Consider the following 55,194-nt stretch of genomic DNA (forward strand, 5'->3'; position numbering starts at 1 on the left):
CCGGCACTTCAATGGTTTCGTGAAAGCCGCCCGCCGCCTCAATCTCCGCCCGCGCGCCTTCGAGAAGCTGATCTGCAATGTCCTTGTAATAGGGCGCCACAACGATCAACATCTTGACAGGATTATCAAAAACCGGACGCTCCAGCATATGGTGGGTGATGTTCGCGGCCATTATCCAAGCTCCGAAATCTTGCGGGTTCCGACGATCTCAAGGCCATACGCCTCCAGCCCGACCACCTTCGGCGTCGGCGAATTGGTCAGCAGCGTCAGCTTCGACAGACCCAGCGACGACAGGATCTGCGCGCCGAGGCCATACTGCCGCAGCGTCGACGGCGAGACATCGTCATGCGCATCAATCTTCATCGCCGTATCGCGCAGCAGCACGACAACCCCGCGCCCCTCCGCCGCAACCGCTTGCATGGCATGGGAAAATTCATCCGCCCGCCCCTTGGGCCCGGTGCCGATCACATCCAGCATCGGGTCCATGGCGTGCATCCGCACCAGCACCGGCTCCGCCGTGGAGATGTCGCCCTTGACCAGAACGATGTGCTCATCGCCATGGGTTTCGTCCACATAGACCCGCATCGCCCACTCACCGCCAAATTCGCTGGTGATGGTTTCTTCCTTGCGCACCCGCACAAGGTTGTCATGGCGGCGGCGGTATTTGATCAGATCGCTGATCGTACCGATTTTCAGCCCGTGTTTCTGAGCGAAAGCAACGAGTTCCGGCAGGCGTGCCATGCTCCCGTCGTCGTTCATGATCTCACAGATCACGCCCGCCGGGTTCAGCCCCGCCAGACGGCTGACGTCCACGGCGGCCTCCGTGTGACCGGCCCGCACCAGCACACCGCCATCACGCGCGCGCAGCGGAAACACATGCCCCGGCGTCGCGATATCCTGCGCGCCCTTGGAGGCATCCACGGCCACGGCAATCGTCCGCGCCCGGTCGCCCGCGGAAATGCCCGTGGACACGCCCTCGCGCGCTTCGATGGACGTGGTGAACGCCGTCTCGTGCCGGGAGGAATTATTGGTGGACATCAGTTCAAGGCCCAGCTCGTCGATCCGCGACGAGGTCATCGACAGGCAGATCAGCCCGCGACCATAGAGCGCCATGAAGTTGATCGCATCCGGGGTTGCCCATTGCGCCGGGATCACCAGATCGCCTTCGTTTTCGCGATCCTCGTGGTCCACCAGAATGAACATGCGCCCGTTGCGGGCATCCTCGATGATTTCCTCGATCGAAGAGATTGCGTTGCGCAGGGAATCTTCCACCGCGCCGGGGGTTTCGTAATCCGCCATGGGGCCTCCAAACTCCGTGCCTGCCCGCAGATACGCCAGAGGCGCCGCAAAGGCCAGAGCGGATGCGCTGCGTCACGGCTCACAAATGGCCGGTTTCAGTCGAAGATATCTTCAATCAGATCGAAAGCCTCTTCGAGGAACGACCGCCCGAGGCTCTTCTTGCGCTTCTTCTTTTTGTAGCGCGTCTTCGATCCCCGGTCCCATCCTGTGCCCGACTTGCCGTCATGGCGGGCCGGGCCCTTCTTGCCTTTGCGGGGCATTTCGTGCCGTGCCGGATCCGCCGCGCCCTGCTTGAGCATCTTCAGATCATGCAGCGGCGCACCGCAGCTGGAGCAGGCCAGTTCGTGGCGCTGCTGATCGAGGATCAGCGCGGCGCGTGTGCCGCAGTACGTACAAGTGGCGATCTTTGTGTTTGGCATCGCTCAAAGATGGGCCGCCGCCACAGCGATTTCAACCGCTTGGGAACAGGCTGCGCCATCAAGAACCGCAATCAGCCGCGCACCGCGTAGAGCGCCACCGCCGCCGCGTTCGAGACGTTGAGCGAGCCAAAGGTGCCCATCGCCGGGATCTTGACCAGTTTGTCGCAGGTTTCCTTGGTCTTTGGCCGCAGACCCGGCCCCTCCGCGCCCAGCACCAACGCAATTGCCCGGTCGCGCAGCCCGTCGACTGCCTGATCAATCGTCTCTTCGGCCTCGCCGTCGAGGCCAAGCACGAGATAGCCCATCTTCTGCACGGCGATGATCGTGTCCGACAGGTTGCGTTCGCGCAGGTAGGGCTGGCGCTCCAGCGCGCCGCTCGCCGTCTTGGCCAGCGCCCCGGTTTCCGGCGCCGCGTGGTGCCGCGTTCCGATCACCGCCCGCGCGCCGAGCACCTCCGCCGAGCGGAGAATCGCGCCGACGTTATGCGGATCGCTCACCCGGTCGAGCAGGATCATCCGCGCCGGCCCCTCGCCCAGCGCCACATCCTCAAGGCTGCCCCAGTTCAGCGGCTTCACCTCCAGCACGGCGCCCTGATGCACCGACTGCGGATCAATCGGCGCCTTGAAGTTGCGCGGGTCCTGGATTTCCGGCGCGATCCCGGCTTGCGCCAAGGCATCCTCCAGCTTGATTGCCGCATTCGGTGTCAAAATCAGCCGCAGCTTCTCGCGCTTGGGGTTGAGCAGCGCATCGCGCACCGCATGCAGGCCGAACAGCCAGACGGTCTCGGCAGCACCGGCCTTTTTCGCCTGTTCCTTTTCCACAACCCACTTCGGTTTCTTCACCATGATCCACGCCTTTTCTATGTCTGCGCCTGTTCGCACGGAGGACTTGCCTTGAGCAAGGAATTTCCTGTTGACGCCGCTTTGCAGGGTCTTTAAACGCCCCCTCACGCCGGAGATGATCCGGCGCCCGGTGGGCGACAGGCCGCAAGGTGTGGCAGGGGACTGTAACTCCCTCGAGGCGACTCACGCCTGGTTCGATTCCAGGGTCGCCCACCATTTTCTCTCAGGCATTCCGTAAGATACGCGCACGTGCGCTGCCAGAACGGCAGCGTGCCTGACCGCGTTTGCGTGCCTTCGCGACGGGCCGCGGCAGAACCGCCGGCCCGCCCCTTCAGCCTTTTCGGAACAGCAAACTCACCGCAAAAATTGCCGCCGCCGCACAGACGATGCTCGGCCCGGCGGGCGTGTCGAACTCCCACGCACCCCAGAGCCCGCCCAATCCCGCAAGCACGCCAAGACCGCCCGCCGCCAGCGCCATTTGCTCGGGCGTTCGGGCAAGACTGCGCGCCGCCGCCGCCGGAATGATCAGCATCGCCCCGATCAGCAAGGCTCCCACCACCTTGATCGCCACCGCGACCACCACGGCAAGCGCCAGGATCAGGACGCGTTCCTCGCGCTTCGGGTCGATCCCCGAAGCCCAGGCCAGATCCGGCGAAACCGTCGCGGTCAAAAGGCTTTGCCAGCGCCACAGCAGCAAGGCCCAGACCAGTGCGCCGCCGCCCCAGATCACCACCAGATCGTCCTTGCCGACGCTCAGGATATCGCCGAACAGAAACGCATTGAGATCGAGCCGCGCGCCCGCCACAAGGCTCGCCGCCACGAGGCCGAGCGCCAGCGCCGTATGCGAGGTCACACCGAGCAGCATGTCGCTGCCATAGCCGCGCCCGCTCAGCCGCGCCACAAGCAGCGCCATGGCCAGCGCCACCGCCAGCGTCCCGGCCATCACCGGCACGTTCAGCGCAAGCGCCAGCGCCACGCCCAGAATGCCCGCATGAGCCGTCGCATCGCCAAAATAGGCCATCCTGCGCCAGACCACGAAGCTCCCCAGTGGCGCCGCCGCCAGCGCCACACCCACCGCGCCCAGAACCGCGCGCACCAGAAAATCATCAAGCATGATCGCACCCCTCGTGATCATGCGCATGATCGTGGTCATGCCCGTGGTGATGGCTGTGCGAATGTTCGTGGCGGTAGAGCGCCAGCGCCCCACCGGTCCCGGTGCCGAACAGGGCGCGGTACTCCTCCGCCTGCGCCACCACCTCCGGATGCCCCTCGCAGCAGATATGCCCATTCAGACAGATCACCCGGTCGGAGGCGCTCATCACGACATGCAGCTCATGGCTGACCATCAGCACCGCAAGCCCCATGTGGTCGCGCACCTCCTCGATCTGCCGATAGAAGGCCGCCTGCCCCGGCTGATCCAGCCCCTGCGTCGGCTCGTCCAGCAGCAGCACATCGGGCCGCACCTGCAGGGCCCGCGCCAGCAGAACCCGCTGCAACTGACCGCCCGACAACTCGGAAATCTGCCGGTTGCCATAGCCCGTCGCCCCCGCATGCTCCAGCGCGCGCGCCCGGCTCTCGCGGTCCATGCTGCGTGGCAGCCGCATGAAGCGCTCCACCGTCATCGGCAGGCTCGGGTCCAGCGCAAGCTTCTGCGGCACATAGCCAACGGTCAGCCCCGGACGGCGCGTCACCGTGCCGCGATACGGCTGCACCGCGCCGATCAGGCTGCGCAGAAAGCTGCTCTTGCCGGACCCGTTCGGGCCGACCACCGTCACGATCTCTCCCGGACGGAGCGCGAAATTCACATCCCGCAGCACCACGCTGCCGCCCAGTTTCAACGCCAGCCCCCGCGTCTCGATCAGCGCGCTCATGCCGCCGCCTGCGCGCAGGCCGGGCACAGACCCTCGGCCTCGATCACCACCCGTTTCGCCTCGAAGCCCAGCGCCGCCGCTGCCTCGGTGACCGCATCCCGCGCCGCCCGCCCCGGCGCCTCCGCCACCGCCGAACAATCGCGGCAGATCAGGAACACCGGCGCGTGCCGTTCACCGGGATGGGCGCAGGCGATGAAGGCGTTCAGCTGCTCGATACGATGCGCAAACCCATGCGTGACAAGGAAATCCAGCGCCCGATAGGCCACCGGGGGCTGTGAGCCGAGTCCGGCATCGCGCAGCTGTTCCAGCACGTCGTAGGCGCCCATGGCGCGATGCTGAGCGAGCAGGATCTCAAGCGTCTTCTGCCGCACCTTGGTCAGCTGCAGCCCCTGCGCGGCACAGGCGGTCTGCGCCGCCTCCAGCCCGCTGGCGATACAATCGTCGTGATCGTGACGGGCGAACCCTTTGGCGGCCATGAGTCGCTCCCTTCGTGCAAAAACATTCGGATCAGGGGTTGATATGTTATAAAGTAACGCGCTACAAGCCCACCGAATTGAACGTTATATCATAACACTGGAAGCACCCATGCTGCGCAGCCTAACCGCCCTGTACCTCACCGCCGCCACCGCCGCTCAGGCTGATGTTCCCCGCGTTGTCAGTGACATACCGCCGGTCCACAGCCTCACGGCCATGGTCATGGGGGATCTCGGCACGCCGGTGCTGCTTCTGCAGCCCGGTGCCTCGCCGCACCATCTTGCCTTGAAACCAAGCCAGGCGCGCGCGCTCTCCGATGCCGATGTGGTGATCTGGGTCGGCCCCGTGCTCTCGCCGGGGCTGGAGGACAGCCTGATGACCCTCTCCCCCGCCGCCGCGCACCTCGCCCTGCAGGACGCGCCCGGCACGCTGCACTTGCCCTACCGCGATCTTGACAGCTTCGGCGCGGCCACGGCGCAGGACGATCACGCCCATGATGACGATCACGAGCCCGCGGACCACGACGATCACGCGGACCACGATGATCATGACGCTCACGCAGAGCATGACGATGACGGCGCTCATACCATGGGCGACGACGGGCACGACCACGATCACGCGGGCGGGCTCGATCCGCATTTCTGGCTCGCCCCCGCGAATGCCATCGCCTGGCTTGACGCCATCGCAGAGGCCCTCGCCACCGCCGATCCGGAGAACGCCGCGCGCTACCGCGCCAATGCCGCCGACGCCACCGCGCGCCTCGACGCCGCCCGCGCCGAGGCCGCCGAAACCCTAACCCCGCTGGATGGCGCGCCACTCGCGGTCTTTCACGACGCATTCCAGTACTTCGAGCAGGCCTTCGGCCTCACTGTCATCGGCGCTCTCTCGGACAGCGAATCCGCCCTCTCCGGACCGGCGCAAATGGACGCCCTGCGCGATCATCTGGCCGAGGCCGCGCCCGCCTGCCTGTTGACCGAACCGGGTGCCAACCTCAAGCTGGCCCAGGCCGTCGCCCCAGATCTGAGGACCGTCGAACTCGACGCCCTCGGCACCCGGCTCGTCCCCGGCGCGGACCTCTACCCGGCTTTGATCGTCGACCTTGCCGAGCGCATTGCAAGCTGCGCCGAGTAATCCGACCGGCGTTCGGGCAAACGATCCGGCCGCCCAAAGCCGCCCTGCCGATCGCTGCGCGGTCCCGAGGCCTCAGGCGCGCGGGGCCGTAGGGCGGGGCTCTGCCCCGCTCATCCGCCCGGGTCATCCGCGCCGGGCGCCCGGATTTCCATCCCCCGCCTGCCGCACGCCGCGCGGTCTGCCATGCAATCCGACTGCCCCGCCTTGACCCTTCCCGCGCCCGCCGATACCTCCAAGGCATCAAAGGACGTGCCATGACCAAGATCACCGACAGCCACTGCCATCTCGATTTCCCGAATTTCGACGAGACCCGACCCGAGGTCATCCAGCGGGCGCTGGACGCGGGCGTGCACCGGATGGTCACCATCTGCACCAAGACGGCAAACCTGCCCGCCGTACAGCAGATCGCCGAGGCGAACGATCCGATCTTCTTCGCCTACGGCATCCACCCGATGAGCGTCACCGATCAGCCGCTGGTCACCGCCGGGCACCTGATCGAACAGGCCGCCCACCCCAAGATGGTCGGCATCGGCGAGACCGGCCTCGATTATCACTATACCGCCGACAGCGCCGAGGTGCAGAAAACCTCGCTGCGTGTGCACATCGAGGCGGCGCAGGAAACCGGCCTGCCGCTGATCATCCACGCCCGCGCCGCCGACGACGACATGGCCGCCATCCTCACCGAAGGCTACCGCGCCAAGCCCTACAGCTGCGTGATGCACTGCTTCTCCTCCTCGGCCGAGCTCGCCCGCGCGGCGCTCGATCTGGGGTTCTACCTGTCGATGTCCGGCATTGCCGCCTTCCCGAAATCGAAGGACCTGCGCGAGATCTTCGCCGCCGCCCCGCTCGACCGCATCCTCGTCGAGACAGACAGCCCCTACCTCGCCCCGCCGCCCTATCGCGGCCGCGAGAACGAGCCCTCCTACGTGGTCCACACCGCCAAGGTCGGCGCCGAGACCTTCGGCCTGTCCTACGCGGACTTTGCCGCCGCCACCGAAGCCAACTTCGACCGCCTGTTCTCCAAGGCCGCCTCGTGGTCCCCGGCAAAGGCCGACGCGGAATGACCGGCAATCTGCGTTTCACCATCCTCGGCTGCGGCTCTTCGGGCGGCGTGCCCCGCCTTGGCGGTCACTGGGGCGATTGTGACCCCGAGAACCCGAAGAACCGCCGCCGCCGGTGTTCGCTGCTGGTCGAGCGCATTGGCGAGAGCGGCACCACCCGCGTCCTCATCGACACCGGCCCGGACATGCGCGATCAGCTGCTCTCGGCGGGCGTCGGCACACTCGATGGCGTCGCATGGACCCACAGCCACGCCGACCACCTGCACGGCCTCGACGACCTGCGCCAGATCGTCTTCAACATGAAGGACCGGCTGAACGTCTGGGCCGATGGCGACACCCAGAACGAGCTGATCTCCCGCTTCGGCTATGCTTTCGTCCAGCCCGACGGCTCACCCTATCCTCCGATCCTCAACCTGCACACGATCAACGGCCCCTTTGAAATCGACGGGCCCGGCGGGCCGATCCCGCTCATTCCCTTCCGGGTCAACCACGGCAGCATCGACGCGCTCGGCTTCCGCATCGGCGGTGTCGCCTACCTGCCCGATGTGATCACCATCCCGGAAGACGTCTGGCCGACGCTCGAAGGCCTCGACTGCTGGATCATCGACGCCCTGCGCCGCACGCCGCACCCGACCCACGCCCACCTCGCCCTTGCGCTGGAATGGATCGAACGGGCCAGGCCGAGGACCGCTGTGCTCACCAACATGCACATCGACCTCGACTACGAAACCGTCAGGGCCGAAACCCCCACGCATGTGGAGCCCGCCTACGACGGGATGACCCTCACCCATGCGCTCTGAGCCCAAAAGATCATGGCAGGGCGCGCGTGCCCGGCCAACCCTTGCCGGGACTGCCGACCCCTCGCCCCCCTGACCACGGCAGAGCACCGTCCGGTGCACCCGCCGCCGCCTGCCGCTTGCTGCAGGAACACTCCCGGTGCCAGTGTGCCAATGCGCCTCACCACCGCATCGGGGCCATCCGCTCTCCTCGCGCCGCGCGCCAGCCCTGCGGCCCAGCGCCCCCAGAAAGCCCCGCCCATGCAGGCCCTCATCGACGTCATCCTCCCGGTCTTCCTCGTCATCGGCGCAGGCTATGCCGCCGTCTGGAAGGGCTGGTTCTCGGAAAGCGGCGTCGACGGGCTGATGAGCTTCACACAAAGCTTCGCCATTCCCTGCCTGCTCTTTCGTGCCATCTGGACGCTGGAACTCGGACCGGACTTCAACCCATGGCTGCTGGTTTCCTTTTATACCGGCTCCGCCACCGGGTTCACCGCCGGGCTGCTCGGCGCGCGCTACCTGTTCAAACGCGACTGGGAAGACAGCATCGCCATCGGCTTCTGCTGCCTCTTCGCCAACTCGGTGATGATCGGCCTCGCCATGACCGAACGCGCCTACGGTCCCGCCGCGCTCGAAGCAAACTACGTCATCGTCGCCGTGCACTCCCCCTTCTGCTACGGCATCGGCATTACCGCGATGGAGATCGCCCGGGCCAAAGGGTCCCCGGCCCGCGCATTGCCCGCCAAGGTGCTCAAGGCCATGTTCCGCAACGCGCTGGTCATCGGCATCGGCCTTGGTGTCATCGCCAATGTCACGAATATCGCCCTGCCCACCCCGGTCACCGACGCGCTCGACATGATGATCCGGGCCGCGCTGCCCGCCGCGCTCTTCGGCATGGGCGGCGTGCTCTGCCGCTACAAACCGCAGGGCGACTTCCGCGTGATCGCCTTCATCTGCGCGATCTCGCTGATCCTGCACCCGGCGATCACCTGGACACTGGGAACGATCACCGACCTGTCGACCCAGGCCTTCCGCTCCGCCGTGCTGACCGCTGCCATGGCGCCGGGCATCAACACCTATGTCTTCGCCAACATGTACGGGCGCGCACGGCGCGTCGCCGCCTCCGGCGTGCTGATCGCCACAGCGCTCTCGGTCTTCACCGCCTGGGTCTGGCTCTCGATCCTGCCCTAGGGAGTGCGGGGCACAGCCCCGCCCTACCCCATGTCGTGAGAGATCATCGAAGCCTCACACAGGCCCAATCGACCAGCCCGGCAAACCTCCTCACAGGCCATTGACAGAGGGACTGATCCCAACCCGATGCCCAATCCGACCGCAGCGTGACACGCCGCAAAGCGCACGATATGCCACGCGCCCCCGCGCGATCCCATGCTTCTGCTTTCGGGCACAAGGGACCACCGCGCGCAGCGCTGAATTGTCGAACCCCGCCGCGCTTCAAAGCACGGACCGCCATCAAATACCCCGCCCGCGCCCCAGAGAACCAGGGACACCCCACCATCCAAACCAACGATCTGCACCAGCGTCTTCCGCAGCACAGCACCCCGGCGCTCCAGAACCGCACGTTTGGCCACACCGGGGCTCTGCATCCAATCCGGTGAAAAAACAGGCAAGCCCTTCCCTCTTCTTCTCTTTCCAAATACTCAAATCCCACGGGAAAAAAGAGCGCAAACGCGTGCCGGAAGGAAGAACCGCATGAGTAGCCCCCAAAACCAGACGACGCTCGGCATTCTCTTCATGCTGGCCTTCTGCACGCTCGCGCCGATGATGGACGCGATGGCCAAGGCGACCCCGCACGAGGTGCCGATCGCGCAGGTGCTCGCCGCCCGGTTTTCCATCCAGGTCGTGCTGCTCTACCCGGTTGCGCTGCTGGCCGGTCTTTCGGTGGCGGTCTCGCGCGGCGACATCGGCCTGCACCTTGCCCGCGCCGCGGCCTTGCTCACGGCGACCGGCTGCTTTTTCACCGCGCTGCGCTTCATGCCCATCGCCGACGCGATCTCGATCTTCTTCGTCGAACCCTTCATCCTGACCCTGATGGGCGCGGTCTTCCTCGGGGAGCCCATCGGCTGGCGCCGGGTGGCGGCGGCGGCGGTAGGCTTTGGCGGCGCCCTGCTGGTGATCCGCCCAAGCTTCTCCGATCTCGGGCCCGTGGCGCTGCTGCCGCTCTGCACCGCCTTTCTCTTCGCTATCTACATGCTGCTGACCCGCTCCATGAGCCAACGCGTGGACCCCATCGTTCTGCAGGCTCACACGGCTCTGGCTGCCTCGGCGATGATTATCCCGCCGCTGCTCTTGATGGATGGCAGCGGCTCTGCGCTGCTCGATCCGATCTGGCCCGAGGGCAAGGCGCTCTGGACGCTGACCGGCCTCGGCGTCATCGCCACCGCCTCGCACCTGATGCTGACCAAGGCGCTGCGGCTCGCACCCGCCGGGGTCATCGCGCCCCTGCAATACCTGGAGATCGTCGGGGCCACGGTGATCGGATACCTTGCCTTCGGCGACTTCCCGACGCCGCTGACCTGGGTGGGCATCGCCATCATCGTCGGCTCGGGCCTCTATATCATCCAGCGCGAACGCCGTCTGGAACGCGACCTGCAAGCGCCAGCGCCCCCTGTCTGACCTCCGGCGGCGCGGGGCACAGCCCCGCCCTACGGTCGCTCCCGGCAGAGCCCGAACCGACCGGGCAACCTCGCCCGTCGCAGGCCGGGCTTCCAACCCGCCCGCCGCGATGACCACGCGGCGCAAGCCGGGGTTCCCCCCTGCCGCGGCCTCCGCTACGGTTCCCGCATGAGCCATCTCGACCGCCCCCTGCTCGGCATCGCCCTCATGCTCGGCTTCTGCGCCCTTGCGCCGCTCGGCGATGCGCTGGCCAAGCTGCTCGGCCCGGAAATGGGCGTCGGCCAGCTTGTCCTGCTGCGCTTTGCCCTGCAGGCGCTCATCCTGCTGCCCATCGCTCTCGCCACAGGCCGGTCCATGCGTGTTGACCGGCGCACCCTGGCCCGTGTTGTCCTGCGTACCGTGCTGCATATCGCTGGCATCGCGACCGTCTTCACCGCGCTGCTCTACCTGCCGCTCGCCGATGCAGTCGCCATCGCCTTTGTCATGCCATTCATCATGCTGCTCATGGGGCACTACATTCTCGGCGAAGAAGTCGGCTGGCGCCGCCTCGCGGCCTGCGCCGTCGGCTTTTCCGGGACGCTTCTGGTGATTCAGCCCGCTTTCGAGGATGTCGGCTGGCCTGCGCTGCTGCCGCTCGGTGTCGCCGTGATCTTCGCCGCCTTCATGCTCGTCACCCGCCAGATCGCGCCGCATACAGACCCCATCGCGATGCAGGCGCTCTCGGCGCTCATCGCCCTGGCCATCATGATCCCGGCCATGCTGCTCGGGGCCGCAACGTCCACCCTCGGCTGGACCCCGCCCACGGCCACCGGCTGGGGCCTGATCCTCGCCATGGGCTGCGCCGGTACTGTCGCGCACCTGCTGATGACATGGGCCCTGCGCTACGCGCCCTCGGCCACGCTCGCCCCGATGCAATATCTCGAAATTCCCATGGCCACGCTGATCGGCTGGCTGATCTTCGCGGACCTGCCCGGACCCCGCGCCAGCCTCGGCATCGCGATCACCATCGGCTCCGGCCTCTACGTGATCCTCAGGGAGCGGGCCATGCTTCGGCCTGCCGCAGGCCAGCAAGCAACGCCCCGAGGCACGCCACCGGCAGAATAAGCAGCATCCTCGGCGCCTCGACCCAGAGCCGCACCGCACCGCCCGCCGCCTCGTTCGAGGTGCCGACGCGCCCGTCCGGCGCCATCTCCAGCCCGTCGATCGGCCAGCGCAGCCCCTCCGAGCGCCCCGACACCGGCCCCATCGGAAAAAGCGACACCCGGCACCCCTCCGGCAAGGCAAGCGTCAGAGCGGGCGGCAACACCACCGTCACATCGTCCTCTCCCACCAGCACACAGCGCCGCTCCGCCCGGCGGCACAGCACTGTCAAAGCCGCCAACTGATGATCCAGGCGCGCCCCGAGAAATCCATGCGCCAGCACCAGAGGTGCCGAGATATTGCGTAAAGCCTTATCGAAATCGGTGCTGTCCTGCTCGGCGATCTGATGCACACTGCCCGCGGGCAGGCGCGCCTGCATCGTCGGGGACAGCGAATCCATGTCCCCGATCACCGCATCGGGCAGGATATCCATATCCAGCAGGACCGCAGCCCCACCATCCGCCGCAACCACGGCGTCCACGTCGGCCATCGCGGCGCGCAACGCACTGTGCTGCGTTGCCCCGCCACCGACCAGCAACACCGTCCCGGATGTGTGAACAATTTTAGACTTCATGTCGAATTAATGGCAACTTAGGAAACTGACCACAATCAAGTCACGAAATAATACCCTGCAGGGCACAGATTCGATCAGCTTTCGTCCAGTACAGCGTGGTAAACACACTGTTGCAGAACGAATGAAAGTGAGCAGCATAATGGTGAGTTCGAGCAAGATTCTGACGGTCTCCTACGGGACCTTCTCCTGTACGGCAGAAGGGTTCGACGATCCACTGGCAGTGGTCAAGGAAACCACACAATTCTTTCGCGGCGTGGTCGGGGAAGACCGATTCTTCGGCGCCGAGCCACCGCAATTCGATCCCGAGCTGGCCTCCGAGTTGATGCGGCAACAAATCGCCGCCGAGGAGAGCGACGGCAAACTCGTGCTGCGCCCCGCGCTTGCGGCCGGGGCCACGTCCTCCGGGGCGCTCGCCGCCGCGCTTGACGCCGGCCGCGCGCCCAGCGAGGCCGCCGCCCATGACCTGCTGCCCGACGATGACACCATCGAAGCCGCCGCCGCCGAGATGGAAGCCCGCGCCGCCGAAGAACAGGCGCGCGTCGACGCCGCCGCGCAGGACGAGGCGGACGCCGCTGCCGCCCGCGCCGTGGCCGCGCTCTCCATGACCCCCGGCAACGACGCCGCAGAGGTCGCGCAGGAAGCGGGCGCCAGCGATCCCGAAACGGTCGAAGCGCAATCCCACGCGCCTGCATCCAGCAAGACAGACGCAGCCCCCGGCCCGCAGGATGCGATTGCCTCCGACGCCATCGCGGCGGACAGCCCGGAAACCCCGGGATTCGATCCGGCGCTTCTGGCGGGAATGGCCGCTGACAGCATCGCCGCCATCACCGAGGACACCGCTGCAGAAGGGCGCAGCGACTATTCCTTCGATGCGCTGCTGCCCGATGCCGGCGCCGCACCCGTGACCCCGACCCGCCGGCTCCCCGATCCCGGATCGGTCGCGGCCAAGCTCGACCGCATCCGCGCCGTGGTCTCCGAAACCCCGGTGCCCGGCCCTGGCGACGCGGATGACACCGCCTATCTTGAAGACGACGATTTCGACATGGTTGACGGCACCAGCGAGGACTCCACGCTGGATGACATCCTCGGGGCGCTTGGCCGCGAAGAGGACGACACGGACAGCCTCGATCCCGAAACCCGCGCCGGCGCGGACGATGAGGACGACACCGACTTCGACCTGTCCGCCCTGACCGCAGCCGCTGGTCACGACTCAGCCGAAGACGAACAGGACATCGAGGAGGCCTTCGCGACCCTCGACATGGACGAAGAAGACGACGAGGCGGCCTTCGACCTCTCCGACTTGCTGGCGGACGAAGACGCCAACGAAGCAGAGGAGCCGATCGCGGCGGCGTCTTTCGTCGCAGCCGGGAGCGACGGCGGCAGCGCCTTCGACGCCTGGGACGAGGACGCAGGCGAAGACAGCGCCGAAGCCGATGACTGGGGCTGGGACGACGACGACGAGCAGCAGGACGCCGCCGCGCGCGCCGCTGAGGAGAAAACTGCCGCCCCCGCGCCCGAACCGACCCCCGCGCCTGTCGCGGCGCGGCCCGCTCCGCTGCGCGCCCGCGTGGTCAAGGTCAAGCGCGCCGCCTTCGACAAGGCCATCGCCGCTGGCCGTCTCGAAGAGGTTGAGGACGCCGCCGAACCGGCTCCCGCCCCTCTGCCCCTCGCCGCGAGCAGCACGCTCAGCTCCGAAGAAGAAGACGAACTGGCCCGCGAACTCGCCGCCGTGAAGGCCGAGCTGGCCGGTGACTTTGACGAGGACGACTGGGACGAAGACGCCTGGGACGAGGCCGAAACACCCGCGCCCTCTGCAGCCACCGCCGGGGCGGACGACGAATGGGATGACGGGGACGAAGACGACATCGCGCCCGCCGCAGCGGCCCTGACCGCCGCAACGGCAACCGCCGACGCATGGGACGATGAAGACGAGGATGACTGGGACGACGCCGCCGAAACGGCCCCGGCCCCCGCCGCCATGGCTCCGCCGCCGCCGCCCGCTGCCGCCTGGGACGATGAAGACGACTGGGATGATGAGGACGACTGGGACGACACCCCCGCCGCCGCCAGCGCCACGCCGCTGCGCCTCGACAACCCGCTGCCCGCCGCCCCCATGCAGGACAAGGCGCCGGAAGACGACACGGATGCCAACATCCGGTCCGCCGTGGAGGGCGTCCGCAAGGCCGTCAAGTTGTCCAGCCCGGGCCGCGTCATGCTGACCGAGCGCTCAGTCGAGGACAACGACACCTCGCGCATCCTCGATCAGACCAACGAGGAACTCGAAGAGCCGGAAGGCAACCGCCGCCGCAGCGCGATCGCCCACCTGCGCGCCGCCGTCGCGGCCACCAAGGCCGACAAGCTGCTGGGCCGCAAGTCCGCGCAGGACGACGCGGAGGAGATGGAAAACTACCGCGAGGATCTGGCCAATGCCGTGCGGCCGCGCCGCCCGCAGACCGCCGGTCTGCCCCGCGGCGAGCGGCCACGCACCGACCAGACCGCACCAACCCCGGCCCAGCGCCCCGCGCCGCTCAAGCTGGTGGCCGAGCAACGGGTCGAGGACAACACGGCACAGGACCCCGCCCCGGTCCGCCCACGCCGCATCGGCCGCGACCGCCCGGCCTCCCAGACGCCGCGCCAGGCTCCGACCCCGGCCCCCGAGGCCCCAGTCAACGAAAGCGACTTCGCGGCCTATGCCGAACAGGTCGGCGCAACGGATCTGTCGGAGCTGCTCGAAGCGGCAGCGGCCTACATGTCCTTCGTCGAAGGCCGCGATCAGTTCTCCCGCCCACAGCTCATGTCTACGGTGCGTCAGGCCGAGGACACCGAGAGCAGCCGCGAAGACCGCCTGCGCAGTTTCGGTCAGCTCCTGCGCGAGGGCAAGATCGAGAAGACCTCCGGCGGCCGCTTCACCGCCTCGGAGCGGATCAGCTTCAAGCCGGAACGCGCCGCCGGCTAAGCGCCAACCGCCCCTCTGAAACAAAAAACGGCGCCCTCGCGGAGCGCCGTTTTTCTGTCAAATATCCAGGCAGTACCGGTGCGGGACAGGACGTGACGGCGGGCGGGGCGCCTTTCGGCCGCACGGCCGAAACAGCGCCGCACGGCGTCACCGCTCGGCTTGGTCGTCGTCCGGATCCGGCTGCCCGACGCCGAGAAACACCGCCCGGAACGGCAGCATCCACAAAAAGCCAAGCACCACGAACACCACCAGTTCGACGATCATCGGCGGGCCATCGAACGCCCGGCGCAACCAATCGGCCAGCGTCACCGCCACCACGATATAGAGCGGCAGCCCAACCAGCAGGATAATAAGCGACCAGCGCTTGCGTGCCTTGTAACTCAGTGCCATCCGGCCCCCAATCAGTCCGCGAACGGGTCAGTCACAAGGATCGTGTCATCCCGCTCCGGCGAGGTAGACAGTAGCGCCACCGGGCAGCCGATCAACTCCTCGATCCGCCGCACGTATTTCACCGCCGCCCCGGGCAGATCGTTCCAGCTCCGCGCCCCTTCCGTGGATTCGCTCCAGCCTTCCATCTCTTCATAGATGGGCACACAGCGCGCCTGCTGCTCGGAGGCGAAGGGCAGATAATCCAGCCGCTCTCCGTCCAGCTCATAGCCGACACAGATCTTCAGCGTCTCGAACCCGTCCAGAACGTCCAGCTTGGTCAGCGAAATCCCGTTCACGCCCGAGGTCGCGCAGGTCTGGCGCACCAGCACCGCGTCGAACCAGCCACAGCGCCGCTTGCGGCCCGTGGTGGTGCCGAATTCATGGCCGCGCTCGCCAAGCTTCTGCCCGTCGTCATCCAGAAGCTCGGTCGGGAACGGCCCCTCGCCCACGCGGGTGGTATAGGCTTTGACGATGCCCAGAACGAAATCGATCGCGCCTGGCCCGATGCCGGTGCCCGTGGCCGCCTGCCCCGCAATCACGTTGGACGAGGTTACGAACGGATAGGTGCCGAAATCAATGTCCAGCAGGGCGCCCTGCGCGCCCTCGAACAAGATCCGCTTCCCGGCCCGGCGCCGTTCGTTCAGCACCTTCCACACCGGCGCCGCATAGGCGAGGATCTTCGGCGCGATCTCCTTGAGCTGCGCCACCAGCGCGGCGCGGTCGATCGGCTCGATGCCGAGGCCCCGGCGCAGCGGGTCATGATGCTGCAGCGCGCGGTCCACCCGCGCCTCCAGCGTCGCCGCATCGGCCAGGTCCGCCACCCGGATCGCCCGGCGGCCAACCTTGTCCTCATAGGCCGGTCCAATGCCGCGACCGGTGGTGCCGATCTTCGTGCCTTTGGAGGCCGCCTCTTCGCGGGCCCGGTCGAGCTCGCCGTGAATCGGCAGAATCAGCGGCGTATTCTCCGCGATCATCAGCGTCTCGGGGGTGATTTCCACACCCTGCGCGCGCACGGTCTCGATCTCGCCGATCAGATGCCAGGGGTCGAGAACCACGCCATTTCCGATCACGCTGAGCTTGCCGGAGCGCACCACACCCGAAGGCAGCGCATGCAGTTTATAGACCTTGCCGTCCACAACCAGCGTGTGCCCGGCGTTATGCCCACCCTGAAACCGGCAGATCACATCGGCCCGGCTCGACAGCCAGTCAACGATCTTGCCTTTGCCTTCGTCGCCCCATTGGGCGCCCACGACTACCACATTAGCCATTTTTCAAGCCTTTCAGGTGATGACCTCAAACCCGGCTCCCTATATATCCGGTAGGCAGGGACCGAAACCGAAAAAAGTGTCACGGCAGAAAGGCCGCCTGCGTACCATGTACAGATGGACCAAACCCAGCGACTTCGACGCCCTCGGTCTCGTGATGTTCGATGCCATCCACGCCGTGCCCAGCCCCTACAGCGCCGCGCAGCGCCTTGCCTGGCTTCCCCGCGCGCACAGCGGGCCGGACTGGGCCGCGCGGCTCTGCGCACAACGGGTCGCGGTGCTCGATCAGGGCGGGCCGCGCGGCTTTGCCACACTGCGGGCCGATGGTTATCTGGACATGATCTTCCTCGCGCCGGAAGCCCGCGGGCAAGGGCACTTTCGCGGCCTCATGACGATGCTCACCCAGGAGGCCGAAAATCAGAAAATGCCGGAGCTGACCACCCACGCCAGCCTCGCCGCCCAAGGCCCCTTTCTGTCGCTGGGATTCGAGCTGGTCTGCCATGAAACCGTCTCCCGCGACGGTCAAACCCTTGCCCGGGCCTACATGCGCCGCCCGCTGCACGCGATTCCCCCCGTCCCGCACCACCCCGAGCCGATCCCGAGACCGGAGCCCACATGAGTTTTTTCCTGCGCTGGCTGTTCGCCCTGCTGCTTCTGACCGCCACCTACAACCCCAGCCCCTGGAACTTCGTGCGATGGGCGTCCGAGAACTGGCAGGCCCAATTGCCGCTCACCGTTCTTCTCGCGCTCGTTCTGCTTGTCGGCTACGTCATCTACTTGCGCGCCACCCTGCGCTCCATCGGCGCGTTTGGCATGGCGCTGGTGCTGGCCCTCGTCGGCGCATTGCTCTGGGTGCTCTGGGACTTCGGCCTCTTCGACCTCTCGGACCCGAAACTGATGACATGGGTCGGTATCCTCGCCCTGTCGCTGGTGCTCGGGGTGGGCCTGTCCTGGTCGATCATCCGTCGCAAGCTTTCGGGCCAGGTGGACATGGACGACGTGGAGGACGCCTGATCCCGATGGCAGCGCCGCGCGCCGCGCATCCGGCACGCGACCACCGACGCCTGCGCCCCATTCCCGTATGATGTGCCCGGCACGCCCCTCAGAGCTTGTCTTGAGCATCTGGACAGAGAGAGGGTGACAGGCCCCCGCGCCGCCTCAAGGCCGGCAGATCCCCCAACCCGTCCGTCGTGAAAGGGCGGTGTTTGGCCTTGCAACACGGGCGTACCGGCCCATGAGGCAGCACCGGATCACGGGACGGCGGGCGGGGCGCGTTTGCGCAGCAGGCGCAAAGAGCGCCGATCAGGCGGACCTTGCCGATTGCCGGGTTGCGCCGCCCCGCAGCTTCCCCTACATACCCGCCATCATCGAACAAAGGCGCGCGCCCCTATGGAAAACGTCATTCTGATCGTCCACCTGCTTCTCGCCCTCGGCCTCATCGGCGTGGTGCTGCTTCAGCGCTCCGAAGGCGGCGGTCTCGGCATGGGCGGTGGTGGCGGCGGCGCCATGAGTCAGCGCTCGGCCGCGACGGCCATGGGCAAGCTCACCTGGGTGCTTGCGATCGCCTTCATCATCACGTCCCTGACGCTGACCATCTTTTCCGCACAGAACGCCGCGGGCACGTCGATCCTCGACCGGCTGGGCAATGCGCCCGCGTCGGAAGAGCCCGCAACCGGGACGACACCGCTCGACACCGACGGTCTTCTGCCGCCGCCCTCTGCGGAGGATGACGCCACCGGCGACGCCCCGCTTGTTCCGCGCGCGGACTGAGTGCGCAGCAACCGGGGATCGCTCCCAAAGACCAACTAGACCTTGAATAATCCCTCCGGACCGCAACAGCATCTTGCGGTCCGCTGGACAAATCTGTCCGAATCCTATACAGGTCAAATCCCGTGATACTGCTCGCCCCGCAGGCCAGCAGATGTCCAGTATTTGGCGTTTTCGGACGTATGACACGACAAACTCACGGGGCTCCGCGCATGGCACGTTTCATCTTTATCACCGGCGGTGTGGTTTCTTCGCTTGGCAAGGGACTGGCCTCCGCCGCCCTCGGCGCGCTGCTTCAGGCGCGTGGCTTCTCCGTCCGGCTGCGCAAGCTCGACCCCTACCTGAACGTCGATCCCGGCACCATGTCGCCCTTCGAGCACGGCGAAGTCTTCGTCACAGATGACGGCGCAGAAACCGATCTCGACCTTGGCCATTACGAACGCTTCACCGGCGTCCCCGCCCGCCAGACCGATTCCATTTCCTCCGGGCGCATCTACACCAATGTGCTGGAGAAGGAGCGCCGCGGCGATTACCTCGGCAAGACGATCCAGGTGATCCCCCACGTCACCAATGAAATCAAGGACTTCATCCGCATCGGCGAGGATGAGGTCGACTTCATGCTCTGCGAGATCGGCGGCACCGTCGGCGACATCGAGGGCCTGCCCTTCTTCGAAGCCATCCGCCAATTCTCCCAGGACAAACCGCGCGGCCAGTGCATCTTCATGCACCTGACCCTGCTGCCCTGGATCAAAGCCTCCGGCGAGCTCAAGACCAAACCGACACAGCACTCCGTCAAGGAACTGCGCTCCATCGGCCTCGCGCCGGACATCCTCGTCTGCCGCTCCGAGGGGCCGATCCCCGCCAAGGAGCGCGAAAAGCTCGCCCTCTTCTGCAACGTCCGCCCCGACGCCGTGATCGCCGCGCAGGACCTCTCCACCATCTACGACGCTCCCCTCGCCTATCACCGCGAGGGCATGGACCAGGCCGTGCTCGACGCCTTCGGCATCACCCCCGCGCCCAAACCCAATCTCGACATCTGGGAAGACGTCTCCGACCGCATCCACAACCCCGAAGGCGATGTCACCGTCGCCATCGTCGGCAAATACGTGCAGCTTGAGGACGCCTATAAATCCATCGCCGAGGCCCTCACCCACGGCGGCATGGCCAATCGCGTGAAGGTCAACGTCGAGTGGGTCGACGCCGAGATCTTCGAACGCGAAGACCCCGCACCCCATCTGGAAAAATTCGACGCCATCCTCGTCCCCGGCGGCTTCGGCGAGCGCGGCACGGAGGGCAAGATCAAGGCGGCCCAATACGCCCGCGAGCACAAGATCCCCTACCTGGGCATCTGCCTCGGGATGCAGATGGCCGTGATCGAAGCGGCCCGCAACGTCGCTGGCGTCTCCCGCGCCGGCTCCGAGGAATTCGACCACGAAGCCGGGGAAAAGCGTTTCGAACCCGTGGTTTACCACCTCAAGGAATGGGTGCAGGGCAACGAGAAAGTCTCCCGCAAGGTCACCGACGCCAAGGGCGGCACCATGCGCCTGGGCGCCTATGACGCCGTGCTGACAGAAGGCTCCCGCGTCGCCGCGGCCTATGGCGCCACCACCATCGACGAACGCCACCGCCACCGCTACGAGGTCGATGTGACGTATAAGGAAAAGCTGGAAGAAGCAGGCCTGCGCTTCTCCGGCATGTCCCCCGATGGAAAATTGCCGGAAATCGTCGAATGGCCGGACCACCCGTGGTTCATCGGCGTGCAATTCCACCCCGAACTGAAATCAAAACCCTTTGACCCGCATCCCCTTTTCCGCGACTTTGTTCGGGCGGCGAAAGAGGTGTCTCGGTTGGTGTGAGTATGCCTCAGAGTGCTCTTTAATCGCTTTCGGAAATCTCGCGCGTCAGCAGGTCAAGAATGGCTTTCTTTTTCAAATCCGATTTCTCACTGTCAGCGACTTGAAGGTACTCAATGTCCGAAAAGTCGTCGCCCCGTTTTCTATTTTGCGGCGGCTCTAGAGACTCAATAAGAACAGCCTCCATCAAAGATATAAGATTAGGTAAATTTGCTGTGAAATCTGGGTCCAGTATTCGACCGCTGTTATCTACACCACATAAACCGAACCAGGAAAACCGATCCCAACGTCCATTGAGTCTGTCCTTGGTGTGCTCGTACAGCCTCTGTCCGAGCGGCCGATCAATCGAGCGACCCACATAAATCACTCTTGAGCGATCGTGCAACAAATAGACCCCGCGTTGGTCGTTGAAATCAATTACTTTCGATCCTGTTTGCTGTTGCCCCAGAAGACGGGGGTTTTTCCGCCAAATGACCCGCGTTTGATGCCAAAACATACCAACACACTTCACAATTCTCTTTTCATCAACCTCTGTCTCCACGTCGTGTTCATACAAATCAGAACGGCTTTTCAAAGCGTCCTTGACCGCAAAAAGACCCTTTTGCACTTTTACAAACGGGGTTTCTTCGCCATCGTTCTTCAATGAATTTCCGATTGTGGTGTAGACCGAGTTCGCTGGGGTCGCGCCTAAACTGGTTCTCAGTTTCTTGCTTTCAATTTCTTCTGCGATGGTTTTGTAGTGAACCGCCTCATCAGCCTCTGACAAGACTGTAATAATCGCTTGTTTCCAAGGCATCTGCGCCATTCGATCACACTCTCGTAAAAAAGAATTCCACTCTGCACCGACCACTCCGCGGTGGCAACGGTACAACTGTTATCGAGAAATGCTTCACATCGACTTCCCAACCCCCTTCCAAATCCACCAGCCCACACCAAGCACAGCGACGCCCAGCCCGATTAGGTGCTCGCGACTAAAGCCTTCGCCCATCACAAAAACCGCCACCAGCCCAGCGCCAAGGCATGCCCCGGCAAAAATCAAACGATACCAAAACAGCGTTCCCATCGAATTTCCCCTCATAAAACCTCAGGTTACCAAAACCCTACTCAGAAATTTTCCACAACGCGCATTTTCTCGACTCCCCAAACGCATTTTGTACCAAACTCCCCGAATTTTGCACCAAACGCCAAATCCGGGGCCCCACGGCCCTGCGTCGCCACCGGCATTTTGTACTGAAATCGGCGAATTTTGTACCAAACTCTGCGCGAAACACGGCTCTTGCGAAGTGTTGCGTCGCCCCTTACGCAGCGTTCATGCTTTCTTATCAACACGCCTATCACGCCGGAAATCTGGCCGATGTTCACAAGCACGCGCTTCTGGCGCAGGCGCTGGATTATCTGACGCAAAAGGACAAGCCGCTGAGCTATCTGGAGACCCACGCCGGGCGTGGTCTCTATGATCTGAGCGGCGCGGAGGCGCAGAAAACCGGCGAGGCGGCGCAGGGGATTTCCCTTGTTGAGCAATGGTTTGGCGCGGATCACCCTTACCGGCGCGCGCTGACCGCGATCCGCGAAAAACATGGGCCGAGCGCCTATCCCGGCTCCCCCCTTATCGCGCAGACCCTTCTGCGCGACACCGATCACATCCATCTCGCCGAATTGCACCCGCAGGAGCACGCCGCCCTGCATTACACCCTCAGCGCAGCAGAAAATACCAAGGTATATCAAAAGGATGGCTTTGAACTGGCGCAGAGCCTTTGCCCCCCCGATCCGCGCCGCGGCCTGATTCTCATCGACCCCAGTTGGGAGGTGAAGGACGATTACGCCACCATGCCGCGCTTCGTGGGCACCCTGACCAAGAAATGGAACGTGGGAATCGTCATGATCTGGTATCCCATCTTGACCGACCCCCAACATAAGCCCATGATCGCGGCCATCCGGGACATGCATCCGGATGCCCTGATCCACGAGGTGGCTTTTCCCCCGGCACGAAAAGGCCACCGCATGATCGGCTCCGGCATGGCCATCCTGAACCCACCCTGGGGCCTCACGGACCATGCCACGGCCCTGACAAAACGCTTCAAGTCCCTGTAAACTATGTAGATTTCCATGATCCTCGACCGCCTGAAAAAATTCTTCACCCAAGAGGCCCCGCCGCAAAAACCGCTGCCCGAGCCTGACGCACGCCTCGCCCTTGGTACGCTTCTGGTTCGCGTCGCCATGGCGGACGGCGTCTATCTCTTTGAAGAGGTTGAGGAAATTGATCTGATCCTGTCGCAGGCCTACAATCTCAAGCCGCTGGACGCCGCCAAGATGCGCGCCACCTGCGAACAGCTCGCCCTGCACATCAAGGACGACCGCGCCATGGCCATGCGAATCCGCGCCGCCGTTGATTACGAACATCGCCTGTCGAAGGTCGCCGCGCTCTGGGCTGTCGTCATGGCGGATGGCGTAAATGATGACAAAGAACAAGCACTTGTAGAGCTTGTTGAGGAGACGCTGGGGATTGACCGCGCCGACAGCGAGGCCGCACGCGCCGAGGCCAGCATCCCCTGAGGCCGAAACCCGCCGAGACGGCAAAAGATCATTGGCCTTCGACAATTATGACCGTATATCCGTGCTATGTTTGGTGATTTCCTCAGACGCCTCACCGCTCCGCAACCCTCGCCGCTGGACGAGGGCGACGCGCGTCTTGCCCTGACCGCCCTTCTCGTTCGTGTTGCCCGCTCCGACGGCAGCTATGATACTGACGAGAAAGACAGAATCGATCGAATTACGGTAGCGCGCTATGCGCTCTCACCGTTCGAAGCGACCGATCTGCGCAATCAGGCGGAGACCCTCGAAGCCGAAGCCCCCGACACCGTCCGCTTCACCCGCGCCATCAAGGACGCGGTGCCCTTCGAAGCACGCATCGCCGTGATCGAAGCGCTCTGGCAGGTGGTGCTCGCCGATGGCGTACGGGAGGCGGAGGAAGACTCCCTCCTGCGACTCGTGTCGAACCTGCTTGGAATCAATGACCGCGACAGCGCCCTTGCACGCCAAAGGGTTGAAAATACGTGATTTCCTTCCTTCCGATGTATGATCGACCGGAGTTGTACCCGGCCAACGATATGCTTTGGTCGGTGGTACGCGCTACCCTCGGCTATGGCCCCGAGCGTCTCGACCGCACGATCGAGTTGTGGGACGGCTGGCAGCATCCCGATCTCGTGCTTGGCCAGACCTGCAACCTGCCCTATCGCATGTCCCTGAAAGGCAAGGTGCAGATCGTTGGCCATCCGGATTTCGCGCTGCCCCGCTGCCCACGCGGCTACTACAACTCGGTTCTGGTGGCCCGCCAGACTGATCCGCGTTCGCTCGAAGAGCTGCTGCACTGCCGTGTGGTTTATAATCAGGATCACAGTCACTCGGGCTGTCTTGCCCTGTGGGATCACGCGCAAACCCTTGGAATAGAACCGAACTTTATCGCAGAGAGCGGCGCGCACGTGGCATCCGCAGCCATGATCAGCAATGGGGAGGCAGACCTCGCCGCCATCGACGCGCACAGCTGGCGCTTGATCCGGCGCTACGATGCGCACAGCGCCGGTCTGCGCGAGATTACCCGGACGATCCCGACACCGGCCCCTCCCTTCATTTGCAGCGCCCATCACGATGTCGACGGTGTCCGCGCCGCCTTGCGCAAGGCCATCGACAGCCTGCCACAGGTACAGCGCGCCACATTGAACCTGCACGGCCTGATTGAGCTGCCTCAGGACCTCATGCTCAATATGCCGACCCCGCCCCAGGTGCCGGCGATGCCGATTTCGGCAACCGCCTGACCGCCCCCGCAACAGCCGGAATTGCACATTGCCAAGCAGCGCCGCTTTGCGCCATGCTGCCCGGCAATTCAACGCCGTGAAAGGGCCAGCCGACGTGACCGACACCCCCGTCATCGAGATCCGCAATCTGCACAAGGCCTATGGCAGCCTCGAAGTCCTCAAAGGGGTGAACATCATCGCGCACAAGGGCGACGTGGTTTCGCTGATCGGATCGTCGGGCTCTGGCAAATCAACCTTGCTGCGCTGCTGCAACCTTCTGGAGGACAGCCAGCAGGGCGAGATCCTGTTCAAGGGAGAGCCGGTGACGTGGCACGGATCGGGACACGCCCGCCGCCCTGCCGAGGCGAAACAGGTCCTGCGCATCCGAACCAACCTTTCCATGGTTTTTCAACAATTTAACCTGTGGTCACATATGACGATCCTGCAGAATGTCATGGAGGCCCCTGTGACAGTTCTGGGCCGTGACCGGTCGGAGGTGGAGGCCTCCGCGCGCAAATATCTCGACAAGGTCGGCATCGGCGACAAATGCGATGCCTACCCGGCGCAGCTCTCTGGCGGTCAGCAGCAACGCGCCGCCATCGCGCGCGGCCTGTGCATGGAGCCCGAAGCGTTGCTCTTCGATGAGCCGACAAGCGCGCTTGATCCGGAGTTGGAACAGGAAGTGGTCCGCGTGATCCAGTCCCTTGCAGAGGAGGGCCGCACCATGCTGATCGTGACCCACGACATGAAAATGGCGGCGGACGTGAGCAACCATGTCGTCTTCCTGCATCAGGGTCTGATCGAGGAAGAAGGCGCGCCGGATCAACTCTTTGGCCAACCGAAATCGGAGAGGCTCAAGGGCTTCCTTTCGGCGACGTCGCATTTTTGATCAAATGCCTGCCCTGTCAGCGGAGTGACCCAACGCCCCTCTTGAATTCCGGCTTTTTTCGCATAACGCTGCGCTATCAAACCTGCCGCTGCAATGTGCAGGTCCACAGACTTAGGGAGATCATCATGAAAACGCTTGTTCTGGGCACGGCCTTGCTGGCATTCGGCGCCGGTGCCGCTTTTGCCGAAAGCCACTCCGTCGTCCGCATGGGCACCGAGGGCGCCTACCCTCCGTACAACTTCATCAACGACAGCGGCGAAGTCGACGGCTTCGAGCGCGAGCTCGGCGATGAGCTGTGCGCCCGCGCCGAACTGACCTGCGAGTGGGTCACGAACGATTGGGATTCGATCATCCCGAACCTCGTGTCGGGCAACTACGACACCATCATCGCGGGCATGAGCATCACCGATGAACGCCGCGAGCAGATCGACTTCACCCAGAACTACACCCTGCCGGACCCCTCCGCCTATGTGGCGCTGACCGGTGCCGAGGTGGATTATACCGGCGGCGTGATCGCGGCCCAGGCCAATACGATTCAGGCTGCCCACGTGGCCGAAGCTGGCGCGACACTGCTTGAGTTCGCGACGCCGGACGAAACCATCGCCGCCGTGCGCAACGGCGAGGCGGACGCCGTTCTGGCCGACAAGGCGTATCTCGAACCCATCGCGGCCGAGAATGACGACATCGCCTTCACCGGCGAAGAGGTCCTCATCGGCGACGGCATCGGCCTTGGTCTGCGCAAGTCCGACACCGAGCTGAAGGAAAAGTTCAACGCAGCCATCCAGTCCATGAAAGACGATGGCAGCCTGAACGAATTGATCGCCAAATGGGAAATCGGCGCCGGCTTCTAAGCCCGCTAGTCTCTCGGACACGAAGGCCGCGCAGCACCGTCTGCGCGGCCTATCCTGTTGACAGATAACCGCATGGGCTGGAATCTTTCTTTCACAATATTTGATAGAAGGGCTTTGAAATGATTCGTTTGACCACCGCCGCCGTCCTTGCCAGTCTTGCTCTGCCCGCCTCCGCGGCGACATTCTCTCCGGACGGCGCATCCGCAAGTTCGGAATTCAGCAGCGGCTATGTTGCTGAAAACACGATCAACGGCAACGGCATGACATCGGGCTTCGGTCCCACCAGCACCCACGGCAACTATAGCTTCGGCAATCATTGGACGACGGACGGGATCGACGCGCTCGACGAATGGATCGAATGGACCTTCACCGGCGGGGCGAGCATCGGCGGGCTTTATATCTGGACCCACCTGTCGAATAACATCGCGTCCAACAGCCAATACGAACCGACGGAGTTCTCGCTGACCTTCTTCGACGACATCGGCGGAGTTCTGGCCAGCTTCAGCACTGTCAGCCTGCTGCCGCAGCCGGGCACCGGCGGATTGGGCACCGCGCAGGCCTTCACTCTGGGCAGCACGCTGAGCGGCGTTCATGCCGTACGCTTCGACGTCGATGGCAAGGAAGGCCCGATTACCGGGGGCGCCGCTTATACCGGGCTCGCCGAAGTGCTCTTCGACGATCAGGTGATCGCCGGTGCCAAGGCACTGTCTCCGGTGCCGCTACCGGCATCCGGTCTGCTGCTGCTGGCTGGTCTTGGCGGTGTCGGCCTGATACGGCGCAAGCGGCGCTGACAGCCGCAACCCGCAGTAAGGTGTTTGGCGTCGGCGGGCGCAACCGCGCCGCCTATCCGAAGAAACAATCGTCCAGCAGCAGGGAAAAGCCCGCCCCTTCCGGCGGGTCCAGACCTGCATCCGGCGCAGGCTCCGACCGGACCCCGCCACAGCGCACCACATGGAGCTGAACATCGGGCGTGACATCGAAACGGTCATCCGCAGCGACAAGGCCGGTCGGCGTGACCGCGATACCCGGGAAAAATGACCTGTAAACAAAGACATCTGCATTGGCACATCCAACCGAAGAATAGGAATATCATCACGATCGGGTGCCGCCTAAAACGGCGACGCCGGGCCAGCAAGACCGACCCTATGGCTACCCGCTCCGGGCGTCAGCCCAATTGCGGATCGTCAAAGTCCTGCGGCAGGAAGCCGAGCAGAGGACCGGCGGCGCGATCGTTCCCCAGGAGCGCATCGTCGAAGGCGAGGATCGGCGGTTTGACCACGCCTGATCCGTTATCCACGACAACGACCGTCAGCTTTTTGAATACAAAGTCTTCCGGCATTAGACATCCCTTTTTGAAAGAAACCGGGCGCGGCACCGTTGATCATTGGAGACAGTCCGCCCGCACCGGATACATAATCCGCCTGCCCTTGCGGCAGGAAAGCCCCGGTGTCGCGGCGTTTCTCCACGAAAGACTTGCGCCGGGGCCGGGGTTTCGCCCACAGTCTCCCGAACCACGCCCCAACAGCAAAGCCCGCCCGCGCCCGTGTTTTCCTACTGCACCGATCCCGCATCCCTCGAAGGCCTGACATGGCTGTCGTGCTACCTGACAACGGGCAAGCACATGGCTATCTACTGGTCGGTCGGCACAGTGCTGCTGTTGCTGGCGGTCACCGCGCCCGCCGCGCTGCTTTTTGGATTTGGCGGGGCCTCGGCGGCGCGCTCGCACGTCCTGCCGCTGCGCTGGCTCGGCAAAGGCTACATCGCGGTGGTGCGCGGTGTGCCGGACATCGCGTTTTTCCTGTTCTTCGTCATCGCCCTTGACCAACTCTTCGAATGGATCCGGCACAAAATCAAATGTCCCGACTGGGATATGCCGATCCGGCAGGGCAATGACTTCGTTGTCTGCGACGGGGCCAAGCTGCCGCTCGGCAATGCCGCACAATGGGTGCATGAGGTCTATGGCTTCTCGCTTGCGGTGCTGACCTTTGCCATCGTCTTCGGAGCCTTTGCCGCCAACGTGCTCTTTGGCGCGATGAAGGCCGTGCCCCGCGCCCAGATGGAGACCGCCGAGGCCTATGGCATGACCCGGCGCCAGTCCTTCTGGCGTATCCTCGTGCCGCAGATGTGGGTCTTTGCCCTGCCCGGCCTGTCCAACCTGTGGATGGTGCTGATCAAGGCGACGCCGCTGTTGTTCCTGCTGGGCGTCGAGGACATCGTCTACTGGGCCCGTGAGCTTGGCGGTTCCAAGACCGCGCGCTTCACCGACTACCCGCACGGGGACTGGCGCATGTGGTACTTCCTTGCCCTGCTGGTGTTCTACCTCGCCTTTACGCGGGTGTCCGAAGTGGTGCTTGACCGGATCATGAAGCGCCTCACCCACGGGCAGGCCACGGCAGGCGGCGATGCCCAGAGGAAAGCGGCATGAGATATGACAGCCGTATCATCGGGTCGCTGCCCCCGTCCTTCGGACTCCCCCGGGATATTTTTGGACCAATGAAGAACGAGGGCGTGCGATGAGCTGTTGGGAGACCGTCGCGGATTACGGGCTGCGCTCGCTGGGGATCGGTGAGAGGCTTCTGCCGCGCGACAATTTCACCCTGTGCCAACAGATCACGCTGATCGGCTCCGGAATGATCTGGAACATCTATTTCGGGGTGGTGGCACTGATCTCGGGGTTCTTTCTTGCCACCGGGGCCGCGCTTGGCAAGGCATCGAACCACCTTCTGCTGCGCAAGCTGAGCGAATGGTTCATATTCATCTTCCGCGGCAGCCCGCTCTTCATACAGTTCTTTTTTGCCTACTTCCTTTTCCTCAGCCTCAAGAGCGCCTCGCCGCTGTTCGATGCCTTCACCGCGGCCTGGCTCGGGGCGCTGGTCGTGCTGTTCCTGAACACCGCCGCCTACAGCGCGGAGATCTTTCACGGGGCGCTTTTGTCCATTCCCCGCGGCGATCTGGACGCGGCGGACGCCTATGGTTTTTCCGGCTGGAAGAAGTTCCGGCGGATTACCTGGCCGACCATGCTGCGGCTGGCCTGGCCGGCCTACACCAACGAGGCGATCTTCCTGTTTCACGCCACGACGCTGGTTTATTTCAGCGGCTTTCCGGCGTTTCAGCAACGCGGTGACGCGCTGTATTATGCCAATTATTTCGCCGACAAGACCTTCAACCCTTTCGTGCCATATCCGATCCTTGCCGGGTTCTTTATTCTGCTGACGCTGACCGTCATCGGCTGTTTCGGGCTGATCAACCGTCGTCTGAACCGCCATCTGCCGCAGGAGGCGCGGCGCAGGATGACGCTGCGGCCCAACCTGATGCGCTGATCCGGGCTCTGGTGCGAATCGGCGATTTCCGGCAAGACAGGACGTATGGACCATCCGCTGATCGACCTCATCACCGCCAAAATTCGCCTCGCCGAGGCAGAGGGGCAGTTCGACAACCTGCCCGGCGCGGGCAAGCCTTTGCCGCCTTGCGATGATCCGGAAAACGCGGTCCTGCACCGCATCCTCAAGGAGAACGGCGGTGTGCCCGAGATCGTCTCTCTGAGCCGTGAGCTGTCTCGCTTGCGCGAGGCGCTGCGCGAGACCTCCGACCGCACCGACCGCAAACGCATCCTGCAGGACATGTCCCTGACCGAAGCCCGCATCGAGATCGCCCGCAAACGCGGGTGAGCGGCTGAGGTGCGAAAGACCTCCGATCCGGCAGAGCATTTCGGCACCCGCCCGCCCTTGGCCTCCTCCCGGTGCCATGGCACTGTCCGCCGCAACCCAGGACAAGAGAAAGCGGCCCCGATGGTCACCACCCGGCAGCAGTATGAAACCTACCCATACCCCGAACGTGATCCGGCGGACGAGAAGACGCGCCTGATCACCGGCTCCCCGAGCCATCCGATGGAGATGGATCACTGGCTCTGGGGCGGCGTGCGGGATTGGTCGCAGCCACTGCGGGCGCTGGTGGCGGGCGGCGGCACCGGGGATGGGCTGATCCAGCTTGCGCAGATGCTCACCGCCGCCGGCGCGCCGTACGAAATCACCTATATCGACCTCTCGGAGGCCAGCCGCGCGATTGCCGAAGCGCGTGCTGAGACGCGGGGCCTCACCGGGATCACCTTCCACACCGGCTCTCTGCTGGACGCGGCCAGCTATGGGCAATTCGACTACATTGATTGCTGCGGCGTGCTGCATCACTTGCCGGACCCCGCCGCCGGGTTCCGCGCCCTGCGCGCCGCGCTCGCCCCCGGCGGCGGCCTTGGGTTCATGGTCTACGCGCCTTATGGGCGCTCCGGCGTCTATCCGCTGCAGGAGGCCTTCGGCGCGATCTTTGCCGGGCTCGATCCGCAGACCCGCCTCGAACGCGCCAGGCAGATCGTCAAGGCCCTGCCGGAGGGGCATCCCTTCCATTGCAACCCCAATCTCGGCGATCACCATGCCTCGGATGCGGGGTTCTACGATCTGCTGCTGCATGGGCAGGACCGGGCTTTCTCCGTGACGGACCTCCTGGAGACGCTGGAACAGACCGGTTGGCAGCTGCAGACCTTTGCCACCCCGGCGCTTTATGATCTCTCCCGCATCACCGCGCGCCCCGAGGGGATGAGCGAGGTAGAGGCCATGGCCGCCGCTGAAAAGCTGCGTGGCACGATCCGGGTGCAGGTTGGCTATGCCGTGCCCGAGGGCGCGCCACGCAAGCCCGCGAAAGGCACCAACCGCGCCTTCATCCCGCATCTGCGCGGGGTCAAGGCCACGCCACTCGCGCAGGCCGTGGCCAAGGGCAAACCCCTCCCCGTCACGCTCAAGGAGCTGAAAACCACCCTGCGCCTGCCCCGCGAGGCCGCACCGATCCTGGCCGGGATCGACGGGCGCCGCAGCCTTGCGCAGATCGCCTCGGGGGCCGGCCTGGACCCGCTCGCCTTTGGCATGATCTGGACAAAGGTCGAGCGCGATCTGGTCGATTGGGGGCTGCTGCTCTACTCTTCGCTCGGAACCCACACCGCCAGATAGGACACAGCCATGTGCGGCCGCTTTGCCGTTACCCTGCCCCCCGACGCCATGGCCCAGCTGTTCGAGGCGGTGCCCGCCAACGATCTGCCGCCGGTGCCGAACTACAATGTCTGTCCCACGGTGCAGATCCACACCATCCTGACCGATGGCGCGGCGCGGCGGCTCACGGCGATGCGCTGGGGTTTCCTGCCGCATTGGTACAAGGCGACAAACGGCGGGCCGCTGCTGATCAATGCGCGCGCCGAAACCATCGCGGAAAAGCCCGCGTTCAAGGCCGCCTGCCGCGAGCGCCGCTGCCTGATCCCGGCCAGCGGTTTCTACGAATGGACCAAGGACGAAGACGGCAACCGCCTGCCCTGGTACATCCAGCCATCGGGCGAGGGTCCGCTGGTCTTTGCCGGGGTCTGGCAGGATTGGGAGCGCGACGGCGAGGCACATCGCACCTGCGCCATCGTCACCTGCGCCGCCAATGATCACGTGTCGAAAATCCACCACAGGATGCCGGTCATCCTCTCACCGGAGGATTGGGCGAAATGGCTCGGCGAAGACGGCAAGGGCGCAGCGAGCCTGATGGTGCCCGCGGCCGAGGGTACCTTGACCTTCCACCGTGTCGACACCGCCGTCAATTCCAACCGGGCTTCCGGTGAAGCGCTGATCGAACCGATCGACTGACCGGCCTCGCGCCTCACGGTCGGCACGGGTTTACGCAACGGCATCTTAACTAAATTCCATTGATCGGTTTATTTTTGACGCGTAAAATCTTTGCCAATGTTAAGTCCAAGGAATATTCCATGAAAACGCTTCTGGCAGCCTGCCTGCTATTTTTCTCCGCCGTTGTCGCCAATGCAGCCACGTATAGCGTCGAGTTTTCTTTCACCAACCGGCCGGGCCTGAGCGGCGAGGCCGAAGTCACCGGCGTAGCCCGTGGTCTGACCCTGGGCGTCACCGGGATCCAGGCAACCAGTGTCGAAATCACCGGCTACACGATCTCCGGCACGCCGAGCTCCTTCGGGCTGGGCGAATACGTCCTGCCCGGCGCGGTACGCATGAACTACTGGACGTTGGACCTGGCTGGCAATGTTCTGACCGGTCGCTTCATCTCGAACCTGACGGACGCCATCCCGGCTGTCAGCCCGTCCTACGGTCTTGCCATGACAAACGACAACACCCCGTATGGCACGCCCGCCGCGAGCATTCTCGAAAATGTGCCGAGCAATCAGTCTCCGAATGCCTACGTCAATGCCGGCCTGACCTTTGGCCAGGCGATCGCGGAAACCGCCGCCGTGCCGCTGCCCGCCGCAGGATGGTTGTTGCTCGGCGGTCTTGGCGGCATTGCCGCCCTGCGTCGCCGCAAGGTCTGATCCGTCATCAGCCTAACAGCCCGTCACGGGCACGCTGTACGAGAGCCCCGCACGCCCCGGCCTGCGGGGCTTTTTCCTGGCGTAAGAAAATTTCGCCGGAACAAGCTTTTGCATCGGATCTTTGCCCCGGGCCCCTTCGGATCTTTGAAGACCTGAGAGGCCATCCGGTCGGCCCTTTCGGCGGCCCCCCAGCCTCCCCACGAAAGGACCCGACAGCTTGCCATATTTCGCGGCATCCGGTGCCTCCGATCTGCAATTCGTCACGCACCGCTTGCCAGCATCCTTTCGCACGGTTACAAATTTGATCAAATTACACTCTGACCCTGAAAGAAGGCTCCCATGACCGCCCCCTCAGACTGGCTGCGCAAGAACCCGTCCGTGCGCACCATCCGCGTTGCCGCCTGTGATCTCAACGGTGTGCCGCGCGGCAAACGAATCCCCGCCCGTTTCGCGGACAAGGCGGTGGAGGGGGGCACCCGCTTTCCCATGTCGGCGCTCAACCTCGATATCTGGGGCGAGGATATCGACGACAGCCCGCTGGTCTTCGAGTCCGGCGACCGCGACGGTGTGCTCTGGCCAACCGAGCGCGGCTTTGTGCCGATGCCGTGGCTCGATTCGCCCTCCGCTCTGCTGCCGATCTGGATGTTCCACGAGGACGGCAGGCCCTTCGACGGCGATCCGCGCCACGCGCTTGCCCGCACCGTCGAGCGCTTTACCGCACGGGGGCTGAAGCCGGTGGTGGCGGTCGAGCTGGAATTTTTCCTGATCGACGACAGCACCCGCAACCTGCAGGTGCCGGTCTCTCCGCGCACCGGCAAGCGCCGCAAGGCCGCCGAGATCCTCTCGATCCGGGCGCTGGATGCCTTCGACAACTTCTTCACCGACCTCTACGAGGCCTGCGAAGCGATGGACATTCCCGCCGACACCGCCATTTCCGAGGCCGGTCTGGGACAGTTCGAGATCAACCTGATGCACCAGTCCGACGCGCTCGCCGCCGCCGACGATGCATGGCTGTTCAAGATGCTGGTCAAGGGACTGGCCCGCCGCCACGGCTTTGCCGCCTCCTTCATGGCCAAACCCTACGACGATTATGCGGGATCCGGCATGCACGCGCATTTTTCCGTGCTCGACGCCAAGGGCAAGAACATCTTCGACGACGGCACCGAAAAGGGCACCGATACGCTGCGCCACGCGGTGGCGGGCTGTGTCGATGCGCTCTACGACAGCACACTGATCTTTGCCCCGCACCAGAACAGCTATGATCGCATGGTGCCGGATGCCCACGCGCCAACCGGCATTTGCTGGGCCTATGAAAACCGCACCGCGGCCATCCGCATCCCTTCCGGCGCCGCCGCCGCACGGCGGATCGAGCACCGGGTCGCGGGCGGGGACGTGAACCCCTATCTCGCGCTGAGCGCGATCCTCGGGGCCGCGATGAATGGCATCGAGGACGAGAAAGAGCCGCCAAAACCGATCACCGGAAACTCCTATGCGCAGGACCTGCCGCAAATCCCGACAGACTGGGACGCGGCGATCAAGGCCTTTGAACAAAGCGACATCATGCCCCGCATCTTTCCGCAGAACCTCATCCGCAACCTGCTTTTGACCAAGAAGCAGGAATTGCATTACATGGCTGAGCTGACGGGTTCCGAGCAGGTGGACATCTACCTCGATACGGTGTGAGCTAGGCGCAGCCGTGATCTCGCGGCACAATCCCGAACCACTGGGTGACACATGAAAATCGGTATTTTGCAGACCGGCCTGCTGCCCGAAGCCCTTGAGAAGGACTTCGACAGTTACCCCGGCATGTTCGAAACGCTGCTTGCCGGGCGCGGCTTCGCGTTTCAAAGCTGGTCCGTGGTCGAGGGGGAATTCCCCTCCGGCCCGGAGGATGCGGACGGCTGGCTGATCACCGGCTCGCGCCACGGCGCTTATGAGGACCTGCCGTGGATTGCGCCGTTGGAGGACCTGATCCGAGCCATCGTCCTGGCGGATCGTCCGCTGATCGGCGTGTGCTTTGGCCATCAGATCATTGCCCAGGCGCTTGGCGGCAAGGTCGAGAAATATGCGGGCGGCTGGTCCGTCGGCCCGACCACCTACCGCTTTCCCGATGGGCCAAAAACCATTCAGGCCTGGCATCAGGATCAGGTCACCGAGGCGCCCGAAGGCGCCGAAACCGTGGCCTCCTCCGACTTCTGCCAATATGCCGCCCTGCTCTATCCGGGCAAAGCCTACACGGTGCAGCCGCACCCTGAGTACGGCGACGCCTTTATCGACGGTCTGATCCGGACCCGGGGGCGCGGTGTCGTGCCCGATGATCAATTGGACGCAGCACAGGGCAAGCTCGGCACGCCGCTGGACCGCGGCGCCCTCGCCGACCAATTCGCGCGGTTCTTCCGCGAAAGGAGCCTCTCATGAGCGACGATTTCCACGACGACCTGCCGGAGGCCGCACGCGCCTATCTCGAAGGGCGGCGCCTCGACGAGGTGGAATGCATCATCTCCGACTTTCCCGGCATCGCCCGGGGCAAGGCCGTGCCTGCCTCGAAATTTGCCCGGCAAAAGCACTTCCACCTGCCCGACTCGATCTTCTTCCAGACCATCACGGGAGACTGGAGCGACGCCGCCGCCGAGGATGTCGGCTTTCTCGAACGCGACATGATCCTGCGTCCGGACATGACCACGGCCACCGCCGCGCCCTGGACCGGAGACTGGACGCTGCAGGTGATCCACGACGCCTACGACCGCCACGAAAAGCCGATCCCCTTCAGCCCGCGCAATGTGCTCAAACGCGTGGTCTCGCTCTACGAGGCGCAGGGATGGAAACCGGTCGTTGCCCCGGAAATGGAGTTCTTTCTCGTCGCCCGCAACCTGGACCCGGCCAAGGAAATCCAGCCGATGATGGGCCGCTCCGGTCGTCCCGCCGCCGCGCGTCAGGCCTATTCCATGACCGCCGTCGATGAGTTCGGCCCGGTGATCGACGACATCTACGACTTTGCCGAGGCGCAGGGCTTCGAGATCGACGGCATCACTCAGGAAGGCGGCGCAGGCCAGCTTGAGATCAACCTGCGCCACGGTGATCCGGTCAAGCTCGCCGACGAGGTGTTCTACTTCAAGCGGCTGATCCGCGAGGCCGCGCTGCGACACGATTGCTTTGCCACCTTCATGGCCAAGCCGATCGCCGATGAGCCGGGCAGCGCCATGCATATCCACCACTCGATCCTCGATAAGAAAACCGGCGAGAACATCTTTGCCGGACCGCAGGGCGGCGAGACCGATGCGTTTTATCACTTCATCGGTGGGCTGCAGACGCATTTGCCCTCCGCCATCGCTGTGCTGGCCCCCTACGTCAACAGCTACCGGCGGTATGTCAAGGATCACGCCGCGCCGATCAATCTCGAATGGGGGCGCGACAACCGAACCACGGGCATTCGTATCCCGATCTCGGATGCGAAGTCGCGGCGCGTGGAAAACCGGCTCGCCGGGATGGACTGCAACCCCTACCTCGGCATCGCCGTCTCGCTCGCCTGTGGCTATCTCGGCCTGATGGAAGAGCGTTGGCCGTCAAAGCAACTCAAGGGCGACGCCTACGAGGGCGAGGGCGACATCCCGCGCGTGCTGGGGCAGGCACTCGAACTCTTCGAAGAGGCCACCGCCCTGCACGAGGTCCTCGGCCCGGAGTTCGTGACGGTCTATACCGGTGTGAAACACTCCGAATACGAGGAATTCCTGCAGGTGATCAGCCCGTGGGAGCGCGAGCACCTGCTGATGAACGTCTGATCCAACGGGCAAACCATCGAAGAACACGGATATGGCGGGCTCCTGCCCCGCCCGTCCGGATGCCCCGTGAGGGACCTTGAGCCGCCAGACATAAGGGACACCGCGCCATGAACCTGCTCTATGCCAACGATGTCAAAGGCGAATACCCGGTCAGCTGGTACGCCGAAACCGCCCCCACGATAGAGCGATTCCGCCCGCTTCAGGGCGCGGCAAAGGCCGACGTCTGCGTGGTCGGCGGCGGGTATACCGGGCTGTCGGCAGCCTTGCATCTGGCCGAGGCGGGCATGGACGTGGTGCTGCTCGAAGCGCAGCGCGTGGGCTTCGGCGCCTCGGGGCGCAACGGCGGACAGCTCGGTTCCGGGCAGCGGCTCGATCAGATGAAACTGGAGGCGATGGTCGGGCGCGATACCGCGCGGCTTTACTGGGATCTCGGCGAGGATGCCAAGGCGCTGGTCAGGGACCTGATCGCGCGCCACCGAATCGACTGCCATCTGAAAGACGGCGTGGCGTGGTCCGGCACATCGCAAGGCTCCGTCCGCGACCTGCATCGCTATGCGGACCATATGTCCCGGCATTATGACTACGCCATGGAGGTTCTGGACAGCGACGCCTTTGCCGCGCTTTGCCCCTCCCCCGCCTACAAGGGTGGCGTGCTCGACATGGGCGCGGCCCACCTGCAGCCGCTGACACTGGCCATCGGGCTGGCACGCGCAGCGGAGGCCGCCGGGGTGCGGATCTGCGAGCGCTCCGAAGTGCATGACATCCGGGATGGCAAAACCGTTCGCATCGCCACGAACGGTGGCCACGTCACCGCCGATCATCTGATCCTCGCCTGCAACGGCTATCTTGGCGGGCTGGCGCCCAAGGTCGCCGCGCGTGTGATGCCGATCAACAACTTCGTCGTTGCCACCGAACCCTTGGACGAACGCTGCGCGGAGGTGCTCACCCGTGACGTTGCGGTGGCCGACGATCTCTTTGTCGTCAACTACTTCCGCCTGTCCCACGACGGGCGGCTGCTGTTCGGCGGCGGCGAGAGCTATGGCTACAAATTCCCGAAAGACATCCGCGCCGTTGTGCGCAAACCGATGCTGCAGATTTTCCCGCAGCTTGCCGATGTCGCGCTCGACTATGCCTGGGGCGGCACTCTCGCCATCACCATGAAACGCCTGCCGCATCTTGCCCGGCTGAGTGACACGACGCTGAGCGCGGGCGGCTATTCCGGGCACGGCGTGGGCAATGCCATCCAGGCCGGCAAGCTCATGGCCGAGGCCGTGAAGGGCCAGAGCGCCGGCTTCGACGCCTTCGCCGCGCTTCCCACACCGCGCTTTCCCGGCGGCCCCGGCCTGCGCACGCCGCTGCTCGTGCTCGCCATGAGCTGGTTCGCGATGCGCGACCGGCTCGGCCTGTAACACCCCGGAAAAACCGTTCCCGAAGCGCCACGCGGCGCAGTGACACCCCACGCAGGGCGCAAAAGGGCTTGGCCGGATCGACGCCTTGTTTTACATTTCCGAAAACACCAATTCGGGAAAATGAAATCTATGACGCCGAACATGCATGACGCCGAAGCCATCCCCGAGGCCGCCCGCGCCGAGATCGACCGGCTTTTGGCTTCTGGCGACCTCTTTCGCTACACCGCGCCGCAGGACGCGCCCGTCGCGCTTCTCGAACGCGAGTTCGCCGCGCTGATGGGGGTGAAATACGCCCTCGCGGTCAGCAGCTGTTCGGCCGCCCTCTTCCTCTCGCTCAAGGCTTTGGACCTGCCGCACGGCGCGCGCGTGATGATCCCGGGTTTCACCTTCGCCGCCGTGCCCTCCGCCGTGGTCCATGCCGACTGTGTTCCGGTGCTCTGCGAGGTTGCTGAGAATTACCGCATCGACCTGAGTGACTTCGAAGCAAAACTGGGTGATGTTCAGGCGGTGATCGTCTCCCACATGCGCGGCCACACGTCCGATATGGACGCGATCATGACGCTCTGCGATGCACGCGGGATTCCCGTGGTTGAAGACGCCGCCCATTCGCTCGGCACGCTCTGGGGCGGACGCAAGATCGGCACCATCGGCCGCATCGGCTGTTTCAGCTTCCAAAGCTACAAGCTGCTGAACGCGGGCGAAGGCGGCATCCTGATCACCGACGACGCCGAGCTGGTCGCCCGCGCGGTCATAATGTCCGGCGCTTATGAGCATATGTGGCAAAAACACCTCTCGCACGGCGACAATTCCGCGGCGCTCGAAGAGGCGCTGAAGCGGTGGCAAAATCAACTGCCGCTCTACAACCTGCGGCTCGGCAACCTGTCTGCCGCAGTCATCCGCCCCCAGATCGCCGAAATTCCCCGCCGCGTACGAGATGGCCGCCGCAACCACGATCAAGTCGCGGCAATGATCGCGCGCAGCCCGTGGATTGCCGTCCCGGCCAAACTTGCCCAGGAAGAGCGCGCGCCGGATTCGCTGCAATTCAACCTCGACGGCATGACCGACGACGAAGCCCGCGCCTTTGCCCGCATCGCCGGGGAGAATGGTGTGAAAGTTCAGATCTTTGGCATGAACACGGACAACGCCCGCGCCTTCTGGAACTGGCAGTTCATGCCGGACATGCCGGATCTGCCGCGCACCCGGGCGATGCTCATGCGTGCCTGCGACACACGCCTGCCCGCGCGCTTGACCGAAGAAGAGTGCACTTGGGTCGCCGATGTGCTGGTGGAAGCCGCCGAAGCCGTCATGGGCCGACTGCGCGCCTACGGCACCTGAGGGAGGTGCGGGGCACAGCCCCGCCCTACGAGAGGCCGGGACAAATACTGAAGCATGGGCACAGGGTTATACAGTTTTCCCTGCAGCGTGCGAGGGCGCGGAGCCCCGGAAACCGTGCCGCGCGTTTTCCGAAGTGGCACGTCCCTAATCGCCGCGCTTGATGGGACATACGCCGACCGACGCGCCCGGATTTCTTGGGTGTGGGCGTCGACACTTTGCAAAGCAAAGTGCGACCTTGCCCACCCGCCGCGCTTGATGGGACAAACGCGGCGGGCTAGAACGGGACGTCGTCGGCGGCGCAGATGTAGCGGGACACCACCTTTTTTGTGCCGGCCTTGTCAAAGGTGATTTCAAGCTTGTCCCCCTCGATCCCGACAATCGCACCATAGCCGAACTTCTGGTGAAAGACCCGCTCGCCCTCCGAGTACGCACTGACGGCCTGGAGGTCGATAACCGTATTCCGGCTCTCCTTCGGCTGGCTCACCGGGCGTTCGCCCTGGCGCGATTGCAGGCGCTTCCAACCTGGAGAATTATAGACATTGGCCGAGGCGACGCGGCTCTCCATACCCGACGACATGCCCATGCCGCTGCCCGCTGCGGCGCCATAGCCGCCACCATAGAGGCCCGGCGGGGTCAGCACATCCACATGCTGCTCCGGCAGTTCATCGACAAAGCGTGAGGGCATCTGCGACTGCCACTGGCCGAACACCCGGCGGTTGCCCGCGAAGGAAATCGTACAGACCTCCTCGGCCCGTGTGATCCCGACATAGGCCAGCCGCCGTTCCTCTTCGAGCCCCTTCACGCCGCTTTCATCCATGGAGCGCTGCGAGGGGAACAAACCGTCTTCCCAACCGGGCAGGAACACGACGGGGAACTCCAGCCCTTTCGCACCATGCAGCGTCATGATGCTGACCTTGGCGCCGCCGTCGTCGCTGTCGTTGTCCATGACAAGGCTGACATGCTCAAGAAACCCTTGGATATTCTCGAAGTTCTCCAGCGCCTTGACCAATTCCTTGAGGTTCTCCAACCGCCCCGGCGCTTCGGGTGTCTTGTCGTTCTGCCACATCCCGGTATAGCCGCTTTCGTCGAGGATGATCTGCGCCAACTCGACATGAGAGACCTCCGCCTCGCGGCGCTCGGGACTGGCCAGATCCTCAAGCACATCGTCCTCGCCAGCCGCCGCGACGGTGCTGCGCATCATGCGGCCCCAGCGGGCGATCCCGACGACAAATTCGGACAGCGCCTTCGCGCCCTTGCCCTTGATCGCGCCCTGCTCCACCGCCATCGCGGCCCCATCGAGCAAGGACACGCCGTTTGCCCGCGCGATCTGCTGGATGGTCTGCTGCGCCTTGTCACCAAGCCCGCGTTTGGGCGTGTTCACCACCCGCTCAAAGGCCAGATCGTCCGTCGGCGAAATCACCAACCGGAAGTAGGCCATGGCGTCACGGATCTCCATCCGCTCATAGAAACGCGGTCCGCCGATCACCCGATAGGGTAACCCAATGGTCAGGAAACGGTCCTCGAAGGCACGCATCTGATGCGAGGCGCGGACCAGAATGGCCATATCATCAAGGCTGTACGCCCGCATACCGCGCGTGCCGCCCTGCATTGCCTCGATCTCTTCACCAACCCAGCGCGCCTCCTCGTCGCCATCCCAATGGCCGATCAGGCGCACCTTTTCGCCGTCCTGCGCCTCGGTCCAGAGTTCCTTGCCCAGACGGTTGGCGTTGCCGCGAATGACGGAGGAGGCCGCCGCGAGGATATGCGGCGTCGAGCGGTAATTCTGCTCCAGCCGCACCACATGCGCGCCGGGAAAATCCTTTTCAAACCGCAGGATATTGCCCACCTCGGCGCCGCGCCAGCCATAGATCGACTGATCATCGTCACCAACACAGCAGATGTTGCGATGCCCCTGCGCGAGCAGTCGCAGCCAAAGATACTGCGCAACGTTTGTATCCTGATACTCGTCCACGAGGATGTAGCGGAACCAACGCTGATACTGCGCCAGCACATCGCCGTGCTGTTGAAAGATCGTCACCACATGCAGCAGCAGATCGCCGAAATCCACCGCGTTCAACTCACGTAGGCGCTCCTGATACTGCGCATAGAGCGCCGGCCCCTTCTGATCGTAGGCCCCCGCATCCGCCGCTGGCAGCTTGTCCGGGGTCAACGCCCGGTTCTTCCAATCGTCGATCACCCCGGCCAATTGCCGCGCGGGCCAGCGTTTGTCGTCGATGCCCGCCGCCTGCACCAACTGCTTGAGCAGGCGCAGCTGATCGTCCGTATCCAGAATGGTGAAGTTCGACTTCAGACCAACCAGCTCCGCATGTCGCCGCAGCAGCTTGACGCAGATGGAGTGAAAGGTGCCAAGCCACGGCATCCCCTCGACCACTTGCCCCAGCATGCCGGACACGCGGGTTTTCATCTCGCGCGCGGCCTTGTTGGTGAAGGTCACGGCGAGGATCTCGTTCGGGCGCGCCCGTCCCGTGCTCAGAAGATGCACGATTCGCGCGGTCAGCGCCTTGGTCTTGCCGGTGCCCGCCCCGGCAAGCATCAGGACCGGACCGTCCAGCGTTTCCACCGCCTCGCGCTGCGCCGGATTCAGACCCTCAAGATAGGGTGTTGGCCGCGCCGCCATGGCCCGGCTCGACAGGGACGCACCTTCGAAGGCGTCGAATTCATCGAAATTGCTCATGGCGCGATGATAGCGTGGGGATGGTGCGAGGGAAAGGGACGTTCACAGAATGTTCTGCAACTTTCCGCATAGGCCCGACGGCTTCGTCGCATCGACAAGAGCCGATGAAAGGAACGCTTGCGGCCAATATCCAGGCGGAGCCGCAAAACCTGTCAAGGATATGTCTCCTCTTCCCGCCTTTCGAGAGCGTGCAACAGCAGACGTCCCCGCAGGCTCCGACAAACAGGACGGCCCCGGTGCGCGCCGCTCTGGACAATTGCCGAAACACACAGCCAAATGCCGCCATGGATCTCGACCTTTCTTTCCCCGCTGTCTCCGATCTGCGCCGCAAGGCCCGCAGGCGCATCCCGCATTTCGCCTTCGAATATCTGGACAGTTCGACCGGTGCCGAACTGCAGTTTCAGCGCAATCGCGACGCGCTCGATGCGGTGCATTTCATGCCCGATATTCTGCCCGGCAAGGTCGAACCCGATTTCTCGACGACCTTCATGGGCACCGAATACAGCCGCCCTTTCGGCATTGCGCCGGTGGGCATGTCGGGGCTGATGTGGCCGGGGGCAGAGCGGATGCTGGCCGCGCATGCCAGGGCGCAGCGCATTCCCTATGGCATCTCGACCGTCGCCACACGGCTGCCCGAGGAAATCGGCCCGATTTCGGGCGATATGGGCTGGTATCAGCTCTATTGCCCCGCCGATCCGGGCATTCGCCGCGATATTCTGCGGCGCGCAAAAGAGAGCGGGTTCACAAAGCTGATCCTGACCGTGGACGTCCCGGACGATTCGCGCCGGGAACGCCAGCGCCGCGCCAAGCTGACCATGCCGCCAAAGATCACGCCGCGCGTGGTCTGGGAAGTCCTGACCCACCCCGAATGGTCGCTGAAAACGCTGAGGACCGGCGCACCGCGAATCGTCCTGCCGGAAAGCTATGTCGACAACAGCGATCCGCGCTCCAGCCTTGCCCACGCCGGACATATCATCCGAGGCACCCCTGACTGGGACACGCTCAAACAGCTGCGCGAGGAATGGCAGGGAGATCTGATCATCAAGGGCGTCATGTGCCCCGACGCGGCAAAACGCCTTCAATCCGAAGGCGTTGATGCAATCTGGGTGTCAAACCACTCTGCCCGGCAGTTCGAGCCGGGACCGGCCAGCATCACCGAGCTGCCAAAAGTGCGCGCGGCGGTCGGCCCCGATTTCCCGCTGATCTTCGACAGCGGCGTGGCCTCCGGGATGGACGTCCTGCGCGCGTTGGCACTCGGGGCGGATTTTGTCATGCTCGGCCGCGCGTGGCACTACGCGGTTGCGGCGCTTGGGGAAAAGGGCCCCGCGCATCTCACCCATATTCTGACCGACGACATGAAGTTGAACATGGCGCAGATGGGAACCCATAGCCTAGGCGACGTGGCCGGCCGGTTGATCCGGGACTGACACCGCCTCCTCCGCTGCGATTTCCGGTGCGGGCACGCGCCATTCCGAATGGGCGAGATCGCGGAAGCTGGCCAGAAAACTGTCCAGCAGCACGCCAACCCGGCGATCGCGGAGACCGGCCCCGCCGCCTTCTGCCATCAATTGGTGCAGGTCGGTGACTGCCGCCATGTTCTCCGGGCCAAGCTGCGTCGGATCGGCAAATCCCATGGTCCACTCACCGAATGATCGCTCCTCCACCGCGCCCTGCCGCAGGACAATGATCCCGCCATGGCGCGGATCGCGGTTTATCGCGGCAAAGAGGCGCTCCACCTCTGAACGCGCGCCCTCGACCACCTGGAAAAAGCTGCGCTCGTGACACGCCAGAAAGCCGGTCACGCCATTGGCCGCATTGTACTGCCGCGCCGCCGCAAGCAGCACGTCGAGCGCCGGAACGGAGAGTGCCTGCGCCGCGTGGCTGAGATAAACAATTCGGTACAAATCCTGACCGGACATCACACACCTCGTTTTCGGGTCCCCCCGGGGTTAGCCGCAAATCCTTTCCTTAGACTTAAAACCGGGCCGATCTGCGCCCGTGCGATCCAAAACGGCGCTTGCAACGCGACCTGTTATCGCTAACATGCCGCAATGCGGCATAGACGACCCCCTTTCCCCGCCTTAGGCTGCAGGGAAATTCGCCCTATGCGAAGATGAAACGGCCAGACCAAGGGACCCCCCGAATGACCAGCTTCAAGAAGATCCTTATTGCCAACCGCGGCGAAATCGCCATCCGCATCATGCGCGCCGCAAACGAGATGGGAAAGAAAACAGTCGCCGTCTACGCCGAAGAGGACAAGCTGGGGCTGCACCGTTTCAAGGCCGACGAAGCCTACCGCATTGGCGAGGGTCTGGGGCCGGTGGCGGCCTATCTGTCCATCGACGAGATCATCCGCGTGGCCAAGGAGAGCGGCGCGGACGCGATCCATCCCGGCTATGGCCTGCTGTCGGAAAACCCTGACTTCGTCGATGCCTGCGTGGCCAACGGCATCACCTTTATCGGCCCGAAGGCGGAAACCATGCGCGCCCTCGGAGACAAGGCAAGCGCGCGGCGTGTGGCCATCGAAGCGGGCGTGCCCGTCATCCCCGCAACGGAGGTGCTTGGCGACGACTTCGACGCCATCGCCAAGGAGGCCGAGGAAGTCGGCTTTCCGCTGATGCTGAAGGCCTCCTGGGGCGGCGGCGGGCGCGGCATGCGTCCTATCGAGAACGCCAAGGAACTGAAGGAAAAGGTGCTCGAAGGCCGCCGCGAGGCCGAGGCTGCTTTTGGCAACGGCGAGGGCTATCTCGAAAAGATGATCATCCGCGCCCGTCACGTCGAGGTGCAGATCCTTGGCGACAGCCAAGGCAACATCTATCACCTCTATGAGCGCGACTGCTCGGTGCAGCGCCGCAACCAGAAGGTCGTGGAACGCGCGCCTGCCCCCTACCTCTCCGAGGCGCAGCGCGAGGAGATCTGTGAACTCGGCCGCAAGATCTGCCAGCATGTGAACTACGAATGCGCGGGCACCGTCGAATTCCTGATGGATATGGACACCGGCTCGTTTTACTTCATCGAGGTGAACCCGCGCGTGCAGGTGGAGCACACCGTCACCGAAGAAGTCACCGGCATCGACATCGTGCAGGCCCAGATCCTCATCGCCGAGGGCAAGAGCCTCGCCGAAGCCACCGGCAAGGCCTCGCAATACGACATCCGCCTCACCGGTCACGCTCTGCAGACGCGGATCACCACCGAGGACCCGACCAATAACTTCATCCCCGACTATGGCCGCCTGACCGCCTATCGCTCGGCCACGGGCATGGGCATCCGTCTCGATGGCGGCACCGCCTATGCGGGCGGCGTCATCACACGGTATTACGACTCGCTGCTGGTGAAGGTCACGGCAAAGGCCCCGACCCCGGAACAGGCGATCCGCCGCATGGACCGGGCCTTGCGCGAATTCCGCATCCGGGGCGTGACCACCAACATCGACTTTGTCATCAACCTGCTCAAACACCCGACTTTCCTGTCGAACCAGTACACAACGAAGTTCATCGACACGACGCCGGAACTGTTTGACTTCAAACAGCGCCGCGACCGGGGCACCAAGGTTCTGACCTACATCGCCGACATCACCGTGAACGGCCATCCGGAGACCGCCGGTCGCCCGATGCCCGCCGCCGATCTCAAGCCCGCCCGCGCCCCGAAGAATAAGGTGGACACCCCCGCCCCCGGCACCCGCAACCTGCTGGAGGACAAAGGCCCGCAGGCCGTCGCGGACTGGATGCTGGCGCAAAAGCAGCTCCTGATCACCGACACCACCATGCGCGACGGACACCAATCCCTGATCGCCACGCGGATGCGCTCCATCGACATGATCGGCGCGGCCCCGGCCTATGCGCACAATCTACCGCAGTTGTTCAGTGTCGAATGCTGGGGCGGCGCGACCTTCGATGTGGCCTATCGCTTCTTGCAAGAATGTCCCTGGCAGCGCCTGCGCGATCTGCGCGCCCGCATGCCCAACCTGATGACGCAGATGCTGCTGCGCGGCGCGAATGGCGTGGGGTACACCAACTACCCCGACAACGTCGTGCAGTTCTTCGTCAAACAGGCGGCGGAAACCGGCGTCGACGTGTTCCGCGTCTTTGACTCGCTGAACTGGGTCGAAAACATGCGCGTCGCCATGGATGCGGTGCTCGATACCGGCAAAGTGCTGGAAGGCACGGTCTGCTATACGGGGGACATCCTCGACCCCGACCGCGCCAAATATGACCTCAAATACTACGTCTCCATGGGCAAGGATCTGAAGGCCGCAGGCGCGCACGTGCTCGGCCTCAAGGACATGGCGGGCCTGCTCAAGGCCTCCGCCGCGGGCGCGCTGATCAAGGCGCTCAAGGAGGAGGTTGGCCTGCCGATCCACTTCCACACCCACGACACCTCCGGCGCGGCGATCTCCACGATCATGGCGGCGCAGGCGGCGGGCGTGGATGCAGTTGACGCGGCCATGGACAGTTTCTCCGGCAACACCTCGCAGCCGACCCTTGGCTCCGTCGTCGAGGCCCTGCGCTTTACCGAGCGTGACACCGGGCTGGATATCGCCGCGATCCGCGAAATTTCCAACTACTTCGAGGCGGTGCGCGGGCAATACGCCGCCTTCGAATCCTCCCTGCAGGCCCCCGCCTCCGAGGTCTACCTGCACGAGATGCCCGGCGGACAGTTCACCAACCTCAAGGCCCAGGCGCGTTCTCTCGGCCTCGAAGAACGCTGGCACGAGGTGGCGCAGACCTACGCCGACGTGAACCAGATGTTCGGCGATATCGTGAAGGTCACCCCCTCCTCCAAGGTGGTCGGTGACATGGCCCTGATGATGGTCTCCCAGGGCCTCACCCGCGCGCAGGTCGAAGACCCGAAGACCGAGCTGTCCTTCCCGGATTCCGTCATCGACATGATGAAGGGCAGCCTCGGACAGCCCCCCGGCGGCTGGCCATCGGCGATTCAGAAGAAGATCCTCAAGGACGAGAAACCCTTCACCGACCGCCCCGGCCTCAAGGCCGCCCCGGTGGACATCGAAGAGACGCGCGCCAAGCTCTCCGAACAGCTTGAGGGCGCCACGATCGACGATGAGGATCTGAACGGATATCTCATGTATCCCAAGGTCTTCACCGATTACCGCGCCCGTCACGAAACCTACGGCCCGGTGCGCACCCTGCCCACCCGCACCTTTTTCTACGGGATGGAACCGGGCGAGGAGATCACCGCCGAAATCGACCCGGGCAAAAAACTCGAAATCCTGCTGCAGGCCGTCGGCGAAACGCAGGAAGACGGCAATGTGAAGGTCTTCTTCGAACTCAACGGCCAGCCGCGCACCATCCGCGTGCCCGATCGCAAGGCCGCGGCCTCTACCGCCGCGCGCCCCAAGGCGGAAATGGGCAACCCGAACCACATCGGCGCGCCGATGCCGGGTGTGGTCGCCTCCGTCGCGATACAGGTCGGCGCAAAGGTCAAGACCGGCGATCTGCTCCTGACCATCGAGGCGATGAAGATGGAAACCGGCCTGCATGCCGAGCGCGACGCGACGGTCAAAGCCGTCCACGTCCAACCCGGCGGACAGATCGACGCCAAGGACCTGCTGATCGAACTGGAATAACCGCTCAGCGGAACACGCAAAACGGGTCTTGCCCGCTTCGCCACGGGGCGGGCCGACTTACGTTTCGGTTTTCACCCCCGGCGCACCGCATAATCGCGCAAGGAATGGAGCATCACACCCTGAGGTTGATAACCGGTTAAAATTTGTGATTCGCATCACTAAAAACCCGAGAATTAACCAAAAATTTGCAGCTTTTCATTGCCCCAGGCGGTTTGAACGGGTACTTCGGAGCAGAGATTCCAACCCAACAGGGATTACACCGTTATGAAATCTATTGCTCTTGCAGTCGTTGTCGTCGCAGGTCTGGCCGCTGGCGCCGCACAGGCGGCAACCGCGACCTACTCCGGCAGCGTCGCATCGACCTCAACAAATTGGTCCGATTCTGTTCTCCTGACCCAGTTCGACCCGCTCCTCGGAACGCTCGACAGCGTGTCGCTGTCATTGACCGGCAGCGTCGACGGCGACGCCAATGCAGAAAGCCTTGACGGCGCACCGGCTGTCATCACGCTGAGCCTCAGCGCAACCATCACCGCGTCGGTCGCGGGCTTTCCGGGGCTCTCCGTGGACGTGAACCCGCTGTCCTCCTCCATCTTCAACGCGACCTCCTTCGACGGCACGATTGATTTTGGCGGCACCTCTGGCGTGTCCTATTCCGGTCTGACCGCTAGTGACTCGGACACATCCGTGTTCACCTCCGGTCTTTCGCCGTTCATCGGCAACGGCACTTTCTCGCTCGACCTCTCCGCTGTTGGCGCGTCTTCCGGTTCTGGTGCGGGCAACCTGATCACCCAGTTCTTCACGGACGCTGGCGCAACCGCCTCCGTGACCTACAACTACACGCCGCCGATCTCCGAAGTTCCGCTGCCCGCAGGCGCGCCGCTTCTGATCGGGGCCTTGGGTGGTCTGGCGCTGGTCCGCCGCCGCAAGGCAAAAAAAGCCGCATAAGCCGCTTTCTCCCACACACGGGTTTACGAAAGGCCGGAGGGGTTTCCTTCCGGCCTTTTTCATTCACCTTTTCGGCAGTTCCTTCGTAGCCAAGCGCCCAGCCCTCCCCCGAAGACACGGAAGACCCGCATGCCCAAGCTCAAGATCACCGCCGCCGACCTCGTCGCCGAGGCCCGCGGCCAGATTCCCGAACTCACCACCGAAGAGGCCATCGCCCGGCACGGCGATCCCGATACGATCATCGTCGACATCCGCGACGTGCGCGAACGTCAGAAATCCGGCTTTATCCCCGGGTCGGTGCACGCGCCACGCGGCATGATCGAATTCTGGGTCGATCCCGACAGCCCCTACCACAAACCCGTCTTCGACCAGCCCGGCAAATCCTACCTCTTTCACTGTGCATCCGGCTGGCGCTCGGCGCTGACCGTGGCAAGGCTGCAGGATATGGGCTTTGAAGCCGCACACATCCGCGACGGCTTCACGGATTGGGTCAAACAGGGCGGCCCGGTGGAACAAGACCCGGCCAAAGACTGAGACACCCCCGCAAGACAAACAAAAACGGGACCCTCGCGAGCCCCGTTCCCATCTGTTCAATGACGCGTGCGCTCAGGCGGCGTTCACGTTTGCCGGTTTCTTCTTCGCCGTCGGCGGCGTGTCTCCGGCGTTCTGATCAATGAACTCAAGCACCAGCGGGCGGATGTTGTTGCGCCAGCTCTTGCCCGCGAAAATCCCGTAGTGACCGGCACCCGGCTCCACGTGGCTTGCCTTCATGCTGTCCGGCAGCCCGGTGCACAGATCAAGCGCCGCAATGCACTGCCCCGGCGCGGTGATGTCGTCCTTCGCACCCTCGACGGTCTTGACCGCGACATTGGTGATCTTGCTCATGTCGACCTTGTGCCCGTGCACCACGAATTCGTTCTTGGCGATTTCACACTTCTTGAAGATCCGGTCCACCGTCGACAGGTAGAACTCCGCCGGCATGTCCATGACCGCGAGATATTCGTCGTAGAACCGGTTGTGCGCATCGTGATCCGAGGCCTCGCCGCGCGTCACGCGCAGGATCTGATCCTGAAACGCCTTGGTGTGGCGGTCGGCGTTCATGCTCACGAATGAGGTCAACTGCAGCAGGCCAGGATAGACCAGCCGACCGACGCCCTTGTACTTGAAACCGACCCGCTGGATCATCGTCTCTTCGAGCTGACCCATGGTCACCCGCGCGCCGAAATCCGTCACATCGGTCGGCACGGCGTCGGGGTTGATCGGCCCGCCGATGAGCGTCAGCGTGCGCGGCTGCGCCGCCGGATCCTGCTCGGCCAGATAGGCCGTGGCGGCCAGCGTCAGCGGCGCGGGCTGACAGACGGCCACAACATTGGTGTCTGGTCCCATGGCCCGCATGAAATCCATCAGGTAGAGGGTGTAATCCTCGATATCGAACTTGCCCGCCGACACCGGAATATCGCGCGCGTTGTGCCAATCGGTGATATAGACTTCGCAGTTGGTGATCAGCGACTTCACCGTCGAGCGCAGCAGCGTGGCGTAATGCCCCGACATCGGCGCCACAAGCAGGATCTTGCGCGGCTGCTCTTCGCGGCCGGTCACGTTGAAGTGGATGAGATCGCCGAACGGCTTTTCCACCACAGTTTCGATATTCACGAGGTGGTCCTTGCCATCGTCGCAAGTGACGGAGTGGATGCCCCAGTCGGGCTTGACCACCATGCGTTCGAAGGCGCGTTCGGTCACCTGCCCCCAGGCTGCCATCCACGCAAGGCCGGGGTTCGGGATTGCGGCAAACGCCGGGTAGGAGGCCATGGTCTTGGCCGTTGCACCAAGCCACTGGCTGGTGTTGCGGAAGGTTTCCATCATGTCGTAGGTGGTCATGTAACGCATGAGCACTGCTCCTTTTAGAGGGCGGTTGGCAACACATGTTGCCTCAGGCCATTTCGCCGCTTTGCCTCCCGTCAAGCGCGGCGTTATCCTTGGGGCGAACATAGGGGGGAATCGTTAACATGGCAACGAACACTGAGGTCGCAGGCGAAAATCGTGAGCGCCTCGAAGCCAATCTCGCCCGCGTCGAGGAGCTGCAACAGCGCCTGGTGTCCGCGATTTCCCGCAGAAAGCCCACGCCGCAGGCGCTCAACGGGCCGGAAAGCGAGCTATATGCCAAGGCTGCGCAGGCCTATTGGCAGGAGTGGATGACCAACCCCGCAAAGCTTCTGGAGAACCAGGTGCAGTACTGGGGCAAGACGCTCACGCATTTTGTCGATGCGCAACAAACCCTCGCCCGCGGTCAGCTCAAGGCGCCGGAAAACCCTGGCCCCGAGGATCGCCGCTTCAAGAATCCGCTGTGGGACAGCCACCCCTACTTCAACTTCGTCAAGCAGCAGTACCTGATCAATGCCGAGGCCATCCGCGAGGGCATCGACGATCTCGACGAGATGGACGAAAAGGAAAAGCGCCGCCTGCGGTACTTTGCCCAGCAGATCACCGACATGTTCGCGCCCACGAACTTTCTCGCCACCAACCCCGACGCGCTGATGAAGGCGGTCGAGACCGAGGGCGAAAGCCTGGTACGCGGGCTGGAGAACCTCGTCGCCGATCTTGAGGCCAACAATGGCGAGATGCTCGTGCGCCTCGCGGACGAGAGCGCCTTTTCCGTCGGCGAGAACATCGCCACCGCCAAGGGTGAAGTGGTCTATCGCAACCGCATGATGGAGCTGATCCAGTACAGCCCCACCACGGATCAGGTGCACGAAACCCCGATCGTGCTGTTCCCGCCGTGGATCAACAAGTTCTACATTCTCGATCTGAAGCCGCAGAACAGCCTGATCCGCTGGGTTGTCGATCAGGGCTATACCCTGTTTGTGGTCAGCTGGATCAACCCGGATTCCACCTATCGTGACATCGGGCTCGAAGATTACGTCGATGAGGGCTACCTGACGGCGATGAACGTCGTGAAGGAGATCTGCGACGTCGACCGGATCAACGCGGTTGGCTACTGCATCGCGGGCACCACCCTGTCGCTGGTCCTGTCGCTGCTGAAGAAACGCGGCGACAAGACGGTCAAGTCCGCGACCTTCTTTACCGCGCTTGTGGATTTCTCCGATCAGGGCGAGTTCACCCCCTTCCTGCAGGAGGATTTCGCCGCCGGGATCGAGGAGGAGATAGATCAGGAAGGCATTCTGCCCTCCTTCATCATGGCGCGGACCTTTTCCTTCCTGCGCTCCAATGACCTGATTTACGGGCCCGCCATACGGCACTACATGATGGGCGAAACGCCCCCGGCCTTTGACCTGCTCTACTGGAACGGCGACGGCGCCAACCTGCCCGGCAAGATGTTCAAACAGTACCTGCGCGGCCTGTGCCAGCGCAACGAATTCGCCAATGGCACCTTCGAGATGTTCGGCGAAACCCTCTCGGTCAAGGATGTGGATGTGCCGCTGATGTCGATCGCCACGGAGACAGATCACATCGCCGCCGCCCGCGACGTCTATCGCGGCGTGCAGATGATGGGCTCGCGCTCCAAGCAGTTCGTGCTGGGCGAAAGCGGCCATATCGCCGGGATCGTGAACCCGCCGAGCAAGAAGAAATACGGCCACTACACCAATGATGACCTCTCGCTCGATTTCGACGCCTGGAAAGCGGCGGCCGAGAAGAACGAAGGCTCCTGGTGGCCGGTCTGGGAAGCCTGGCTGAAGAAGCGCTCGGGCAAGAAAGTCCCCGCCCGCACACCCGGCGATTCGCCTTATAAGAGCCTCGGAGAAGCTCCGGGCACCTATGTGGCGATCAAGGCCCGCGATCAAAATCACTAAATATCAGAGTCTTAGCCAATTTTTCTGCAGTGCAGCAAGAAAATACTTGAAATGCCGCACTGCAGAATGCATATTCTTCTCAACAGCAACGCAGAGGGGTGGGCCCTCGCTGTAGAGAAAAGGATTTACGTTATGGCTAAAGCACAAGATTTCACCGGCATGTTCAAAGACATGATGGGTTCCTTCCCGGTTGACACCAAAGCAATGGAAGACGCCTTCAAAACCACTGCGACGATGAACGAGAAGCTCTCCTCCGTGGCTCTGGAAGCCGCAGAGAAGTCGACCGAGATCTCCGCCAAGTGGACCAAGGACACCCTGTCCAAGATGGCCGACATGTCCAAAGCAAAGGCTGAGCCGGCCGACTACGCCAAGTCGATGACCGACTTCGCATCCGCTCAGGCCGAAGTGGCTGCCGAGAACATGGCTGCCTTCGCCGAGATCGCGAAAAAGGTCCAGATGGACACCGTCGAGCTGATGATGGCCGCAGGCAAGGACTTCTCCGAAGACGCCACCGCCGCTGTCAAGAAAGCCACCGACGACATGACCGCGACCGCCAAGAAAGCGACCGCAGCCGCGAAATAAGCACAACGCATCGCCTCCTCTCCTCCCTTTGGGGGCGGTATCGGGATTTGCGCCTTCTCCTCCCATTTTCGGCGCAATATCCTAGGGCGGGTTCTTCGGAATCCGCCCTTTTTTCGTGCCGCTCTCTCTTCGGAGAACCGGACCCGCCCTGCGCCCCGTATTTGGCCAGGGCTGCAACCGGACCAACTGCGGTCCCAACGGTTCAAGACCGGGACATCCGCGGTTGCCGCACTCGAAAAACACGGCATCGCCCCCCTCTTGACCACAGACACGGGCGAAAAGCGCGCCGCGCAGCGGATGATCCCAATCGCCATCCCGACGCACCGGCCCAGCCCCGCCGCCCTTGCAAAAAAATTCCCGCCCAATCTCCAATTTTCCCCTTGCGCCCATCCTCGCCTGCGTCTAAATCCGCCGTCACCAACTGGTACGCGGGCGTAGCTCAGGGGTAGAGCATAACCTTGCCAAGGTTAGGGTCGGGCGTTCGAATCGCCTCGCCCGCTCCAGTTAGGTCAATTTCGGGATGCGCCGCCACCCAGCGGAACCGCCGAAACGGACCGAGATGAAAATGGTTTGCGGGCGTAGCTCAGGGGTAGAGCATAACCTTGCCAAGGTTAGGGTCGGGCGTTCGAATCGCCTCGCCCGCTCCATTTTCCTTCCACTTCACCAACCGTGACGACGCGCGCGCAACAGCCGCCCATCCGGGCCGTCGCGCCCCCTTTCCCCTTTGCAACGCACCGCCTATAAGGCCGCGAACCCAAGGAGAAAGCCGATGCGCAAGGCCACCATCAGCCGCAAGACCAGTGAGACCGCCATCGAGGTCACTCTCGATCTCGACGGCACCGGCGTCTATGACAATCAGACCGGTGTGGGCTTCTTCGACCACATGCTCGACCAGCTCTCGCGGCACTCGCTTATCGACATGACAATCCGCGCGGACGGCGATCTGCACATCGACGATCATCACACCGTCGAGGACACCGGCATCGCCATCGGACAGGCCCTCGTCGCGGCGCTTGGCGACAAGAAGGGCATCCGCCGCTACGGAGAATGCCACCTGCCGATGGACGACACGCAGGTGCGCGCCGCGCTCGATCTGTCGAACCGGCCGTTTCTTGTCTGGAACGTCGACTTCCCCGCGCCCAAGATCGGCACCTTCGACACCGAACTCGTGCGCGAATTCTTTCAGGCGCTGAGCACCCACGGCGGCATCACGCTGCACATCGACCAACTGCACGGCTTCAATGCGCACCATATCGCGGAAGCGGCCTTCAAGGCCGTGGCACGCGCCTTGCGCATGGCGGTGGAACCGGATCCGCGCGTGGCGGACAAGCTGCCCTCGACCAAGGGCAAACTCTGACATCCGTGGCAGGACCGGGGGCCAGCCCCCGGACCCCCGGGATATTTTTGCAAAGAAGAAGCACAAGGGCAGAGCCATGCTGACTGCAATCATCGATTACGAAAGCGGCAACCTGCATTCGGCCGAGAAGGCGTTTCAGAAAATGGCCCGCGAAACCACCGGGGCCGAGGTCCGTGTGACCACCGACCCGGACGTTGTGGCCAAGGCCGATCACATCGTGCTGCCGGGCGACGGCGCATTTCCGTCCTGCGCGCGGGCGCTGCGAACCTCGGGCTGCTTCGAGGCGATGATCGAGGCGGTGGAGCGCCGGGGGCGCCCCTTTCTGGGGATCTGTGTCGGCATGCAACTGATGGCCCGGAAGGGGCATGAGTACGACGAAACCGACGGGCTTGGCTGGATCGACGGCGAGGTCATGCACATCACGCCGGGCGACCCGGCGCTGAAAGTGCCGCATATGGGCTGGAATGATCTGCAGATCGCAACACCGCATCCGGTGCTTGACGGGCTGAAAACCGGCGATCACGCCTATTTTGTCCATTCCTACCAGATGCGCATGGCCGATCTGACACAACGCATCGCGCATGTGGATTATGGTGGCGATGTCACCGCGATTGTCGGCCATGAAAACCGCATCGGCCTGCAGTTCCACCCGGAGAAAAGCGCCGGGATTGGCTTGCGCATGATTGCCAACTTCCTGAACTGGCGCCCCTGACGCAAAATAAGGGCCGGACGCATCGCCCGGCCCACTGTGGTCTCAGGACTTTACTGCACCCGTGTCCAGTTCTGTCCCGAACAGAGCAGCCCCCCGGCCACGCAGCCCGAAAGCTTCAGTGCATTGCCGTTGAGCTGCATCTTGCCGGTGTAGATCTTGTCGTTCGAGGGCCGCCAGACCTTGCCCTTGTAGCTGCCGCCGCCTTGCGGGGCCATGTTGCGCACAAGCATCTTGCCCTTGTTGGGCGAGTTGTATTCCCCGGCGCTGTTGAAGGTCCGGCTGATCACGCCGCAGATGTTCGCGCCACAGGGCGTGATCGTGACATGGGCATAGGCCCCGTCATCGACTTCGGTTTTCCACACGCCTTCCGCCGGATCGGCGGCGGCCAGTCCAGCCAGACACGCCAGCGCCGCGGCCATTACATAGGTTTTCATGATCCTCTCCTCCCTGGTAGTCCGAGCAGCTTGGCGCGCCGCCCCGGCTGCGATCAAGCCTGACGTTACGGCGGGCCGCGTCATGACGTCACGACGCAGCGCAGCATCCATGGTTGCACCTGCCGCAACGTCAGACTAAGGGGCAGGCAACCCTCCTTCGAAAGGACAAGACA

At 63.9% G+C, this 55,194-nt stretch carries 54 protein-coding genes and 3 tRNA genes (1 of these 57 cut by a window edge); 40 read left to right on the forward strand and 17 right to left on the reverse strand.

The window, feature by feature from the left end; translation table 11 throughout:
* From ACN2XU_RS05605 to rlmB, 4 genes are all read right to left on the reverse strand, one after another.
* On the reverse strand, positions 1-172 hold the 5' end (the start) of the coding sequence (locus ACN2XU_RS05605) for a 6,7-dimethyl-8-ribityllumazine synthase (protein ID WP_419409427.1). Its footprint begins 377 nt before the window's first position; only the first 172 of its 549 coding nucleotides appear in the window; its start codon is at positions 170-172; its stop codon lies beyond the left edge, outside the window.
* Positions 172-1,299 (reverse strand): 3,4-dihydroxy-2-butanone-4-phosphate synthase, encoded by a 1,128-nt coding sequence (gene ribB, locus ACN2XU_RS05610; RefSeq protein WP_419409428.1) that lies wholly within the window; start codon positions 1,297-1,299, stop codon positions 172-174. Before ribB ends, ACN2XU_RS05605 begins: the two co-directional genes overlap by 1 nt.
* 95 nt (positions 1,300-1,394) lie before the next feature.
* The gene (locus tag ACN2XU_RS05615) at positions 1,395-1,718 is read right to left on the reverse strand and encodes a hypothetical protein (protein WP_419409429.1); all 324 of its coding nucleotides are present in this window, start codon (positions 1,716-1,718) and stop codon (positions 1,395-1,397) included.
* A 71-nt stretch (positions 1,719-1,789) separates the two neighbouring features.
* Entirely contained in the window at positions 1,790-2,563 is a 774-nt protein-coding gene (gene rlmB / locus ACN2XU_RS05620) for a 23S rRNA (guanosine(2251)-2'-O)-methyltransferase RlmB (RefSeq protein WP_419409430.1), read from the reverse strand.
* Positions 2,564-2,692: 129 nt separating this feature from the next.
* Here rlmB and ACN2XU_RS05625 point away from each other — a divergent pair.
* Positions 2,693-2,776, forward strand: a tRNA-Tyr gene (locus tag ACN2XU_RS05625).
* Positions 2,777-2,891: 115 nt separating this feature from the next.
* On the opposite strand, the gene ACN2XU_RS05630 is transcribed toward ACN2XU_RS05625, so the two are convergent.
* From ACN2XU_RS05630 to ACN2XU_RS05640, 3 genes are read right to left on the reverse strand one after another with little or no spacing between them, the layout of a single operon-like run.
* Positions 2,892-3,674, reverse strand: coding sequence for a metal ABC transporter permease (locus tag ACN2XU_RS05630; RefSeq protein WP_419409431.1), 783 nt, complete (start codon positions 3,672-3,674; stop codon positions 2,892-2,894).
* Complete coding sequence (locus ACN2XU_RS05635; protein ID WP_419409432.1) at positions 3,667-4,431, reverse strand: metal ABC transporter ATP-binding protein; 765 nt, start codon at positions 4,429-4,431, stop codon at positions 3,667-3,669. The genes ACN2XU_RS05630 and ACN2XU_RS05635 overlap by 8 nt, the downstream gene beginning before the upstream one ends.
* A complete protein-coding gene (locus tag ACN2XU_RS05640) occupies positions 4,428-4,907 on the reverse strand; it encodes a transcriptional repressor (protein ID WP_419409433.1) in 480 nt (159 codons plus the stop codon). The genes ACN2XU_RS05635 and ACN2XU_RS05640 overlap by 4 nt, the downstream gene beginning before the upstream one ends.
* 109 nt (positions 4,908-5,016) lie before the next feature.
* Between ACN2XU_RS05640 and ACN2XU_RS05645 the strand changes: the two genes are divergently transcribed.
* The 6 genes from ACN2XU_RS05645 to ACN2XU_RS05670 all read left to right on the forward strand — a co-directional run bounded on the left by ACN2XU_RS05645 (position 5,017) and on the right by ACN2XU_RS05670 (position 11,611).
* On the forward strand, positions 5,017-6,036 hold the full coding sequence (locus tag ACN2XU_RS05645) for a zinc ABC transporter substrate-binding protein (protein WP_419409434.1): 1,020 nt from the start codon (positions 5,017-5,019) through the stop codon (positions 6,034-6,036).
* Between the two features lie 254 nt (positions 6,037-6,290).
* Positions 6,291-7,100, forward strand: a complete 810-nt coding sequence (locus tag ACN2XU_RS05650) for a TatD family hydrolase (RefSeq protein WP_419409435.1) — start codon at positions 6,291-6,293, stop codon at positions 7,098-7,100.
* Positions 7,097-7,897, forward strand: coding sequence for an MBL fold metallo-hydrolase (locus ACN2XU_RS05655; protein ID WP_419409436.1), 801 nt, complete (start codon positions 7,097-7,099; stop codon positions 7,895-7,897). Before ACN2XU_RS05650 ends, ACN2XU_RS05655 begins: the two co-directional genes overlap by 4 nt.
* A 237-nt stretch (positions 7,898-8,134) precedes the next feature.
* Positions 8,135-9,064, forward strand: a complete 930-nt coding sequence (locus ACN2XU_RS05660) for an AEC family transporter (protein WP_419409437.1) — start codon at positions 8,135-8,137, stop codon at positions 9,062-9,064.
* Positions 9,065-9,583: 519 nt separating this feature from the next.
* Positions 9,584-10,507 (forward strand): DMT family transporter, encoded by a 924-nt coding sequence (locus ACN2XU_RS05665; RefSeq protein ID WP_419409438.1) that lies wholly within the window; start codon positions 9,584-9,586, stop codon positions 10,505-10,507.
* Positions 10,508-10,675: 168 nt separating this feature from the next.
* Positions 10,676-11,611, forward strand: a complete 936-nt coding sequence (locus ACN2XU_RS05670; protein ID WP_419409439.1) for a DMT family transporter — start codon at positions 10,676-10,678, stop codon at positions 11,609-11,611.
* Here the strand turns inward: ACN2XU_RS05670 and ACN2XU_RS05675 are convergent.
* A complete protein-coding gene (locus ACN2XU_RS05675; RefSeq protein ID WP_419409440.1) occupies positions 11,538-12,221 on the reverse strand; it encodes a thiamine diphosphokinase in 684 nt (227 codons plus the stop codon). The two genes, ACN2XU_RS05670 and ACN2XU_RS05675, sit on opposite strands and share 74 nt — an antisense overlap.
* Positions 12,222-12,363: 142 nt before the next feature.
* Between ACN2XU_RS05675 and ACN2XU_RS05680 the strand changes: the two genes are divergently transcribed.
* Positions 12,364-15,177, forward strand: a complete 2,814-nt coding sequence (locus ACN2XU_RS05680) for a hypothetical protein (protein WP_419409441.1) — start codon at positions 12,364-12,366, stop codon at positions 15,175-15,177.
* 147 nt (positions 15,178-15,324) lie between these two features.
* Here ACN2XU_RS05680 and ACN2XU_RS05685 read toward each other — a convergent pair whose 3' ends face one another.
* Together ACN2XU_RS05685 and ACN2XU_RS05690 are read right to left on the reverse strand one after the other, a co-directional pair.
* Entirely contained in the window at positions 15,325-15,567 is a 243-nt protein-coding gene (locus tag ACN2XU_RS05685) for a DUF2842 domain-containing protein (RefSeq protein ID WP_419409442.1), read from the reverse strand.
* 11 nt (positions 15,568-15,578) lie between these two features.
* Positions 15,579-16,874 carry an adenylosuccinate synthase gene (locus ACN2XU_RS05690; RefSeq protein ID WP_419409443.1) on the reverse strand — a complete coding sequence of 432 codons (1,296 nt, stop codon included), beginning with the start codon at positions 16,872-16,874 and terminating at the stop codon, positions 15,579-15,581.
* A 106-nt stretch (positions 16,875-16,980) separates the two neighbouring features.
* On the opposite strand from ACN2XU_RS05690, the gene ACN2XU_RS05695 reads away from it, so the two are divergent.
* From ACN2XU_RS05695 to pyrG, 4 genes are all read left to right on the forward strand, one after another.
* Positions 16,981-17,490: a GNAT family N-acetyltransferase gene (locus tag ACN2XU_RS05695; RefSeq protein WP_419409444.1), complete on the forward strand. Its 510-nt coding sequence runs from the start codon at positions 16,981-16,983 to the stop codon at positions 17,488-17,490.
* Positions 17,487-17,885 (forward strand): DUF6524 family protein, encoded by a 399-nt coding sequence (locus tag ACN2XU_RS05700; protein WP_419409445.1) that lies wholly within the window; start codon positions 17,487-17,489, stop codon positions 17,883-17,885. Before ACN2XU_RS05695 ends, ACN2XU_RS05700 begins: the two co-directional genes overlap by 4 nt.
* A 375-nt stretch (positions 17,886-18,260) precedes the next feature.
* Positions 18,261-18,641 carry a preprotein translocase subunit SecG gene (gene secG, locus ACN2XU_RS05705; protein WP_419409446.1) on the forward strand — a complete coding sequence of 127 codons (381 nt, stop codon included), beginning with the start codon at positions 18,261-18,263 and terminating at the stop codon, positions 18,639-18,641.
* Positions 18,642-18,850: 209 nt separating this feature from the next.
* Positions 18,851-20,494 (forward strand): CTP synthase, encoded by a 1,644-nt coding sequence (pyrG, locus tag ACN2XU_RS05710; RefSeq protein ID WP_419409447.1) that lies wholly within the window; start codon positions 18,851-18,853, stop codon positions 20,492-20,494.
* Positions 20,495-20,513: 19 nt separating this feature from the next.
* Here the strand turns inward: pyrG and ACN2XU_RS05715 are convergent, their stop codons facing one another.
* Positions 20,514-21,296: an HTH domain-containing protein gene (locus ACN2XU_RS05715; RefSeq protein WP_419409448.1), complete on the reverse strand. Its 783-nt coding sequence runs from the start codon at positions 21,294-21,296 to the stop codon at positions 20,514-20,516.
* Positions 21,297-21,380: 84 nt separating this feature from the next.
* Entirely contained in the window at positions 21,381-21,554 is a 174-nt protein-coding gene (locus ACN2XU_RS05720; protein WP_419409449.1) for a hypothetical protein, read from the reverse strand.
* 248 nt (positions 21,555-21,802) lie between these two features.
* Between ACN2XU_RS05720 and ACN2XU_RS05725 the strand changes: the two genes are divergently transcribed.
* From ACN2XU_RS05725 to ACN2XU_RS05755, 7 genes are all read left to right on the forward strand, one after another.
* On the forward strand, positions 21,803-22,582 hold the full coding sequence (locus tag ACN2XU_RS05725; RefSeq protein ID WP_419409450.1) for a 23S rRNA (adenine(2030)-N(6))-methyltransferase RlmJ: 780 nt from the start codon (positions 21,803-21,805) through the stop codon (positions 22,580-22,582).
* A 15-nt stretch (positions 22,583-22,597) separates the two neighbouring features.
* Positions 22,598-23,044, forward strand: a complete 447-nt coding sequence (locus ACN2XU_RS05730) for a tellurite resistance TerB family protein (protein ID WP_419409451.1) — start codon at positions 22,598-22,600, stop codon at positions 23,042-23,044.
* Between the two features lie 66 nt (positions 23,045-23,110).
* Complete coding sequence (locus ACN2XU_RS05735; protein WP_419409452.1) at positions 23,111-23,548, forward strand: tellurite resistance TerB family protein; 438 nt, start codon at positions 23,111-23,113, stop codon at positions 23,546-23,548.
* Positions 23,545-24,303: a phosphate/phosphite/phosphonate ABC transporter substrate-binding protein gene (locus ACN2XU_RS05740; protein ID WP_419409453.1), complete on the forward strand. Its 759-nt coding sequence runs from the start codon at positions 23,545-23,547 to the stop codon at positions 24,301-24,303. Before ACN2XU_RS05735 ends, ACN2XU_RS05740 begins: the two co-directional genes overlap by 4 nt.
* A 94-nt stretch (positions 24,304-24,397) precedes the next feature.
* Positions 24,398-25,171 carry an ABC transporter ATP-binding protein gene (locus ACN2XU_RS05745; RefSeq protein WP_419409454.1) on the forward strand — a complete coding sequence of 258 codons (774 nt, stop codon included), beginning with the start codon at positions 24,398-24,400 and terminating at the stop codon, positions 25,169-25,171.
* A 125-nt stretch (positions 25,172-25,296) separates the two neighbouring features.
* Positions 25,297-26,022, forward strand: a complete 726-nt coding sequence (locus ACN2XU_RS05750; RefSeq protein ID WP_419409455.1) for a transporter substrate-binding domain-containing protein — start codon at positions 25,297-25,299, stop codon at positions 26,020-26,022.
* Between the two features lie 119 nt (positions 26,023-26,141).
* Positions 26,142-26,813, forward strand: a complete 672-nt coding sequence (locus ACN2XU_RS05755) for a VPLPA-CTERM sorting domain-containing protein (RefSeq protein WP_419409456.1) — start codon at positions 26,142-26,144, stop codon at positions 26,811-26,813.
* A gap of 374 nt (positions 26,814-27,187) precedes the next feature.
* On the opposite strand, the gene ACN2XU_RS05760 is transcribed toward ACN2XU_RS05755, so the two are convergent.
* A complete protein-coding gene (locus ACN2XU_RS05760; RefSeq protein ID WP_419409457.1) occupies positions 27,188-27,361 on the reverse strand; it encodes a hypothetical protein in 174 nt (57 codons plus the stop codon).
* Positions 27,362-27,565: 204 nt separating this feature from the next.
* Here ACN2XU_RS05760 and ACN2XU_RS05765 point away from each other — a divergent pair, with 204 nt between their 5' ends.
* The 11 genes from ACN2XU_RS05765 (at position 27,566) to ACN2XU_RS05815 (ending at position 38,900) form a co-directional block, all read left to right on the forward strand.
* Positions 27,566-28,447, forward strand: a complete 882-nt coding sequence (locus ACN2XU_RS05765) for an ABC transporter permease (RefSeq protein ID WP_419409458.1) — start codon at positions 27,566-27,568, stop codon at positions 28,445-28,447.
* An 88-nt stretch (positions 28,448-28,535) separates the two neighbouring features.
* Positions 28,536-29,342 carry an ABC transporter permease gene (locus ACN2XU_RS05770; protein ID WP_419409459.1) on the forward strand — a complete coding sequence of 269 codons (807 nt, stop codon included), beginning with the start codon at positions 28,536-28,538 and terminating at the stop codon, positions 29,340-29,342.
* A 45-nt stretch (positions 29,343-29,387) separates the two neighbouring features.
* The gene (locus ACN2XU_RS05775; protein WP_419409460.1) at positions 29,388-29,690 is read left to right on the forward strand and encodes a DnaJ family domain-containing protein; all 303 of its coding nucleotides are present in this window, start codon (positions 29,388-29,390) and stop codon (positions 29,688-29,690) included.
* A gap of 120 nt (positions 29,691-29,810) precedes the next feature.
* On the forward strand, positions 29,811-31,016 hold the full coding sequence (locus ACN2XU_RS05780; RefSeq protein ID WP_419409694.1) for a class I SAM-dependent methyltransferase: 1,206 nt from the start codon (positions 29,811-29,813) through the stop codon (positions 31,014-31,016).
* Between the two features lie 9 nt (positions 31,017-31,025).
* Positions 31,026-31,688, forward strand: a complete 663-nt coding sequence (locus tag ACN2XU_RS05785) for an SOS response-associated peptidase (RefSeq protein ID WP_419409461.1) — start codon at positions 31,026-31,028, stop codon at positions 31,686-31,688.
* A 119-nt stretch (positions 31,689-31,807) separates the two neighbouring features.
* Positions 31,808-32,377, forward strand: coding sequence for a VPLPA-CTERM sorting domain-containing protein (locus ACN2XU_RS05790; protein WP_419409462.1), 570 nt, complete (start codon positions 31,808-31,810; stop codon positions 32,375-32,377).
* Between the two features lie 339 nt (positions 32,378-32,716).
* On the forward strand, positions 32,717-34,060 hold the full coding sequence (locus ACN2XU_RS05795) for a glutamine synthetase family protein (protein ID WP_419409463.1): 1,344 nt from the start codon (positions 32,717-32,719) through the stop codon (positions 34,058-34,060).
* Between the two features lie 51 nt (positions 34,061-34,111).
* Positions 34,112-34,795 carry a type 1 glutamine amidotransferase gene (locus ACN2XU_RS05800; protein WP_419409464.1) on the forward strand — a complete coding sequence of 228 codons (684 nt, stop codon included), beginning with the start codon at positions 34,112-34,114 and terminating at the stop codon, positions 34,793-34,795.
* A complete protein-coding gene (locus tag ACN2XU_RS05805) occupies positions 34,792-36,156 on the forward strand; it encodes a glutamine synthetase family protein (RefSeq protein ID WP_419409465.1) in 1,365 nt (454 codons plus the stop codon). The genes ACN2XU_RS05800 and ACN2XU_RS05805 overlap by 4 nt, the downstream gene beginning before the upstream one ends.
* 107 nt (positions 36,157-36,263) lie before the next feature.
* Positions 36,264-37,565, forward strand: a complete 1,302-nt coding sequence (locus ACN2XU_RS05810; RefSeq protein WP_419409466.1) for an NAD(P)/FAD-dependent oxidoreductase — start codon at positions 36,264-36,266, stop codon at positions 37,563-37,565.
* A gap of 120 nt (positions 37,566-37,685) precedes the next feature.
* Entirely contained in the window at positions 37,686-38,900 is a 1,215-nt protein-coding gene (locus ACN2XU_RS05815) for a DegT/DnrJ/EryC1/StrS family aminotransferase (protein ID WP_419409467.1), read from the forward strand.
* Positions 38,901-39,174: 274 nt separating this feature from the next.
* On the opposite strand, the gene ACN2XU_RS05820 is transcribed toward ACN2XU_RS05815, so the two are convergent.
* On the reverse strand, positions 39,175-41,595 hold the full coding sequence (locus ACN2XU_RS05820) for an ATP-dependent helicase (RefSeq protein WP_419409468.1): 2,421 nt from the start codon (positions 41,593-41,595) through the stop codon (positions 39,175-39,177).
* Between the two features lie 284 nt (positions 41,596-41,879).
* Between ACN2XU_RS05820 and ACN2XU_RS05825 the strand changes: the two genes are divergently transcribed.
* Positions 41,880-43,022: an alpha-hydroxy acid oxidase gene (locus ACN2XU_RS05825; protein ID WP_419409695.1), complete on the forward strand. Its 1,143-nt coding sequence runs from the start codon at positions 41,880-41,882 to the stop codon at positions 43,020-43,022.
* Here ACN2XU_RS05825 and ACN2XU_RS05830 read toward each other — a convergent pair.
* Positions 42,987-43,514 (reverse strand): BLUF domain-containing protein, encoded by a 528-nt coding sequence (locus ACN2XU_RS05830; RefSeq protein WP_419409469.1) that lies wholly within the window; start codon positions 43,512-43,514, stop codon positions 42,987-42,989. The two genes, ACN2XU_RS05825 and ACN2XU_RS05830, sit on opposite strands and share 36 nt — an antisense overlap.
* Before the next feature lie 224 nt (positions 43,515-43,738).
* Between ACN2XU_RS05830 and ACN2XU_RS05835 the strand changes: the two genes are divergently transcribed.
* From ACN2XU_RS05835 to ACN2XU_RS05845, 3 genes are all read left to right on the forward strand, one after another.
* The gene (locus ACN2XU_RS05835; RefSeq protein WP_419409470.1) at positions 43,739-47,182 is read left to right on the forward strand and encodes a pyruvate carboxylase; all 3,444 of its coding nucleotides are present in this window, start codon (positions 43,739-43,741) and stop codon (positions 47,180-47,182) included.
* Between the two features lie 264 nt (positions 47,183-47,446).
* The gene (locus ACN2XU_RS05840) at positions 47,447-48,127 is read left to right on the forward strand and encodes a choice-of-anchor E domain-containing protein (protein WP_419409471.1); all 681 of its coding nucleotides are present in this window, start codon (positions 47,447-47,449) and stop codon (positions 48,125-48,127) included.
* A 129-nt stretch (positions 48,128-48,256) separates the two neighbouring features.
* The gene (locus tag ACN2XU_RS05845; RefSeq protein WP_419409472.1) at positions 48,257-48,661 is read left to right on the forward strand and encodes a rhodanese-like domain-containing protein; all 405 of its coding nucleotides are present in this window, start codon (positions 48,257-48,259) and stop codon (positions 48,659-48,661) included.
* Positions 48,662-48,733: 72 nt separating this feature from the next.
* Here the strand turns inward: ACN2XU_RS05845 and phaZ are convergent, their stop codons facing one another.
* Complete coding sequence (gene phaZ, locus ACN2XU_RS05850; RefSeq protein WP_419409473.1) at positions 48,734-50,014, reverse strand: polyhydroxyalkanoate depolymerase; 1,281 nt, start codon at positions 50,012-50,014, stop codon at positions 48,734-48,736.
* A 119-nt stretch (positions 50,015-50,133) separates the two neighbouring features.
* Here phaZ and ACN2XU_RS05855 point away from each other — a divergent pair, with 119 nt between their 5' ends.
* The 6 genes from ACN2XU_RS05855 to hisH all read left to right on the forward strand — a co-directional run bounded on the left by ACN2XU_RS05855 (position 50,134) and on the right by hisH (position 54,587).
* Positions 50,134-51,936: a PHA/PHB synthase family protein gene (locus tag ACN2XU_RS05855; protein ID WP_419409474.1), complete on the forward strand. Its 1,803-nt coding sequence runs from the start codon at positions 50,134-50,136 to the stop codon at positions 51,934-51,936.
* Between the two features lie 132 nt (positions 51,937-52,068).
* On the forward strand, positions 52,069-52,518 hold the full coding sequence (locus tag ACN2XU_RS05860) for a phasin, PhaP (protein WP_419409696.1): 450 nt from the start codon (positions 52,069-52,071) through the stop codon (positions 52,516-52,518).
* 428 nt (positions 52,519-52,946) lie between these two features.
* Positions 52,947-53,021: transfer RNA gene (locus ACN2XU_RS05865), tRNA-Gly, on the forward strand.
* A 69-nt stretch (positions 53,022-53,090) separates the two neighbouring features.
* A tRNA-Gly gene (locus ACN2XU_RS05870) sits at positions 53,091-53,165 on the forward strand.
* Between the two features lie 122 nt (positions 53,166-53,287).
* Positions 53,288-53,875 (forward strand): imidazoleglycerol-phosphate dehydratase HisB, encoded by a 588-nt coding sequence (gene hisB, locus ACN2XU_RS05875; protein WP_419409475.1) that lies wholly within the window; start codon positions 53,288-53,290, stop codon positions 53,873-53,875.
* Between the two features lie 76 nt (positions 53,876-53,951).
* A complete protein-coding gene (gene hisH, locus ACN2XU_RS05880) occupies positions 53,952-54,587 on the forward strand; it encodes an imidazole glycerol phosphate synthase subunit HisH (protein WP_419409476.1) in 636 nt (211 codons plus the stop codon).
* Between the two features lie 50 nt (positions 54,588-54,637).
* Here hisH and ACN2XU_RS05885 read toward each other — a convergent pair whose 3' ends face one another.
* Positions 54,638-55,021 (reverse strand): DUF2147 domain-containing protein, encoded by a 384-nt coding sequence (locus tag ACN2XU_RS05885; protein WP_419409477.1) that lies wholly within the window; start codon positions 55,019-55,021, stop codon positions 54,638-54,640.
* Positions 55,022-55,194: the final 173 nt, after the last annotated feature.

This window comes from Pacificoceanicola niger (genome assembly GCF_048553275.1).
Taxonomy (GTDB): Bacteria; Pseudomonadota; Alphaproteobacteria; order Rhodobacterales; family Rhodobacteraceae; genus Pacificoceanicola.

Excerpts from the sequence above, each read along its gene's own strand:
- ACN2XU_RS05660 (WP_419409437.1), top strand. The coding sequence starts at position 8,135 with ATGCAGGCCCTCATCGACGTCATCCTCCCGGTCTTCCTCGTCATCGGC.
- ribB (WP_419409428.1), bottom strand. The coding sequence starts at position 1,299 with ATGGCGGATTACGAAACCCCCGGCGCGGTGGAAGATTCCCTGCGCAAC.
- ACN2XU_RS05825 (WP_419409695.1), top strand. The coding sequence starts at position 41,880 with ATGGATCTCGACCTTTCTTTCCCCGCTGTCTCCGATCTGCGCCGCAAG.
- hisB (WP_419409475.1), top strand. The coding sequence starts at position 53,288 with ATGCGCAAGGCCACCATCAGCCGCAAGACCAGTGAGACCGCCATCGAG.
- ACN2XU_RS05615 (WP_419409429.1), bottom strand. The coding sequence starts at position 1,718 with ATGCCAAACACAAAGATCGCCACTTGTACGTACTGCGGCACACGCGCC.
- rlmB (WP_419409430.1), bottom strand. The coding sequence starts at position 2,563 with ATGGTGAAGAAACCGAAGTGGGTTGTGGAAAAGGAACAGGCGAAAAAG.
- ACN2XU_RS05800 (WP_419409464.1), top strand. The coding sequence starts at position 34,112 with ATGAAAATCGGTATTTTGCAGACCGGCCTGCTGCCCGAAGCCCTTGAG.
- ACN2XU_RS05645 (WP_419409434.1), top strand. The coding sequence starts at position 5,017 with ATGCTGCGCAGCCTAACCGCCCTGTACCTCACCGCCGCCACCGCCGCT.
- ACN2XU_RS05665 (WP_419409438.1), top strand. The coding sequence starts at position 9,584 with ATGAGTAGCCCCCAAAACCAGACGACGCTCGGCATTCTCTTCATGCTG.
- ACN2XU_RS05735 (WP_419409452.1), top strand. The coding sequence starts at position 23,111 with ATGTTTGGTGATTTCCTCAGACGCCTCACCGCTCCGCAACCCTCGCCG.
- ACN2XU_RS05630 (WP_419409431.1), bottom strand. The coding sequence starts at position 3,674 with ATGCTTGATGATTTTCTGGTGCGCGCGGTTCTGGGCGCGGTGGGTGTG.
- ACN2XU_RS05690 (WP_419409443.1), bottom strand. The coding sequence starts at position 16,874 with ATGGCTAATGTGGTAGTCGTGGGCGCCCAATGGGGCGACGAAGGCAAA.
- ACN2XU_RS05650 (WP_419409435.1), top strand. The coding sequence starts at position 6,291 with ATGACCAAGATCACCGACAGCCACTGCCATCTCGATTTCCCGAATTTC.
- ACN2XU_RS05730 (WP_419409451.1), top strand. The coding sequence starts at position 22,598 with ATGATCCTCGACCGCCTGAAAAAATTCTTCACCCAAGAGGCCCCGCCG.
- ACN2XU_RS05775 (WP_419409460.1), top strand. The coding sequence starts at position 29,388 with ATGGACCATCCGCTGATCGACCTCATCACCGCCAAAATTCGCCTCGCC.
- ACN2XU_RS05695 (WP_419409444.1), top strand. The coding sequence starts at position 16,981 with ATGTACAGATGGACCAAACCCAGCGACTTCGACGCCCTCGGTCTCGTG.
- ACN2XU_RS05860 (WP_419409696.1), top strand. The coding sequence starts at position 52,069 with ATGGCTAAAGCACAAGATTTCACCGGCATGTTCAAAGACATGATGGGT.
- ACN2XU_RS05685 (WP_419409442.1), bottom strand. The coding sequence starts at position 15,567 with ATGGCACTGAGTTACAAGGCACGCAAGCGCTGGTCGCTTATTATCCTG.
- ACN2XU_RS05670 (WP_419409439.1), top strand. The coding sequence starts at position 10,676 with ATGAGCCATCTCGACCGCCCCCTGCTCGGCATCGCCCTCATGCTCGGC.
- ACN2XU_RS05795 (WP_419409463.1), top strand. The coding sequence starts at position 32,717 with ATGACCGCCCCCTCAGACTGGCTGCGCAAGAACCCGTCCGTGCGCACC.
- ACN2XU_RS05830 (WP_419409469.1), bottom strand. The coding sequence starts at position 43,514 with ATGTCCGGTCAGGATTTGTACCGAATTGTTTATCTCAGCCACGCGGCG.
- hisH (WP_419409476.1), top strand. The coding sequence starts at position 53,952 with ATGCTGACTGCAATCATCGATTACGAAAGCGGCAACCTGCATTCGGCC.
- phaZ (WP_419409473.1), bottom strand. The coding sequence starts at position 50,014 with ATGCGTTACATGACCACCTACGACATGATGGAAACCTTCCGCAACACC.
- ACN2XU_RS05815 (WP_419409467.1), top strand. The coding sequence starts at position 37,686 with ATGAAATCTATGACGCCGAACATGCATGACGCCGAAGCCATCCCCGAG.
- pyrG (WP_419409447.1), top strand. The coding sequence starts at position 18,851 with ATGGCACGTTTCATCTTTATCACCGGCGGTGTGGTTTCTTCGCTTGGC.
- ACN2XU_RS05760 (WP_419409457.1), bottom strand. The coding sequence starts at position 27,361 with ATGCCGGAAGACTTTGTATTCAAAAAGCTGACGGTCGTTGTCGTGGAT.
- ACN2XU_RS05855 (WP_419409474.1), top strand. The coding sequence starts at position 50,134 with ATGGCAACGAACACTGAGGTCGCAGGCGAAAATCGTGAGCGCCTCGAA.
- ACN2XU_RS05785 (WP_419409461.1), top strand. The coding sequence starts at position 31,026 with ATGTGCGGCCGCTTTGCCGTTACCCTGCCCCCCGACGCCATGGCCCAG.
- ACN2XU_RS05770 (WP_419409459.1), top strand. The coding sequence starts at position 28,536 with ATGAGCTGTTGGGAGACCGTCGCGGATTACGGGCTGCGCTCGCTGGGG.
- ACN2XU_RS05845 (WP_419409472.1), top strand. The coding sequence starts at position 48,257 with ATGCCCAAGCTCAAGATCACCGCCGCCGACCTCGTCGCCGAGGCCCGC.
- ACN2XU_RS05635 (WP_419409432.1), bottom strand. The coding sequence starts at position 4,431 with ATGAGCGCGCTGATCGAGACGCGGGGGCTGGCGTTGAAACTGGGCGGC.
- ACN2XU_RS05715 (WP_419409448.1), bottom strand. The coding sequence starts at position 21,296 with ATGGCGCAGATGCCTTGGAAACAAGCGATTATTACAGTCTTGTCAGAG.
- ACN2XU_RS05885 (WP_419409477.1), bottom strand. The coding sequence starts at position 55,021 with ATGAAAACCTATGTAATGGCCGCGGCGCTGGCGTGTCTGGCTGGACTG.
- ACN2XU_RS05835 (WP_419409470.1), top strand. The coding sequence starts at position 43,739 with ATGACCAGCTTCAAGAAGATCCTTATTGCCAACCGCGGCGAAATCGCC.
- ACN2XU_RS05840 (WP_419409471.1), top strand. The coding sequence starts at position 47,447 with ATGAAATCTATTGCTCTTGCAGTCGTTGTCGTCGCAGGTCTGGCCGCT.
- ACN2XU_RS05720 (WP_419409449.1), bottom strand. The coding sequence starts at position 21,554 with ATGGGAACGCTGTTTTGGTATCGTTTGATTTTTGCCGGGGCATGCCTT.
- ACN2XU_RS05780 (WP_419409694.1), top strand. The coding sequence starts at position 29,811 with ATGGTCACCACCCGGCAGCAGTATGAAACCTACCCATACCCCGAACGT.
- ACN2XU_RS05820 (WP_419409468.1), bottom strand. The coding sequence starts at position 41,595 with ATGAGCAATTTCGATGAATTCGACGCCTTCGAAGGTGCGTCCCTGTCG.
- ACN2XU_RS05640 (WP_419409433.1), bottom strand. The coding sequence starts at position 4,907 with ATGGCCGCCAAAGGGTTCGCCCGTCACGATCACGACGATTGTATCGCC.
- ACN2XU_RS05675 (WP_419409440.1), bottom strand. The coding sequence starts at position 12,221 with ATGAAGTCTAAAATTGTTCACACATCCGGGACGGTGTTGCTGGTCGGT.
- ACN2XU_RS05700 (WP_419409445.1), top strand. The coding sequence starts at position 17,487 with ATGAGTTTTTTCCTGCGCTGGCTGTTCGCCCTGCTGCTTCTGACCGCC.
- ACN2XU_RS05790 (WP_419409462.1), top strand. The coding sequence starts at position 31,808 with ATGAAAACGCTTCTGGCAGCCTGCCTGCTATTTTTCTCCGCCGTTGTC.
- ACN2XU_RS05750 (WP_419409455.1), top strand. The coding sequence starts at position 25,297 with ATGAAAACGCTTGTTCTGGGCACGGCCTTGCTGGCATTCGGCGCCGGT.
- ACN2XU_RS05755 (WP_419409456.1), top strand. The coding sequence starts at position 26,142 with ATGATTCGTTTGACCACCGCCGCCGTCCTTGCCAGTCTTGCTCTGCCC.
- ACN2XU_RS05725 (WP_419409450.1), top strand. The coding sequence starts at position 21,803 with ATGCTTTCTTATCAACACGCCTATCACGCCGGAAATCTGGCCGATGTT.
- ACN2XU_RS05810 (WP_419409466.1), top strand. The coding sequence starts at position 36,264 with ATGAACCTGCTCTATGCCAACGATGTCAAAGGCGAATACCCGGTCAGC.
- ACN2XU_RS05655 (WP_419409436.1), top strand. The coding sequence starts at position 7,097 with ATGACCGGCAATCTGCGTTTCACCATCCTCGGCTGCGGCTCTTCGGGC.
- secG (WP_419409446.1), top strand. The coding sequence starts at position 18,261 with ATGGAAAACGTCATTCTGATCGTCCACCTGCTTCTCGCCCTCGGCCTC.
- ACN2XU_RS05805 (WP_419409465.1), top strand. The coding sequence starts at position 34,792 with ATGAGCGACGATTTCCACGACGACCTGCCGGAGGCCGCACGCGCCTAT.